This window comes from Ruegeria sp. THAF33 (assembly GCF_009363615.1).
GTDB lineage: Bacteria > Pseudomonadota > Alphaproteobacteria > Rhodobacterales > Rhodobacteraceae > Ruegeria.
In genome coordinates, this window is sequence record NZ_CP045384.1 from 3,133,797 (window position 1) to 3,190,268 (window position 56,472).

The 56,472-nt window shown below is 57.7% G+C and carries 55 protein-coding genes, 2 tRNA genes, 1 pseudogene and 1 riboswitch (2 of these 59 running past the window's edge); of the genes and pseudogenes, 26 read left to right on the forward strand and 32 right to left on the reverse strand.

Going from position 1 to position 56,472, the window contains the following annotated elements; all coding sequences use genetic code 11:
• The 3 genes in view from FIU92_RS15715 to petA are tightly spaced (at most 17 nt apart) and all read right to left on the reverse strand, a layout consistent with a single transcriptional unit that may run on beyond the window.
• Positions 1-244 carry the beginning of a cytochrome c1 gene (locus tag FIU92_RS15715; RefSeq protein WP_152459511.1) on the reverse strand. Its footprint begins 548 nt before the window's first position, so the window shows 244 of its 792 coding nt (coding positions 1-244); the start codon lies at positions 242-244; its stop codon lies beyond the left edge, outside the window.
• A gap of 17 nt (positions 245-261) precedes the next feature.
• Positions 262-1,593, reverse strand: coding sequence for a cytochrome b (petB, locus tag FIU92_RS15720; protein WP_152459512.1), 1,332 nt, complete (start codon positions 1,591-1,593; stop codon positions 262-264).
• A gap of 15 nt (positions 1,594-1,608) precedes the next feature.
• Complete coding sequence (gene petA / locus FIU92_RS15725) at positions 1,609-2,193, reverse strand: ubiquinol-cytochrome c reductase iron-sulfur subunit (protein ID WP_152459513.1); 585 nt, start codon at positions 2,191-2,193, stop codon at positions 1,609-1,611.
• 461 nt (positions 2,194-2,654) lie between these two features.
• On the opposite strand from petA, the gene FIU92_RS15730 reads away from it, so the two are divergent.
• On the forward strand, positions 2,655-3,101 hold the full coding sequence (locus FIU92_RS15730) for a cytochrome c family protein (RefSeq protein WP_152459514.1): 447 nt from the start codon (positions 2,655-2,657) through the stop codon (positions 3,099-3,101).
• A 19-nt stretch (positions 3,102-3,120) separates the two neighbouring features.
• Here FIU92_RS15730 and FIU92_RS15735 read toward each other — a convergent pair whose 3' ends face one another.
• Positions 3,121-3,732 carry an FMN-binding negative transcriptional regulator gene (locus tag FIU92_RS15735; RefSeq protein WP_152459515.1) on the reverse strand — a complete coding sequence of 204 codons (612 nt, stop codon included), beginning with the start codon at positions 3,730-3,732 and terminating at the stop codon, positions 3,121-3,123.
• Between the two features lie 54 nt (positions 3,733-3,786).
• Positions 3,787-3,986: riboswitch (FMN riboswitch) on the forward strand.
• 119 nt (positions 3,987-4,105) lie between these two features.
• Between FIU92_RS15735 and FIU92_RS15740 the strand changes: the two genes are divergently transcribed.
• The 5 genes from FIU92_RS15740 to cobO all read left to right on the forward strand — a co-directional run bounded on the left by FIU92_RS15740 (position 4,106) and on the right by cobO (position 8,049).
• On the forward strand, positions 4,106-4,546 hold the full coding sequence (locus FIU92_RS15740; protein WP_152459516.1) for a 6,7-dimethyl-8-ribityllumazine synthase: 441 nt from the start codon (positions 4,106-4,108) through the stop codon (positions 4,544-4,546).
• Between the two features lie 119 nt (positions 4,547-4,665).
• Positions 4,666-5,766 (forward strand): chorismate synthase, encoded by a 1,101-nt coding sequence (gene aroC / locus FIU92_RS15745; RefSeq protein ID WP_152459517.1) that lies wholly within the window; start codon positions 4,666-4,668, stop codon positions 5,764-5,766.
• Positions 5,750-6,412: an HD domain-containing protein gene (locus tag FIU92_RS15750; protein ID WP_152459518.1), complete on the forward strand. Its 663-nt coding sequence runs from the start codon at positions 5,750-5,752 to the stop codon at positions 6,410-6,412. Before aroC ends, FIU92_RS15750 begins: the two co-directional genes overlap by 17 nt.
• A 45-nt stretch (positions 6,413-6,457) precedes the next feature.
• Positions 6,458-7,393: a DMT family transporter gene (locus FIU92_RS15755; RefSeq protein WP_152459519.1), complete on the forward strand. Its 936-nt coding sequence runs from the start codon at positions 6,458-6,460 to the stop codon at positions 7,391-7,393.
• Between the two features lie 56 nt (positions 7,394-7,449).
• Complete coding sequence (gene cobO, locus FIU92_RS15760; RefSeq protein ID WP_152459520.1) at positions 7,450-8,049, forward strand: cob(I)yrinic acid a,c-diamide adenosyltransferase; 600 nt, start codon at positions 7,450-7,452, stop codon at positions 8,047-8,049.
• A gap of 74 nt (positions 8,050-8,123) precedes the next feature.
• Here cobO and arsB read toward each other — a convergent pair whose 3' ends face one another.
• Genes arsB through FIU92_RS15780 form a run of 4 tightly spaced genes read right to left on the reverse strand, consistent with a single transcriptional unit; the run spans position 8,124 to position 12,224 of the window.
• Positions 8,124-9,143 carry an ACR3 family arsenite efflux transporter gene (gene arsB / locus FIU92_RS15765; RefSeq protein WP_152459521.1) on the reverse strand — a complete coding sequence of 340 codons (1,020 nt, stop codon included), beginning with the start codon at positions 9,141-9,143 and terminating at the stop codon, positions 8,124-8,126.
• Positions 9,140-10,405: an organoarsenical effux MFS transporter ArsJ gene (gene arsJ, locus FIU92_RS15770; RefSeq protein ID WP_152459522.1), complete on the reverse strand. Its 1,266-nt coding sequence runs from the start codon at positions 10,403-10,405 to the stop codon at positions 9,140-9,142. The genes arsB and arsJ overlap by 4 nt, the downstream gene beginning before the upstream one ends.
• Positions 10,402-11,400: an ArsJ-associated glyceraldehyde-3-phosphate dehydrogenase gene (locus FIU92_RS15775; protein WP_152459523.1), complete on the reverse strand. Its 999-nt coding sequence runs from the start codon at positions 11,398-11,400 to the stop codon at positions 10,402-10,404. Before FIU92_RS15775 ends, arsJ begins: the two co-directional genes overlap by 4 nt.
• The gene (locus FIU92_RS15780) at positions 11,397-12,224 is read right to left on the reverse strand and encodes a helix-turn-helix domain-containing protein (RefSeq protein ID WP_152459524.1); all 828 of its coding nucleotides are present in this window, start codon (positions 12,222-12,224) and stop codon (positions 11,397-11,399) included. Before FIU92_RS15780 ends, FIU92_RS15775 begins: the two co-directional genes overlap by 4 nt.
• Before the next feature lie 235 nt (positions 12,225-12,459).
• Between FIU92_RS15780 and FIU92_RS15785 the strand changes: the two genes are divergently transcribed.
• From FIU92_RS15785 to FIU92_RS15795, 3 genes are all read left to right on the forward strand, one after another.
• Positions 12,460-12,535 (forward strand) — tRNA-Thr (locus FIU92_RS15785).
• 220 nt (positions 12,536-12,755) lie between these two features.
• Positions 12,756-13,049, forward strand: coding sequence for a putative quinol monooxygenase (locus FIU92_RS15790; RefSeq protein WP_152456701.1), 294 nt, complete (start codon positions 12,756-12,758; stop codon positions 13,047-13,049).
• A gap of 158 nt (positions 13,050-13,207) precedes the next feature.
• Complete coding sequence (locus tag FIU92_RS15795) at positions 13,208-13,549, forward strand: GFA family protein (RefSeq protein ID WP_253285270.1); 342 nt, start codon at positions 13,208-13,210, stop codon at positions 13,547-13,549.
• Between the two features lie 161 nt (positions 13,550-13,710).
• On the opposite strand, the gene FIU92_RS15800 is transcribed toward FIU92_RS15795, so the two are convergent.
• The 4 genes from FIU92_RS15800 to gntH are packed head-to-tail and all read right to left on the reverse strand — an operon-like array spanning position 13,711 to position 18,001.
• Positions 13,711-14,253 (reverse strand): HupE/UreJ family protein, encoded by a 543-nt coding sequence (locus tag FIU92_RS15800; protein WP_152459526.1) that lies wholly within the window; start codon positions 14,251-14,253, stop codon positions 13,711-13,713.
• 3 nt (positions 14,254-14,256) lie between these two features.
• Positions 14,257-14,934 carry a hypothetical protein gene (locus tag FIU92_RS15805; RefSeq protein ID WP_152459527.1) on the reverse strand — a complete coding sequence of 226 codons (678 nt, stop codon included), beginning with the start codon at positions 14,932-14,934 and terminating at the stop codon, positions 14,257-14,259.
• Between the two features lie 52 nt (positions 14,935-14,986).
• The gene (locus FIU92_RS15810) at positions 14,987-16,798 is read right to left on the reverse strand and encodes a hypothetical protein (protein WP_152459528.1); all 1,812 of its coding nucleotides are present in this window, start codon (positions 16,796-16,798) and stop codon (positions 14,987-14,989) included.
• 9 nt (positions 16,799-16,807) lie between these two features.
• The gene (gene gntH, locus FIU92_RS15815; RefSeq protein WP_172978510.1) at positions 16,808-18,001 is read right to left on the reverse strand and encodes a guanitoxin biosynthesis MBL fold metallo-hydrolase GntH; all 1,194 of its coding nucleotides are present in this window, start codon (positions 17,999-18,001) and stop codon (positions 16,808-16,810) included.
• A gap of 125 nt (positions 18,002-18,126) precedes the next feature.
• Between gntH and FIU92_RS15820 the strand changes: the two genes are divergently transcribed.
• Both FIU92_RS15820 and FIU92_RS15825 read left to right on the forward strand, forming a co-directional pair.
• Positions 18,127-18,696 carry a TetR/AcrR family transcriptional regulator gene (locus FIU92_RS15820; protein ID WP_152459530.1) on the forward strand — a complete coding sequence of 190 codons (570 nt, stop codon included), beginning with the start codon at positions 18,127-18,129 and terminating at the stop codon, positions 18,694-18,696.
• A gap of 158 nt (positions 18,697-18,854) precedes the next feature.
• Positions 18,855-19,580, forward strand: a pseudogene (locus FIU92_RS15825) (IS5 family transposase).
• A 370-nt stretch (positions 19,581-19,950) separates the two neighbouring features.
• On the opposite strand, the gene FIU92_RS15830 reads toward FIU92_RS15825, so the two are convergent.
• Positions 19,951-20,027, reverse strand: a tRNA-Arg gene (locus FIU92_RS15830).
• 115 nt (positions 20,028-20,142) lie between these two features.
• On the opposite strand from FIU92_RS15830, the gene FIU92_RS15835 reads away from it, so the two are divergent.
• The gene (locus FIU92_RS15835) at positions 20,143-21,168 is read left to right on the forward strand and encodes a LacI family DNA-binding transcriptional regulator (RefSeq protein ID WP_152459531.1); all 1,026 of its coding nucleotides are present in this window, start codon (positions 20,143-20,145) and stop codon (positions 21,166-21,168) included.
• Positions 21,165-22,385: a winged helix-turn-helix domain-containing protein gene (locus tag FIU92_RS15840; protein WP_152459532.1), complete on the forward strand. Its 1,221-nt coding sequence runs from the start codon at positions 21,165-21,167 to the stop codon at positions 22,383-22,385. The genes FIU92_RS15835 and FIU92_RS15840 overlap by 4 nt, the downstream gene beginning before the upstream one ends.
• 3 nt (positions 22,386-22,388) lie before the next feature.
• Here FIU92_RS15840 and FIU92_RS15845 read toward each other — a convergent pair whose 3' ends face one another.
• Positions 22,389-23,087, reverse strand: coding sequence for a fumarylacetoacetate hydrolase family protein (locus tag FIU92_RS15845; RefSeq protein WP_152459533.1), 699 nt, complete (start codon positions 23,085-23,087; stop codon positions 22,389-22,391).
• A 608-nt stretch (positions 23,088-23,695) separates the two neighbouring features.
• On the reverse strand, positions 23,696-24,130 hold the full coding sequence (gene hpaR, locus FIU92_RS15850) for a homoprotocatechuate degradation operon regulator HpaR (RefSeq protein ID WP_152459534.1): 435 nt from the start codon (positions 24,128-24,130) through the stop codon (positions 23,696-23,698).
• A 232-nt stretch (positions 24,131-24,362) separates the two neighbouring features.
• On the opposite strand from hpaR, the gene FIU92_RS15855 reads away from it, so the two are divergent.
• Entirely contained in the window at positions 24,363-25,133 is a 771-nt protein-coding gene (locus FIU92_RS15855) for an HpcH/HpaI aldolase/citrate lyase family protein (protein ID WP_152459535.1), read from the forward strand.
• A 4-nt stretch (positions 25,134-25,137) separates the two neighbouring features.
• Here the strand turns inward: FIU92_RS15855 and FIU92_RS15860 are convergent, their stop codons facing one another.
• Positions 25,138-26,280: a DUF3095 domain-containing protein gene (locus tag FIU92_RS15860; protein ID WP_152459536.1), complete on the reverse strand. Its 1,143-nt coding sequence runs from the start codon at positions 26,278-26,280 to the stop codon at positions 25,138-25,140.
• 141 nt (positions 26,281-26,421) lie between these two features.
• Between FIU92_RS15860 and FIU92_RS15865 the strand changes: the two genes are divergently transcribed.
• The 5 genes from FIU92_RS15865 (at position 26,422) to FIU92_RS15885 (ending at position 32,044) form a co-directional block, all read left to right on the forward strand.
• Entirely contained in the window at positions 26,422-27,594 is a 1,173-nt protein-coding gene (locus FIU92_RS15865; protein ID WP_152459537.1) for an MFS transporter, read from the forward strand.
• Positions 27,584-28,669: a glycosyltransferase family 4 protein gene (locus FIU92_RS15870; protein WP_172978511.1), complete on the forward strand. Its 1,086-nt coding sequence runs from the start codon at positions 27,584-27,586 to the stop codon at positions 28,667-28,669. The genes FIU92_RS15865 and FIU92_RS15870 overlap by 11 nt, the downstream gene beginning before the upstream one ends.
• Before the next feature lie 95 nt (positions 28,670-28,764).
• Positions 28,765-29,787, forward strand: a complete 1,023-nt coding sequence (locus FIU92_RS15875; protein WP_152459539.1) for an aspartate-semialdehyde dehydrogenase — start codon at positions 28,765-28,767, stop codon at positions 29,785-29,787.
• 148 nt (positions 29,788-29,935) lie between these two features.
• The gene (locus FIU92_RS15880; RefSeq protein WP_152459540.1) at positions 29,936-30,862 is read left to right on the forward strand and encodes a DMT family transporter; all 927 of its coding nucleotides are present in this window, start codon (positions 29,936-29,938) and stop codon (positions 30,860-30,862) included.
• Positions 30,863-31,126: 264 nt separating this feature from the next.
• Positions 31,127-32,044, forward strand: a complete 918-nt coding sequence (locus tag FIU92_RS15885; protein WP_152459541.1) for an endonuclease/exonuclease/phosphatase family protein — start codon at positions 31,127-31,129, stop codon at positions 32,042-32,044.
• A 47-nt stretch (positions 32,045-32,091) separates the two neighbouring features.
• On the opposite strand, the gene FIU92_RS15890 is transcribed toward FIU92_RS15885, so the two are convergent.
• Together FIU92_RS15890 and FIU92_RS15895 are read right to left on the reverse strand one after the other, a co-directional pair.
• On the reverse strand, positions 32,092-32,628 hold the full coding sequence (locus FIU92_RS15890; RefSeq protein ID WP_152459542.1) for an SRPBCC family protein: 537 nt from the start codon (positions 32,626-32,628) through the stop codon (positions 32,092-32,094).
• Positions 32,629-32,726: 98 nt separating this feature from the next.
• Positions 32,727-33,377 (reverse strand): carbonic anhydrase, encoded by a 651-nt coding sequence (locus tag FIU92_RS15895; RefSeq protein ID WP_152459543.1) that lies wholly within the window; start codon positions 33,375-33,377, stop codon positions 32,727-32,729.
• Between the two features lie 144 nt (positions 33,378-33,521).
• Between FIU92_RS15895 and FIU92_RS15900 the strand changes: the two genes are divergently transcribed.
• From FIU92_RS15900 to FIU92_RS15910, 3 genes are all read left to right on the forward strand, one after another.
• Entirely contained in the window at positions 33,522-33,911 is a 390-nt protein-coding gene (locus FIU92_RS15900; RefSeq protein WP_152459544.1) for a hypothetical protein, read from the forward strand.
• 63 nt (positions 33,912-33,974) lie between these two features.
• Positions 33,975-35,357, forward strand: a complete 1,383-nt coding sequence (locus FIU92_RS15905; protein ID WP_152459545.1) for a M17 family metallopeptidase — start codon at positions 33,975-33,977, stop codon at positions 35,355-35,357.
• Positions 35,354-36,091: a C40 family peptidase gene (locus FIU92_RS15910; RefSeq protein ID WP_152459546.1), complete on the forward strand. Its 738-nt coding sequence runs from the start codon at positions 35,354-35,356 to the stop codon at positions 36,089-36,091. Before FIU92_RS15905 ends, FIU92_RS15910 begins: the two co-directional genes overlap by 4 nt.
• On the opposite strand, the gene FIU92_RS15915 is transcribed toward FIU92_RS15910, so the two are convergent.
• The 10 genes from FIU92_RS15915 to FIU92_RS15960 all read right to left on the reverse strand — a co-directional run bounded on the left by FIU92_RS15915 (position 36,088) and on the right by FIU92_RS15960 (position 47,034).
• Complete coding sequence (locus tag FIU92_RS15915; protein WP_152459547.1) at positions 36,088-36,438, reverse strand: DUF2794 domain-containing protein; 351 nt, start codon at positions 36,436-36,438, stop codon at positions 36,088-36,090. The two genes, FIU92_RS15910 and FIU92_RS15915, sit on opposite strands and share 4 nt — an antisense overlap.
• Positions 36,439-36,511: 73 nt before the next feature.
• Positions 36,512-38,176 (reverse strand): iron ABC transporter permease, encoded by a 1,665-nt coding sequence (locus FIU92_RS15920; RefSeq protein WP_152459938.1) that lies wholly within the window; start codon positions 38,174-38,176, stop codon positions 36,512-36,514.
• Positions 38,177-38,298: 122 nt separating this feature from the next.
• Positions 38,299-39,516 carry a phenylacetate--CoA ligase family protein gene (locus FIU92_RS15925; protein WP_152459548.1) on the reverse strand — a complete coding sequence of 406 codons (1,218 nt, stop codon included), beginning with the start codon at positions 39,514-39,516 and terminating at the stop codon, positions 38,299-38,301.
• A 19-nt stretch (positions 39,517-39,535) separates the two neighbouring features.
• Positions 39,536-40,369 carry an ABC transporter ATP-binding protein gene (locus FIU92_RS15930; protein ID WP_152459549.1) on the reverse strand — a complete coding sequence of 278 codons (834 nt, stop codon included), beginning with the start codon at positions 40,367-40,369 and terminating at the stop codon, positions 39,536-39,538.
• Positions 40,370-40,478: 109 nt separating this feature from the next.
• Positions 40,479-41,762: an ABC transporter substrate-binding protein gene (locus FIU92_RS15935; protein WP_152459550.1), complete on the reverse strand. Its 1,284-nt coding sequence runs from the start codon at positions 41,760-41,762 to the stop codon at positions 40,479-40,481.
• Between the two features lie 74 nt (positions 41,763-41,836).
• Positions 41,837-42,913 carry a branched-chain amino acid ABC transporter permease gene (locus FIU92_RS15940; RefSeq protein ID WP_152459551.1) on the reverse strand — a complete coding sequence of 359 codons (1,077 nt, stop codon included), beginning with the start codon at positions 42,911-42,913 and terminating at the stop codon, positions 41,837-41,839.
• Positions 42,914-42,916: 3 nt separating this feature from the next.
• Positions 42,917-43,174, reverse strand: a complete 258-nt coding sequence (locus FIU92_RS15945) for a hypothetical protein (RefSeq protein WP_152459552.1) — start codon at positions 43,172-43,174, stop codon at positions 42,917-42,919.
• Positions 43,175-43,177: 3 nt separating this feature from the next.
• Entirely contained in the window at positions 43,178-44,164 is a 987-nt protein-coding gene (locus FIU92_RS15950; protein WP_152459553.1) for a branched-chain amino acid ABC transporter permease, read from the reverse strand.
• Between the two features lie 29 nt (positions 44,165-44,193).
• Positions 44,194-45,012 (reverse strand): ABC transporter ATP-binding protein, encoded by an 819-nt coding sequence (locus FIU92_RS15955; RefSeq protein WP_152459554.1) that lies wholly within the window; start codon positions 45,010-45,012, stop codon positions 44,194-44,196.
• Positions 45,013-45,090: 78 nt separating this feature from the next.
• Entirely contained in the window at positions 45,091-47,034 is a 1,944-nt protein-coding gene (locus tag FIU92_RS15960; RefSeq protein WP_171230227.1) for an AMP-binding protein, read from the reverse strand.
• 295 nt (positions 47,035-47,329) lie between these two features.
• Between FIU92_RS15960 and FIU92_RS15965 the strand changes: the two genes are divergently transcribed.
• Positions 47,330-47,776 (forward strand): GFA family protein, encoded by a 447-nt coding sequence (locus FIU92_RS15965; protein WP_152459556.1) that lies wholly within the window; start codon positions 47,330-47,332, stop codon positions 47,774-47,776.
• Positions 47,777-47,800: 24 nt separating this feature from the next.
• Here the strand turns inward: FIU92_RS15965 and FIU92_RS15970 are convergent, their stop codons facing one another.
• Genes FIU92_RS15970 through FIU92_RS15980 form a run of 3 tightly spaced genes read right to left on the reverse strand, consistent with a single transcriptional unit; the run spans position 47,801 to position 50,277 of the window.
• A complete protein-coding gene (locus FIU92_RS15970) occupies positions 47,801-48,199 on the reverse strand; it encodes a (deoxy)nucleoside triphosphate pyrophosphohydrolase (RefSeq protein WP_152459557.1) in 399 nt (132 codons plus the stop codon).
• Positions 48,196-49,422, reverse strand: a complete 1,227-nt coding sequence (gene argJ, locus FIU92_RS15975; RefSeq protein WP_152459558.1) for a bifunctional glutamate N-acetyltransferase/amino-acid acetyltransferase ArgJ — start codon at positions 49,420-49,422, stop codon at positions 48,196-48,198. Before argJ ends, FIU92_RS15970 begins: the two co-directional genes overlap by 4 nt.
• Before the next feature lie 6 nt (positions 49,423-49,428).
• Positions 49,429-50,277 (reverse strand): peptidylprolyl isomerase, encoded by an 849-nt coding sequence (locus FIU92_RS15980; RefSeq protein WP_152459559.1) that lies wholly within the window; start codon positions 50,275-50,277, stop codon positions 49,429-49,431.
• A gap of 176 nt (positions 50,278-50,453) precedes the next feature.
• On the opposite strand from FIU92_RS15980, the gene secA reads away from it, so the two are divergent.
• From secA to FIU92_RS15995, 3 genes are all read left to right on the forward strand, one after another.
• A complete protein-coding gene (secA, locus tag FIU92_RS15985) occupies positions 50,454-53,171 on the forward strand; it encodes a preprotein translocase subunit SecA (protein ID WP_152459560.1) in 2,718 nt (905 codons plus the stop codon).
• A 99-nt stretch (positions 53,172-53,270) separates the two neighbouring features.
• A complete protein-coding gene (locus tag FIU92_RS15990) occupies positions 53,271-54,188 on the forward strand; it encodes a hypothetical protein (protein WP_152459561.1) in 918 nt (305 codons plus the stop codon).
• A gap of 24 nt (positions 54,189-54,212) precedes the next feature.
• Positions 54,213-55,769 carry a phosphate ABC transporter substrate-binding/OmpA family protein gene (locus FIU92_RS15995; RefSeq protein ID WP_152459562.1) on the forward strand — a complete coding sequence of 519 codons (1,557 nt, stop codon included), beginning with the start codon at positions 54,213-54,215 and terminating at the stop codon, positions 55,767-55,769.
• A gap of 3 nt (positions 55,770-55,772) precedes the next feature.
• Here the strand turns inward: FIU92_RS15995 and radC are convergent, their stop codons facing one another.
• Positions 55,773-56,472: the 3' portion of a DNA repair protein RadC gene (gene radC / locus FIU92_RS16000; protein WP_152459563.1), read on the reverse strand. Its footprint extends 56 nt past the window's final position; the window shows 700 of its 756 coding nt (coding positions 57-756); the start codon falls outside the window, past its right edge — the gene reads right to left on this strand; the stop codon is at positions 55,773-55,775.

Sequence of the window (56,472 nt, forward strand, 5' to 3'; positions counted from 1 at the left end):
CTTCCGAATAGCCCAGCGCTTCCAGATCGCGCAAAGGCACATATTGCAGACCGTGGCAGGCTGCGCAGACCTCGGTATAGATCTGAAGGCCGCGCTGCAGCTGATGCTGGTCCCAGGTACCGAAGGGTCCTTCGAACGAGAAGTCGAAGTCTTCGATATGCTGCTCACCCCCACCTGCTGCAATGGATGCAACAGGGGTCAGGGCCAAGGCAAACGCGGCGCCGATTGCAAGTTTCTTGAACATGTTTCCGGTCCCTCTTCTTACTCGGCCGGCGTGGCTTTGGCGTCAGCCTTGCCATAATGCGCGTTGAAGTCTTCTTCGATGGTCTCGGGCTGTGCCAGAGGCTTCTCGATCACTCCGAGGATCGGCAGGATCACGAAGAAATAGGCGAACCAGTAGGCGGACGCGATCAGCGAGAAGGTCGCATAGGGCTCTTCCGCGGGCATCGCACCCAGCCACATCAGGGCAAAGAAGTCGATGACCAGCAGGTAGAACCACCATTTGAACATCGGACGGTACTTACCCGAACGCACGTTAGACGTGTCCAGCCAGGGCGCCAGCGCCATGGCCAGGATCGCGCCGAACATCGCAAGAACACCGAAGAACTTGGCATCGATGATACCGCCGGTGATGAAGCTTGCGAATTGAACGACCCAGACCTCACCGGTGAACGCACGCAGGATCGCGTAGAACGGCAGGAAGTACCATTCGGGAACGATGTGTGCAGGTGTCACCAGAGGGTTGGCTTCGATGTAGTTGTCCGGGTGGCCCAGATAGTTCGGCATAAAGCCCACGACGGCCCAGAACACGACCAGGATCACGGCCAGGGCGAAGAGATCCTTGATCACGAAGTACGGCCAGAACGGCAGCGTGTCTTTCTCGGCCTCAGCTTTCGAGCCCCGGCGCACTTCAACACCTGTCGGGTTGTTGTTGCCGGTGGTGTGGAAGGCCCAGATATGCACCACAACCAATGCCGCAATGATAAACGGCAGCAGATAGTGCAACGAGAAGAAGCGGTTCAGCGTGGCGTTGTCCACGGCGGGCCCGCCCAGCAACCAAGTCTGAAGCGCGTCACCAACAAACGGGATCGCACCAAACAGGCCGGTGATCACGGTCGCACCCCAGAAGGACATCTGACCCCAGGGCAGAACATAGCCCATGAAGGCGGTGCCCATCATCATCAGGTAGATCAGCATACCAATGATCCACGTGATCTCACGCGGGGCTTTGTACGAGCCATAATACAGGCCGCGGAACATATGGATGTAAACCGCCACAAAGAACAGCGATGCGCCATTCATGTGCAGATAGCGGATAAAGTGACCGCCATTCACGTTGCGCATGATGTGCTCGATGCTGGCAAAGGCCAGATCAACATGCGGGGTATAGTGCATCACCAAAACGATACCGGTGATGATTTGCAGCGCCAGGCAGAATGCCAGAACGATGCCCCAGATCCACCACCAGTTCAGGTTCTTGGGGGTCGGGATCATAAGGGTATCGTACAGCAGGCCAACAATCGGCAGACGGCTGTTCAGCCACTTCTCGCCGTTTGTCTTCGGCTCGTAATGATCGTGGGGAATTCCGGACATAAGTTTGGGTCTCCCTTAGCCGAGTTTGATTGTGCTGTTGTCCACCCATTCTGCGGGCGGGACAGGCAGGTTCTCAGGCGCGGGGCCTTTACGGATACGACCGGCGAGGTCGTAGTGCGAGCCGTGGCACGGGCAGAACCAGCCACCGAAGTCGCCGGCATCCCCCAGAGGCACACAGCCGAGGTGCGTACAAACGCCCATCTGAACGATCCAGGCACCCGGCGCTTCGCCTTCCGGTGACGGCATGACGCGGTTTGCGTCAGTCGCAGGCGCATCTGCGCTCAGGTTGAAGTTGCGTGCAAGCGGATCTGGCAGCGCATCAACACCTTCGGCGTCCTGTTCCTGGGCTTCCTGAATCTCGGCACCAGTGCGGTGACGGACAAAAACGGGTTTTCCCAGCCATTTTACCGTCAGTTGCGTGCCCGGCTCGACGCCGCTCACATCCACACGGATCGAGGACAGCGCCTGAACGTCTGCCGACGGGTTCATTTGGTTGATCAGTGGCCATACGGCTGCACCTGTTGCAACGACACCTGCGCCGCCAGCGACGTAGTACAGGAAATCTCTGCGGGTGCCTTCGTGGTCTTCTGCGTGGGACACGAGGTTATCTCCGATTATCTGGCGCCCGCGGACGGGCAAATAGCTCGCGCACCGCACGAATGCGGTGTCTTAACCGCGCTTACTATCGGGGAGAATAGTGTTCGTCCAGCGTTCATAAACGCGCAATACGCCGCATGTGTCCCTTCATGCACGTGACGAGGGGCTTTTTTTGGTGATTCTCGTCCGCAACTTTGCCTGCGGCTTCGAATCAAGGGGGGTTGATTCGAACCTCGAACTCCGTTTTGCAGGCGAAATCCAGCCCGATTCTGACCACCAGTCGGCCAGTCATTTGAGAGCGTATTCTTGACAATCAGCATCACGAAGCAACGATTGTCTGCCGAGTAAATCATATTCGCCAAATAGATGATTTAAATCGAAAATTGAGCGCAATTACACAGTTGCACTTTTTCCGTGAATACCGGACAGCGCAAAAACGCGCGAACTCCTGCAAGGAGACCCCAATGTCAAAAATCACCCTGGCCACTGCGATATTCACATTGGCCCTGTCCTCGCAAACACTTGCGGCAGGTGATCCTGCGAAAGGCGAGGCGATGTACAACCGCTGTTCATCGTGTCATGCGATCATCAAGGACGGCGAAGTACTGGTCAAAGGCGGAATCACCGGCCCGAATCTCTATGGCGTCGTCGGACGTGTCGCCGGCTCCGAAAAAGACTATCGCTATGGCAGCGAGCGCCTGCCGGTCGGTATGTTCACCGATGACATGATCCGCGCCGGCGAAGAGGGTCTGATCTGGACCGAAGAAAACATCGCCGCCTATTCCAAAGACCCCATCGGTTTCATCAAAGAGTATCTGGATGACGAAACCGCCCGCCCGAACATGAGCGTCAAGCTCAGGAAAGGCGCGGAAGATATCGCCGCCTATCTGGCAACGTTCAGTTCCGAGTAATCCTTTTTCCCGGTGCTGGTTACGCCTTGTGCATCAAGGCGGCCAGCTGACCGGTTTCACTGCCAAATCCGCCGGGCACTTTGTCGGCGGCAGCGATTCTTGCCTCCTCCGGCTTGTTCTGGCCCAGTTTCCAGGTGCCCTGGATATCCTCTACCTGCATCCGGCATGGTACGATCATCCGCATCATTCTGGCCAACGCGTCATCAGACATTTTCCCGGTGACCCATGGCGCCTTGGGCAGCAGTCGATCTTCAAAGAATGCGGTTTGTCGATCCAGCAAATCACGCAGCTCGTCCTGCGGGCGCAGTTCAAGCCGTCCGGTCAGGTGCACGGCGACATAGTTCCACGTCGGAACCTGATCGGCGACACCGTACCAGTCGGGCGAGACATAGCCATCAGGCCCCTGCACCGCGATCCTGACCTCTTTCGGCCCGTGCAGCATACGGACAATGGGGTTTGATCGCACCAGATGAAGATCGACCACCGCACCGTCCTCAGACAGCAGAAAGGGCACGTGACTGATCAATGGCGCGCCGTCGCCGGAAATCGCCAGAACGCCAAAAGCCCGGTCACGGGCGAATTCAATATGACGCGCTCGATCCTCGACGCGGAAGGCTGGATTTGGGTGCATGGGCGACCTCCTGCCAAATCTCTTGCAGATGGGGTTGGTTCTTGGCAAGGTCTGCCTCGTTCTCAGGGCGGGGTGGAATTCCCCACCGGCGGTATGCGGGCCATGACCCGCAAGCCCGCGAGCGGCTCTGCCGTGTCCACGATCCGAACGGCAAAGGCCGGTATTCGGACAAAGTGTGGAACCACGAAAGAGTGTCAGCAGATCTGGTGAGAGGCCAGAGCCGACGGTCAAAGTCCGGATGGAAGAGAACGTGCAAGCCGTGCCGGTGAACCGGCGCGCCTGCTCGTGATCGCCTTGGGTGACGTGTCATGCCGGGCTGGCAGCGAAGGTTTTCGCGACCGCCAGCAGGCCACCGAACTGAAAGGAGATCACGATGACACACACCCGCTATGCTTTTGTCAAAGCCAACTGGCATTCCGACATCGTCGACCGCGCGCTTGACGGTTTTCTGGAACTGATCCCGGCCGATCAGGTCGATGTTTTCGACGTTCCCGGCGCGTTCGAGATGCCGCTGCTGGCCCGCGATCTGGCCCAAACCGGCCGCTACGCCGCTGTCGCCTGCGCCGCATTTGTCGTGGATGGCGGTATTTACCGGCACGATTTCGTGGCGCAGGCCGTTGTCGATGGGTTGATGCGCGCGGGCATGGATACCGGCGTACCGGTCCTGTCCGTTTCCCTGACGCCGCACCAGTATCAGGAAACCGATCACCACAACGCCATCTACCGCGCGCATTTTGTTGAGAAAGGCCGCGAAGCCGCACAAGCTGCGCTGAAAATCACAGCGACCCGAACGGCGCTGATGCAGGCCGCCTGATCTTCATCTTTTCAAAAATACTCATTCGCGCCACCGCAAGGTGGCGCCCACCAATTCGCAAATCCCCTTGAGGCTCAAGGCGCTCCCCGCTAATCACGACGCTCAAAGGAGCACGCCCCATGTCGATGAACAGTTTTGGCCATCTATTCCGCGTCACCACCTGGGGTGAAAGCCATGGACCCGCCTTGGGTGCCACCGTTGACGGCTGTCCGCCGGGTGTCACCATCGACGAGACCATGATCCAGCACTGGCTGGACAAGCGCAAACCGGGGCAGAACAAGTTCACCACCCAGCGGCGCGAACCCGATCAGGTGAAAATCCTGTCCGGTGTGTTCGAAGGGCAAACCACCGGAACGCCTGTGCAGCTGATGATCGAGAACACCGATCAGCGCTCGAAAGACTATGGCGATATCATCGACAAGTTCCGTCCGGGGCACGCCGATATCACCTATTGGCAGAAATACGGAATCCGGGATTATCGCGGCGGCGGGCGCAGTTCTGCACGCGAAACAGCCGCGCGTGTGGCTGCGGGTGGATTGGCGCGTGAGGCGATCAAACAGATCGCACCCAACGTGCAGATCACCGGGTACATGACCCAGATTGGGCCGCATAAGATCGAGCGCGACAATTTCGATTGGTCCCAGATCGAACAGAACCCGTTCTGGACACCGGATGCGCAAGCCGCCGAGACGTGGGCCACCTATCTGGACGATCTGCGCAAGTCCGGCAACTCGGTTGGCGCAATTGTCGAAGTTGTGGCGCGCGGCGTGCCCGCAGGGCTTGGCGCGCCGGTTTACGCCAAGTTAGACACTGATCTAGCTGCTGCGATGATGTCGATCAACGCGGTCAAAGGCGTCGAAATCGGCGAAGGCATGGCCGCGGCTGAACTGACGGGCGAGGCCAACGCCGACGAAATATTCATGGGGCAGAACGGTCCTCAATACAGCTCGAACCATGCGGGCGGGATTCTGGGCGGCATCTCAACCGGGCAGGACATCGTCGTGCGCTTTGCGGTCAAGCCGACCTCGTCGATTCTGACCACACGCAAAACCATCACCAAATCAGGCGAAGAGACCGAGATCATCACCAAGGGCCGTCACGACCCTTGTGTTGGTATTCGCGCGGTCCCGGTAGGAGAGGCGATGATGGCCTGCGTGATCCTCGACCACCTGCTGTTGCATCGCGGCCAGATCGGAGAGAACCGTGGACGGATCGGCTGATCTGCGCACCCGCCTGCGGGCTGTGGTCGCACATCGCATGGAAACGGATCCGGCCCATGATTTGGCCCATCTGGATCGTGTTTGGACCAACGCCCGGGCCATCGCTGATGATCAAACCGATATGTCCGTGCTGCTGGCCGCAAGTTATCTGCACGATCTTGTGAATCTGCCCAAGGACGATCCCGACCGGCATCTTGCCTCGCGCAGATCCGCAGCTGAATCAGAGCCTATTCTTAAAGAAATCGGGTTTGAGGCCGATCAGGTCCGTGCGATTCAGCACGCGATCGAAGCCCATAGTTTTTCGGCCGATATCCCCCCTGAAACGATCGAGGCATGCATTCTGCGCGATGCGGACCGCCTTGACGCCCTGGGCGCCATCGGTATCGCCCGCAACTTTTCCGTTTCCGGAGCCTTGGGGCGCACTCTTTATCATCCTGCGGACCCTTTTGCCCAAGCCCGGCCACTGGATGACCTTCATTTCTCGCTCGACCACTGGAAGGTGAAACTGCTGCGCCTGCCAGGTGACATGTTGACCGAGACCGGAAGGCGGATTGCAGAACAACGCACCGCGCGCATGCTCCGCTTTCTTGAAGAATTCGCTGAAGAGATCGGCTGTTCCTTGCCGCAATCCTGGGCGAATTGCTGAATCCACCCGTTGATCTTTGCCCGTCAAAGACGCAGGTTCGCGCCGATGACAAAACCCTTAACTTCGCATCGACCTCTGCTTGCCGTAACGCTGAAGCTGTGCGCCTTGTTCCTGTTCACGTCGATGTCCGCGCTGGTCAAAGCACTTTCAGATGAATTCCCGCCGGGCCAATTGGTGTTTTTTCGGTCCCTGTTCGCAATCCCCGTGATCATTCTTTGGCTCATCGCGCGGGGAGAGTTGTCGAAAGGCTTTGTGGTCAAGAAACCCATAGGCCATTTCTGGCGCGGTGTTCTGGGAACAAGCGCCATGGGTCTTACCTTTACCGGCCTCAGCCTGTTGCCCCTGCCGGAAGTCACTGCCATCGGGTACGCGACACCGATCTTCACCCTGATTCTGGCCGCCGTCATGCTGGGCGAACGGATTCGGCTTATTCGTATCGGCGCCGTGGCTTTGGGTCTGCTGGGCGTCCTGATCATGATCTGGCCACGTCTTGGCACCACCGAGATGGAGGTCGCCGCCACCATCGGCGCGTTATGCGTGCTGGGCGCAACCCTCGCCCGTGCCTTCGTTCAGATCCATATCCGGCAATTGGTCAAGGTCGATCACCCCGCGGCCATCGTGTTCTATTTCTCGATGACCGCGACGCTCCTGTCCGCTCTGACCGCGTTCTGGGGATGGACGATGCCGACAGTAAATCAGGCTCTAATACTGATCATGATGGGCCTGATCGGCGGCGTCGCGCAGATTTTGGTCACATCTTCCTATCGGTTTGGTCAGGCCTCGATGCTGGCACCTTATGACTATGCAACGATGCTTTTTGCGATCGTGATAGGCTATGTCTGGTTCGACGAACTGCCAACGCTTGCAATCCTGATCGGGGCCGCGCTGGTGATTGCAGGCAATGTTGTCGTCATCTGGCGCGAACACCAGTTGGGGCTGGAGCGCGGCAAGGCCCGGTCGGTTACAGACCCCAAAGCATGACTTTACCTTTTGCAATCTTCCCCTAGGTTGGGCCGAACAGTCAAAGAGGTTCCCAAATGAGCGACGCGCAGGATCACAAGGAAAAGATGCAGAAGGTGCAGGCCCAGCACCGCAAGAAAGTGTCCGAGGCCGTGGATCCAGGCCGCGGTCTGGTCCTGATCAATACCGGCAAGGGCAAAGGCAAGTCCTCGGCCGCGTTCGGCGTGGTCATTCGTGCCTTGGGCTGGGGCCAGAAGGTTGCTGTGGTGCAGTTCATCAAGGGCAAATGGAAAACCGGAGAGCGCCGTTTCTTCGAAGAGCGTGATCTGGTGACATGGCATACGATGGGCGAAGGTTTTACCTGGGACACACAGGACCGGGAGCGCGATATTGCAGCTGCCAATGCCGCCTTCGACAAGGCCTGCGCCCTGATGTCCAGCGGCGAATACGATCTGGTTGTGCTGGACGAGATCAACATCGCCCTGCGTTACGAATACCTGTCGGTCGAACAGGTCATCGAAGGTTTGAACGCGCGTTCGGAAAAGACCAGCGTATTCCTGACTGGCCGCGACGCGCCGAACGGGCTGCGTGACTATGCTGATCTGGTCACGGAAATGACCGAGGAGAAACACCCGTTCCAAGCGGGCATCAAAGCACAGCGCGGCGTGGATTTCTGAAGCAACGTTGCTGCAAGGCTGGCGGTGCATAGCCGCCAGTTCCGGTCATCGCCCTACCGCGTTGACCGATTCTGTCATGTCGCAGGTTCCGGGAAACGCTGGCGTGTTCGGTTGGCGAAAGCCACAAGCGACAGCATTACCGGTACTTCGACCAGGACCCCCACAACCGTCGCCAGCGCCGCGCCGGAATGAAGACCGAACAAGCTGATTGCGACGGCAACGGCCAGCTCGAAGAAATTCGATGTCCCGATCATGGCACAGGGCGCTGCGATCCGGTGGGGGACCTTCAGCGCAAAAGCCGCGCCATAGGCAATGGCAAATATGCCGTAGCTTTGGATCAGAATGGGAACGGCGATCAACACGATGACCGTCGGTTTCGCCAGAATGGTCTGACCTTGCAGGCCGAACAGGATGACCACGGTTGCAATCAATCCCATGACGGACCACGGTTTCACCCGCGAAGAAAAGGCTTCTATCGCCTGTTTAGAGCCTAATCTGCGGCGGGTGATCAACCCGGCGACAAGCGGCAGCACCACATAAAGGACCGTGGCCAAAACCAAAGTCTGCCACGGCACTTCGATGTCGGTGACACCCAGCAAAAAGGCCACGATCGGCGCAAATGCCACGACCATGATCAGATCATTGACGGAAACCTGAACCAGCGTGTACGTCGCGTCGCCTCTGGTGAGCTGCGACCATACAAACACCATGGCGGTGCAAGGGGCGGCCCCCAGCAGGATCAGACCGGCAGTGTATTGCGCCGCATCTTCGGGCGCGATCCAGGGTGCGAAGACATAGTCGAAAAACAGAACGGCCAGCAGTGCCATTGTGAAAGGCTTTATCAGCCAGTTCACCACCAGCGTCACAATCAGACCACGTGGCTGGCGGGCGACTCCGGCGACTGCGCCGAAATCGACGTTGACCATCATCGGGTAAACCATTGCCCAGATCAGCACTGCCACCACCAGGTTGACGCTGGCGATTTCGGCGCTTGCCACCAACTGCACCAGCCCCGGCGCGGCCAGCCCGATCAGGACGCCACCGATCATCGCAAGTGCAACCCAGATCGTGAGATATCGTTCAAAAATGCTCATGATAGCGCCTCAGCCGTTTGATCCGTAAGTTTGCCAGAGGTCAGCGCGGCAAGCCCGACCATCACGGCCGCCGTGCCCAGCACCAGGGGCAGCCCCCCGACCTGATAGGTCAGGCCAGACAAGACGGTGCCGGCCAACCGCCCCGTCGCATTTGCCATGTAGTAAAAGCCGACATCCATCGTCACACGCTCGGACCGGGTGAAGGCAAGAATAAGATAGGAATGCAGCGATGAGTTGACCGCGAAGATCGCACCAAAGACCAAAAGCCCGACGACCAGCGTCAGGGTCAGCCAGGTCTCGGGCCCATTTGACAGCAAAACTGCCAATGTCAGAGCCGCAAGAACGCAGAACAGGATCGCCGCCCAGCTGCGTGCGGCACGGATCAGATCACCTTCGGTTCGATCCGACGCACGAAGAATCCTTGGCGCGTTGGCTTGCACGGCGCCATAGAGGATGATCCACACCGCCATGAATGTTCCGATCATGAAGAACGCGGCCCGATTGCCCTCTTCGGTGCCATCTGAAAGAACAGCATAGAAATAGATCGGGATGCCGACCACGAACCAGACGTCCCGCGCACCGAACAGGAAGACACGCGCCGCGGACAACCAGTTCACATTTGCGGATTTTGAAAAAACCTCAGAGAACTTTGCGCCCTTGCGCCCCTTCGGCAGGCCCGCTGGCATGAACAACATCACCGCGACCAGGATCACCGCCAGAGCGGCGGCCATGGCAAGCACTGCCGGAAGGAAGCCCAGTGTTGCAAGCATGGCGGCACCCAACAGGAATCCCAGCCCTTTGACCGCGTTTTTCGAACCCGTCAGAACCGCAACCCATCGAAACAACGCGCCTCCTTCGGAGGGAGCCAGCAATTTGACCGCCGATTTCGAAGACATTTTGGCCAGATCCTTGGCCACTCCGCTGGCCCCTTGCACGATCATGACAAAAGTGACCGAAGCCGCGACCGTCCAGTTCGGGTCAAGCTGCGTCATGGCAAGCAACGCGACAATCTGCACCCCTAGCCCTGCATAGAGGGTCGAGGTCAACCCGAACCGTGCGGCGATCCAACCGGCGGACAGGTTGGTGACAATCCCGGCGATTTCATAAAGCACAAACAGATAGGCAAGTTGCACCGGCGAGAAGCCCAGGGTGTGAAAGTGCAACAGCACCAACATCCTGAGCGCCCCGTCGGTCAGCATGAAGGCCCAATAGGCAGCCGTGACCGCGATATAGGCCGACAGTCCTTCGGGGCGTTGCGTCACAATGATGCCCCGACCATCAGCGCGACATCCACCAGCCGATGCGCATAGCCCATCTCGTTGTCGTACCACGCATAGATTTTCACCTGCGTCCCGTTCACAACCATGGTCGAGGGCGCATCGACGATCGAAGAGCGTTCGTCATTGGTATAATCGGTGGACACCAGCGGACGCGTCTCATATCCCAAAATGCCCTTCAGTTCGCCCTCGGCTGCAGTTTTGAAGAAGGCGTTGACCTCTTCAACCGTGGTTTCACGCTCAACCTCGAACACGCAATCGGTCAGCGAGGCGTTCAGCAATGGCACCCGAACCGCGTGGCCGTTCAAACGACCTTTGAGTTCCGGATATATCAGAGTGATGGCCGTGGCCGAGCCGGTCGTGGTCGGGATCAGAGAGTTCAGGGCCGAGCGTGCGCGCCTGAGGTCCTTGGCAGGCCGGTCCACGATTGTCTGCGTATTGGTTACGTCGTGAATCGTCGTCATCGATCCATGGCGGATGCCCAGGTTTTCGTGAATGACCTTTACGACAGGCGCAAGACAGTTTGTCGTGCACGAGGCCGCCGTCACGATCCTATGCGCCGCAGGGTCGAAAGTTTCGTCATTTACACCCATGACGATATTGGCCGTCGACCCGTCCTTGACCGGAGCAGAGACAACAACCTTCTTCACCCCAGCGTCAAAATACGGTGCCAGCTTCGCTTCGGTCTTGAACACGCCGGTGCAGTCGATCACCACATCAACACCGTCCAGCGGCAACGCACTCAGGTCTTTTGTGCCAACGAACGGCAGGCGGGTACCGTTGACCGTGATGCTGTCTGCATCATGGTCGAATTCCGCGTCCCAGCGCCCATGCACGGTGTCGAACTCCAGCAGATGCGCATGCATCTCGGGATCACCGACGGCATCGTTGATCCAGGCAATCTTTGCGCCTTTTTCAAGCAAAGGCTTCAGGGCCAGTTTTCCCATACGGCCAAGGCCGTTCAGTGCGTAGGTGGTCATTTCGTTTCCTCGGTAGGCGTGCGCCCGATTTCATCGACGGCGGATTGCAATGCGATCCGGTCAAGGCTTTCGAACGGCAATGACGAAAAGGCCTGAATCCGGCGCTTCAGTGCGCCGTAGGCGGTTTGAAAGGCCAGGCTTTTCTCGGCGTCGGTACCTTCGGCCTTGACCGGATCTTCCACGCCCCAATGGCCACTTATCGGTTGACCCTCCCAAGCCGGGCATTCCTCGTTGGCGGCCTGATTGCAGACAGTAAAGACAAAATCCATGACGGGCGCGTCCGGCGCCGAAAACTCGGACAGATTCTTCGGCCGCAGGACCGAGATATCGTGCCCCTTGTCGCGCAGAACCTGCACAGCAAAGGGATTGAGTTCTGAACTGGGCCGCGTCCCGGCTGAATAAACGTTGAACCGGTCGCCGCCGATCTGTCGCAGCAAGGATTCGGCAAAAATCGAACGGGCTGAGTTGCCGGAGCAAATGAACAGCACATTGAACTTTCGGTTCGTCGCGGTGTCTTTGGGAAAGGGCATGCAGATATCCGGTCGGCCACGGCAGCAATCCACGATCAGGAAATCGAGCATTTGCTGCACAGTTTTCATTTCAATCGAATAGAGCAGAGACGTCCCGGATCGTTCCTGTTTCACCAGCCCCGACCGCTGCAAAGCATTCAGATAGTTCGACATGGTGCTGGGCTTGATATCCAGCTCCGCCGCCAGCTCGCCTGCGGGAACCCTGTCAGGAAACCGTCGCATCAACATGCGAAACACGGTGATGCGCTGCGGGTGGCCAAGGATGGTCAATTGATCGGTTATCTGTTCTATCATATTTCATGAATTATTGAAATATTGCGAATGAGTCAATTTCATTCCGCGTCGTCACAAAAAATTCACGGATCAGAGCGCCAATTTGAAAGATTGGCCGCAGGCTTTCGGTTCACAACTTGAGGCCCGGCCATGCTGAGCAACGCCAAAACGGTTACAACCGGGCTTGCAGGCGCCGAACTGACGGTTTAAACGAAGCTTCGCATCCGGTCATAATGTGTTCGGTATGACCTACGGTGCCGCTGTAGCTCAGCTGGTAGAGCACGTCATTCGTAATGATGGGGTCGGGGGTTCGAGTCCCTTCAGCGGCACCAGATTTCATCGAAATCGTAAGGGAAATACTTCTGCTAAGAAAGCGTTCCCACTATGTTCTTGTGCCGGGATATATTTTACGCGGTTAAAACGGACATCCGCTCGCTCTATAGCGAATGATCGCTTCGAGCCCATAGCAGACAATCTCGGAACGAAATGATATGGTCGCAGAACCAGAGGCGCTCATACATTCAGGAACCGAACTTTACGGAGGTCGGATGAATGATCATGCGTATTTTTCAGGTCGTGACACGGCCGGGCAAAGAGGAAGAGTTCAGCAAGTTCTTCCATGAAACAGCTATCCCCTTGATGAGAGGTACCAAAGGCATCGTTCAAGTGTTTCCTGGTGCCGCACGTGCTGACACACCGCGAGAGTTCAGCTTTGTGATGATTTGGGAAAACCTGGAGTCACTAAAGGCTTTTGTCGGCGATAACTACCAGAGTCCGCATATCGATCCGGCGGAGGCCGAATTGGTCGAGTCGCGTTCTATCAAGCACTACGAACTTGTCCAATAAGGGCCATGGCTTGAATAAAGGGAAACAACTCGGGGGAAATAATGATCAAAGGGAAATGCGGCTGCGGAGCCGTAACGTATAAGATGACTTCGCCACCCATGTTCGTGCATTGCTGCCACTGTCGCGAATGCCAGCGACAAACCGGAGCGGCCTACGTCTTGAACGCAATCATTGAAGCTGATCGCGTGCAGTTTGAGGGGCCAATCACTGAACATGAGCTCTCTACTCCAAGCGGGAAAGGTCAGATCATTACGCGCTGTAGGGATTGTGGCGTCGCCGTTTTTAGCAGCTACATGATCCGCCTTGGCAAGCTAAGGTACGTGCGCGTCGGAACATTGAACAACCCGGATCAATGTCCTCCGGATGTACAGATTTTCACCAACAGCAAGCAGGCCTGGGTGCCACTCAGCAAAGACATTCCTATCTTTGAGGAATTTTACAAATTCGATGAGGTGTGGCCGCCCAATGCGTTGGACCGTTTGGAGATAGCTCTATCCTGACGGGCCAGTCGCTCGGGCCGAATGGCAGCTTTGTCCGGAGAGCGGCCATTGATGCTCTGCGCAGCAAACGACTGCATTGAGCCTAATCTGCCTTATTCTTCGGAACAGCCGAAGTCCGCATGTCTTAGGCGACCATCACGGACCGCGCCTTCGCAATGACCCTAAGCCAACGTGGAATAAACCTCGGCAACTCGCTGAAAGGTCCAAAAGCAGGCGATAGCCGCGCATCCACCGGCTAAGCCCACTCGCAGGGACATCCACAAACTGGAGTTCACGCGCCGACACATTATCAAGGCAGGCCAGAGTGCAAGAATAATGGCAACTTGGCCAAGCTCGACGCCAAGATTGAAGGCAAGCAGGCTTTGCCAGATGTTTGGGGAGGTGACCTGCAAGATCTTGTGCAACACAAAGCTAAACCCGAGCCCATGCAGGAGGCCAATCAGTGTCGTCAGAAGCACCATCGTGACCTCAGAACGCGCGTTGTCCTTGAAACTCATAAACGCTGCTGCGGCTGCAAAAATAATAGAAATCGCGATCCCGGTTTCGACGGCAGGAACAAACCACGCGCCCGATGGCACAAACCCGAAGAACCCCAGAGACAGCGTCACGCTATGTCCAACGGTAAAACCGGTTGCACGCAGCAATAGCGCCCTGAGTGTCTGCGCTCCGATGACCAAACACACAACAAACAAAACATGATCCAACCCTTAGAGGATATGTCGTATGCCTTCCCAGGCGAAACTGAGGAATCCTCCATACCCCTTCTTCTGAACCACCAATGGTTCGGTCATCAGGCCCCGAGATCGGAATATCTGAGGCGTGTCAGACGCGTAGTCGAGAATGAGGTTGGCCGTTTGGTGCTGATCCGGCAAGCCGGGGTCCAGCACGTTAGAAATGCTGTACGATTGGATTGGGCCGTCAGTGTCATAATACAGGACGAGATCGACAATCGTATCACCAACAAAAAGCGGTGGCATTAAGGCCGTTTCGGTGTCCACGGCCTGTTGAGCTTCGGCCAAAGATGCAAATCCGGGCTCATTTCCAACGCGATGCAAGCGAACGGACTTAACTGTTCCTCTCAAGCGCTGATTGTCGACCAACAGATGCAACCCACCTTCCGCGAATTGCCCCAGCCCATTGGGATCGCTCATGACAGCCGGCAAGTCGACGAAGTGGACCACCTGACCGTCGCTCATGGCATTGGTCGTGAATGGTGCAGCTTCCGGCAAGGCATCACCATTCTGATCACCGACCTTGTCTGCAACCAGATAAGGCATGGGCGTGCGCATGTAGACACGCAGACCGTCTTCGGAATGCTCGACATGCGAAATTCGAACGTTGAGGTTAAGCAAAAAATGCGCCGAGGCTGACAGCGTCAGTGACAAAAACACACCCACAAACAGAGCGCCGAAAGCAAAAACCTTTGATCTTAAATACTTATGCATTTGGATCGCGAGCCTCGATTACAGTTAATCCATCCAGCTTCCATTGCCCTGACTCAGGTACGACCTCGGCTAGCACCCGAAACGTAACCGCGCGCATATGAGCGTGTCCCCAATGACCGCCTTGGGCTTTCACTGTCCATTTTGCCAGAGTGCTAAATCCACCCGGTTTGAGGGTCGGGTCAACGCGCTCTAATTTCAGGTCTCTAATATCAGTAACCGTAGCAAGACTGCCTCCTGGCGTTCGGATCACGAGACCACGCTCTACCTCCGTTGCGATGTCGCCCAGAGATGCCGCCGTTACAATGTGGGCCAGCTCTGCCTTTCTTGCTGCCGGCGAAGTTTCCAGGGTCACCGTGTTCAAGTTTTTGACCATCGAGTGCAGTATGTCTTCCGCAACCTGCTGCTCAGGGGGCTCGGGCTTATTCCAAAGTAATTCCGGCAAATATCCCGAAAATACAAACGTTGCCGAAGCAGCGGCAATCATAGTCACGCAACTGGCACGCTTTGCGACTTTGTCCCTGGTTAGCAGGAGAAAACCGAGTGAGACGGCGCTGATAATCCCGGCGATCAACGCCATAGCCGGGTTCTGCCGTTTTTGCTGCTCAAATGGAATCTGAGTAACAGATGCTCTTTGGTATTGGAGCAGGTGGTTCTGCCAGTGAAACTGAGGGTCCGCAGGTGTCACAGCTCCAAAGAATGGCCCAGCGATATCGTTTGAAATGGTTGCAACGCGGGAAATTTCCTCGTCAAACATATCCCATGTGACTGTCACCTGATCGGGAAGCTCTACCGATGAGAAGGACAGGATAGCTCCGATAAACGCATTGTTCACGGACACTTCCTTTCCAGGCTCGACAACCTGATAACCCTGCGATGTCAGCTCCAGGAGCTTTGCTGTAGCGTTCGACGGTTGCACTAATTTGCCATCAATTGTCACCGGGTTACGAGAAGCCAGGAAGGACGCCGCTTGGTTTACGATCATGGCGCTACGCTGTGGCGAAAGTGTTTGACCGACTTCGGTAGTTTCACCAATCCAAGGCGCCAGTTCACGCAAGCGGATCAGCGTCTCATGCCGAACTTCACGAGGTTCGATGTAGAGAAAGGTGGATGTCCCGTCCTGCGCTTTTCGATTTAGGCTTTCAGCAGAAAAACGGCTATCCCACGGATCAGGCCAGTGAATCTTTAACTCTGCCGGCTTTGACAAGAAGCTAAAATCGGTGACCGGAACCTCTCGGTCAAAAACCTGCATCCCGATAGTCGCCAGTGGTTCACCATCCCGCGATGGAGGCACTATAGTCAGCTCGTTGGGGACTGTGTTTTGAAACGCAAAGAACACTTTGACGAACAGAACACGCGGATCTTTTGGCGGGCTGGGAACAACTTGACCCGAGAATGGATTCCGCTGACCTGCAAGTGGCGAGGCCCGGTCGATGCGTGTTCGGTATTCTAAATTTCTGATTTCAGCGTTTAGGGGCTGATTGTCCCTTCCAACAATCGATAACGCCCGACTTTCGGCTTGGGCAAAACCTTGTTTGGTCTCTTGTTTAGCCTCCGGCTCACCCTCGACGAAATCCGATGACCAACCGATTGGCAACATATCAGTAAACAACGGAATATCTTCGACATAGATCTCAAGGTCGACGTAGACCCCATCGTCTTTGATATGAAGGACAGCGATGTTGGGGGCGACTTCTGATCCGTTAGTCAGAACGACATCCGCCGAAACGGCGCGCGCACCTGAGGCCATCAGGCTCAGCATCAGAAATAGTCGGCACAGATACTGCCAAATTGGAATTTTGTTCACCCCTGAACTTTATTTTTCCGGCATTGGCGGTGGCGTGTAACCATCCCATTTGCCCGCTTTGACTTTGTCGGACGGCTCTTTTTCTTTTGAACGCGGGGCATTGATATACTCGTCGCTCACAGCTGGTGGCAGTGCATAGTCATCAACACTCGCTTCCCGAACAACGATCTGGTCCTTGGTGACGTTGATCACCTGAAGATCTCGCGCGAGTGTGAGCGGTCCATCGTAAGTCGAACGGACACCTTCCAAAATCGCCTGATAATTCTCGGGTGAAAGAACAGAGTGATACCCCAGCGCCATACGCGGTTCGACCGCAGACATCACTTTGCCAAAGGCCGCAGGTTCGGTATGAACGCGCGTGGCTACATAGGTCGCCTGTTTCATGTCCCAGCCAAAATATGGGGCCAAAGCGTCAGGTGGCAGAAAAGCCTCGTGAGAAGCGATATCCGCCCCTTTGGCATATTCTACGTACCATTTGTTTGGGTAAGTATCTCCGCCAAAGACGTATTTCAGTCCATTCCATTCCAGAGAATAACTCACCGAGCCATCTAAGCTGTGGATAGCAGGCCAGGAACGGATAGTTACGTCGTTCTCCTGATAAACGATCTCGTTTTCCTGCATGTAATCGAATTCGGTAACTTCAAGCTTGGCACCATCATCCGGCAGCGCCCCCGTACGTGTGGCCAGATCCCAAGCATAGGCTTTTGACATTCCTTCTACATAGGCTTTGGTGCCCAGTTCATCCTCTGATCCGGACGGGCCGAAGACGCGGAGCGGAGTATATCTGCCCGAAAGCCAACCCCCAACATGAAGACCCATGAAGTCTCCAACGTGGTCTACATGCAAATGACTGAAAAAGACCTTATCGACCTTCGCAAAATCCGGTCTCAATGAAAACAAGTTTCCAGTTGCACCCGTGCCCACGTCAAACAGGAAAACGTCTCCATTTCCTAGTTCAACATAAAATGAAATCGAAACGGCAGCTTTGGTTTGGTTGGGCATCCCCGTCCCCAATGCAGTGATACGCATCTCATCCGCGCCAAGGATTTCAGTGTTGGGAAAGTATGACGCGGGATAAACACCATTTTCAATTGCAGAAGCAGTTCGACCAGTCGGCAGCGCGTTTTGCGCTGAAGCGGTGCCAGCCAACGACAAACCCAATGCCAATAGTGCGCCAGTCGTGGAATTCATAATGCTATTCATTGATCCCCCCCTTTTCTGCATGTTGCTTAGGAGAGCACGATGTCGTGAACTCCCAGTCAACCATAGACTTCTCTACGGTAAGTCCATAGACTGCTCTATGTCAAACAAAGAATGCTGTAATCTGAATGTCAGAAACTATCACCCGAGCCTCACCCAAAAACGCCGCGACCAAAGAAGACTGGATATTGCTGGCTTACAAAGTCCTGAACGAGGGCGGCGTTTCCGCGATAAAAGTCGTACCAATGGCAAAGCGACTGAACCTGACAAGCGGTAGCTTTTATTGGCATTTCAAAAACGTCCGTGAGCTTTTGGATGAGGTTCTCAGATATTGGGAGCAGGAACTGACTGACAAAGTGATCGCACAGGCAAAGACATTTGGCGGCCCCCCGGAAGACCGAATTCTTCTTCTTATGAAAAAGGTCATTGAAGAGGACGCCGCATTGCCTGATCACGCTGTCTCAGTCTGGGCGAATACCGATGAGAAGGTGAAAGAATCGTATCAAAGAACCATCGGCAAACGCTTCCAATTTGCCGCCTGGATGTTTGAACAGGCCGGTTTCTCGAATGAGGAAGCGAAAGCGCGTGGAAGACTCATGGTCACGTCGCTAATGGGAGACTCTTCGACTGGTCTGAAGGCGCAAGGCGATTGGGAAAAGGTCATCGAACGGGAACACGCAATTCTTATTGGAAAGTAGAAAAAAGTCAGGATACTAGCCGGAATAGAATGCTTGCTGGAAACGGAACACTAGTTTTACCAGCCTCATGACCCATTGGATTAAGCTATGCGGCGTGATTCACGGTTCGAAAACGAGCGATTAACATGTCTGATCACTTCTGACTAACGGACACGCAGATGGCGCGTCTTGAGCCTTTCTTCCCGCAGTCCCACGGGAAACCTCGCGTCGATGACAAGCGTGTTTTGAGTGGGATTATATTCATTAATCGTAACGGGTTAAGATGGCGTGATGCACCCAAGGAATTCGAGCCACACAAGACCTTGTACAACTGTTGGAAGCGGTGGAGTGATAAGGGCATCTTCGCGGAAATGATGATGGGCCTGTCCGCCGATCACGGCGAAGAAAAGACCGTGGTGATTGATGCGACCTATCTGAAGGCGCACCGCATGGCATCCAGCCTCGGGGTCAAAAAAGGGGGCGATGACGACTGATACACTGCCTGGCAGGCGCATCTACAGGATGCTGCCGAGAGGGGACGCACCAAAGGCGGCATGAACACGAAGCTAGATGCCATCTGTGACAGCCAGGGGCACCCGTTGAACTTCTTTATGACCGCCGGTCAGGTCAGTGATGATACCGGTGCAAAGGCCCTGCTAAACGGTCTGCCGGACGTGGATTGGCTGCCTGGAGATCGTGGATATGATGCCGATTGGTTCAGAGAAGCGTTACAAGACAAAGGGATAAAGGCCTGCACACCTGGTCGAAGACAGCGAAAGAAGCCCGTCCGATACGACAAGCGACGCTACAAACGTCGCACCCGTATTGAGATCATGTTCGGCAGGTTGAAAGATTGGCGGTGAGTTGCAACACAATACGCCCGCTGCCCGAAGGCTTTCCTGTAAACAATCGCACTCGCGGCTATCGTCATATACTGCTTATGAGCCCTGAGCCTAGCGCTTGTAATTCCAACTCTCGAACCTTGCTAAGTTCCACTTCGCGCAACTTACGTGCCGTTGCTTTGTGCTAAACACCTCCAAGGCTTCTGGTGATGTTTCGACCAAAAAGTTTGCCCATCTCTGGATCAGTGGTGCCCATTAAAATTTGGGCGTAGACATCCTAACCCGCCAAGCCGTACCGGGTCCGCTTGGTTGCTCAAGGTTCCTATCATTGCTCATGGCCTGCTTTTCGTGTTTAAAATTCGTCGTGTAAGTCCACCACCGCCCGTGACACCACGCACGCCAAATGATCACTAAAATAAAGACTTACAAAAACTGGCGACCCCGGCAGGATTCGAACCTGCAACCTGCCCCTTAGGAGGGGGCTGCTCTATCCAGTTGAGCCACGGGGCCGCGCCCCGCCTTCTGTAACCGGGAATTTCCGTGTTGTCATCGCCTTTGCACAATTGTTGTACACACCGACCTGTTCGCGCTAGCATCGGACAAAACAACTACGCAGGTGCCTCCCGTGAACAGTGAAACCAAACGCCCGCTTACCCTTCGTGATGTGTCCGAGGCTTCCGGTGTCTCAGAGATGACGGTGAGCCGGGTTCTGCGTAACAGGGGGGATGTGTCCGACGCCACCCGCACCCGCGTTCTGGCCGCCGCAAAAGAGCTGGGATATGTCCCCAACAAGATCGCGGGCGCGCTGGCATCCAGCCGGGTCAACCTGGTCGCGGTAATCATCCCCTCGCTTTCGAACATGGTGTTTCCCGAGGTGATGACCGGCATCAATCAGGTGCTGGAAGATACCGAACTGCAACCCGTGGTTGGCGTGACGGATTATCTGCCCGAGAAAGAGGAAAAAGTGCTGTACGAGATGCTCTCGTGGCGACCCTCGGGCGTGATCATTGCCGGGCTGGAACACACTGACGCGGCCCGCGCCATGCTGGATTCGGCGGGCATTCCGGTGGTCGAGATCATGGATACCGACGGCAAACCTGTCGACGCGATGGTGGGCATCTCGCATCGCCGCGCCGGGCGCGAGATGGCGCAGGCGATTCTGAAGGCCGGGTATCAACATATCGGCTTCATGGGCACCAAGATGCCATTGGATCACCGTGCCCGAAAACGCTTTGAAGGGTTTACCGAAGTGCTAGGCAAACACGGGATCGAGATTGAAGATCGCGAGTTCTATTCCGGTGGCTCTGCCCTGGCCAAGGGGCGCGAGATGACACAGGCCATGCTTGATCGGTCGCCTGATCTGGATTTCCTGTATTATTCCAACGATATGATTGGCGCCGGTGGTCTGTTGTACCTGCTGGAGCAAGGCGTGGATATCCCGGGGCAGATCGGTCTGGCCGGGTTCAACAACGTGGAACTTTTGCAGGGTCTTCCGCGCAAATTGGCGACGATGGATGCCTGTCGTCTGGACATAGGACGTCAGGCCGCACAGATCATCGCTGAACGCCTGAAGGACCCGGATTCCGAAATCGAGACACGGGTCACGCTGACCCCCAAGATCAGCTATGGCGATACCCTGAAACGACGATGAATGCGCCCCTGAAGCGGCTCGACAACTGGACGGCCCGCGCCATTTTTCTGGATCGCCATGCTTTGGCCGAACAACCCGCGGGCGCGGCCAAGGGCGCCGGGCTTCTGGACCTTGTCCAGCGGTTGGGATTCGTGCAGCTTGACAGCATCAACACGGTTGCCCGCGCTCATGACATGATCCTGTTTTCCCGACGGCCTGCGTATCGAAGCGCCAACCTGAAAAGGCTCTATGAAAGGGAAAAAGCGCTGTTCGAACACTGGACACATGATGCGGCCGTGATCCCGATGTCGTTCTATCCGCACTGGCATCTGCGCTTTCAGCGTGATGCGGATCTGTTGAAGGCCCGTTGGAAGAACTGGCGGCGGGATGGGTTCGAGCAACAGTTCGAGACTGTCTTGCAACACATCCGCGACCACGGGCCCGTGTGTTCGTCAGACGTTGGCAGGGATGAAAAGAAAGGCTCGGGCGGTTGGTGGAACTGGCACCCGTCAAAAACCGCATTGGAGTTTCTGTGGCGTTCCGGGGCCCTGACCGTCGTGGGCCGCGATGGGTTTCAGAAACGTTATGATCTGACCGAACGTGTGATCGAAACCCACCTGTGCCCCGGGAACATGGCCTGTGATGCGACGGCGACCGTGGATTGGCTGTGCAACGCAGCGCTGGACCGGTTGGGGTTTGCCACGTCCGGAGAGCTGGCCGCGTTCTGGGGCACGGTTACCGCCGCCGAAGCCAAAGACTGGTGTGCCACGGCGTTGGCTCAAGGAAATATCGAAGAGATCGAGGCCACTTGCGCCGATGGACGCCTGCGCAAAACCTTTGCCCGCCCTGATTTGATGGATCGGGCAACCGACTTGCCGCAACCGCCCGGTCGGATTCGCGTGCTCAGCCCGTTTGATCCCATGCTTCGGGACAGAAACCGGGCCGAGCGGCTGTTTGGCTTTCACTATCGTATCGAAGTTTTCGTGCCCGAAGCCAAGCGCACATATGGGTATTACGTCTTCCCCTTGCTTGAAGGCGATCGATTGATCGGCCGGATCGACATGAAGGCGCATCGCGATCGCGACCTGCTGCATGTCAAAGCGCTCTGGCCCGAACGCGGGGTGCGCTGGTCTGACGCCCGCAGCCGTCGCCTGAACGCCGAACTGGACCGGGTGCGCCGACTGGCAGGCGTCACCCAGGTGGAATTTGCAAGGGGCTGGCTGAAAGACCCTAAATAGGGCCTATTCCGCGTCCGTCAGGGTCAGTTTGATCGGTTCCAGCCCGTCAATCTCTCCTGTTATGATGTCGCCGGCCACAACCGGGCCTACGCCGGCCGGTGTACCTGTCAGGATCAGATCGCCGGGGCGCAGATGGTAGAAACCGGACAGATGGCTGACGATTTCATCGATCTTCCAGATGAGCTCTTCCAGGGTAGCGTCCTGACGTAGTTCGCCGTTCACGCTCAGCCGGATATGTTTGCCATCGTCCGGCGACCAGTCCACGGCAGGGGTCAGCGGCGCGAAGACTGCTCCGTTTTCGACGTCTTTACCCAGATCCCAAGGCCGCTGTTTGTCCCGCTCGAGGAGTTGCAGATCGCGGCGTGTCATGTCGAGCGCGCAGCCATAGGCATAAACCGCATCCCAAGCCTGCGCACTCGAGGCACGAAACACCGGTTTTCCGATTGCCAGCGCCAGCTCCATTTCGTGATGGTAATTCTTCGTCCCCGCCGGGTACGGAACCGTCGCGCCGGACAGGATTGCGTTTGGCGCGGATTTGGTGAAATAGAAGGGCGCATCGCGATCCACCTCATTCCCCATCTCTGCTGCATGCGCGGCATAGTTTCGCCCGACGCAGAAAATGCGCCCGACAGGGTACCCGGCCGTCTCGCCAACGACAGGAATGGTTATGGGATCGGGAAGGGAAAACAGGCTGTTTGACATCGTGGTTCCTGAATTTTTCATCGCTGCCATCTTACGCCTGCCAGAGCTGCCAGCAAGCCGGGAATGCACGCTGGATTTCGCCAATATCCAAGAGTTGTTTCAGCGCGAACCTGCTCAATTCTGACCTGAACGCCCAGTGCCGTTCCAATGCTGTTTCACATCCGTCTTTATTGATGCACCGGAACTTGGGCAGATCGGAATTTAACTTGGCTCTGGCGCAAGTCGGGCTAAGTCTTGAATAGGAATTTCGGGGCGCATCCAGCTTGAGGGGTGCGATGGCAGCAAATCACCGCGCATGCGGAAACTCTCGGCCGGAATGACGCCAAGTCATCCCTTGCGGGCCAGGTTTCCCTTCGGCATTTGCCCAAGACTGTTTCGGAGAGCATAGGTGCACGGCCTTTCCCCCAAAGGCCAAAAGGCCCTAATCAGAGCCACATTTCCGGCTCGCCATATACTCCGATGCGCAGGCCGGACCGTCAGGCAAGGCGTGACGCAACCGGCCTCAGGCCAGGCCAAACCCAAATCCAAGTCTGGCCACCCCGTCGGAGATCGCCCCTAAAATCTCCGGCGGGGTCCTTGCAAATGACACCCATGTTCTGCCCCCGGCATCAGGTATCCAGGTCGTTCAAATCGTTCAGAAGATCCAGCAACAATTCGTGTTTTTCCGGCCCCAGGCGGGAACGAATGCGTTCCGCCTGCGCCATGCTGGCGGGCTGATTGGCGTGAATGATCTGAACGCCACGCTCGCCGATCTCGACAATCTGGCGACGCCGGTCAGCCGGGTGGCATCGTCGGGAGATCAGGCCGCGATGCTCCAGTTTTTGCAGTATCCGTGTCAGGCTTGGCAACAACAGACAGGCGCGTTCGGCAATATGCGTCGGTTCCTGCGGGCCTTCTTCGTTCAACACGCGCAACACGCGCCACTGCTGTTCGGTGACACCGGCGTCGGCCAGCATTGCTCGGATGGGTCCCATAACCTTTTCCCGCGCCCGCAAAAGCGCAATGGGCAAAGATCGCGACGTCAGTGGGAGGTCGTCGGTCATGCCAAAATTATCGCCGAAATCCGTGATTTACGCAAGGGAACCCTCGGTCTTCGGTTTGAAGCACAAGAACCGCCGGGACGCCGCCGCCCTTGCGTGACGCGCCTTTGCCGCCGTCAATCCGATGACGCCAAATTGCATTAAAACTGGACAATTTCGCGCCACGTAAGAAGATGTGGAAACGGCCGCTTTCGCGACCACTTGGCGCCGAAGGTTTTGCAACAAAGGAAACAGTATGGCTGCGCAGCAGAACGCGTTCAAACAGGCTCTAAAAAAGGGAAAAATGCAGATCGGGTGCTGGATGAGCTTTGCGGAGCCTATAGCGGCCGAGATGATGGGAACCGCCGGTTTTGATTGGCTGGTAATCGATGGAGAGCATGCCGCAAACGATATCCGGTCGATCCGGGACCAGCTTCTGGCGCTTGCGGCAAGCGACTCTCATGCGGTTGTGCGGGTTCCCGTGGGTGAGACCTGGCTGATCAAGATGGTTCTGGATGCGGGTGCTCAGACCATTCTGGTTCCGATCGTGGAAAGCGCCGAGCAGGCGCAAGAGCTGGTTCGGGCCTGCCGTTATCCCCCTGCCGGTGTCCGCGGTGTGGGCGCGATGGCATCGCGGGCGACGATGTACGGATCGGTCGGAGATTATATTCAGACCGCAGATCAGGAGATTTGCCTGTTGTTGCAGGTGGAAACCCGCGCCGGAATTGCTGCTCTGGACGACATTTTGGATGTTGAAGGCGTCGATGGCGTATTCATTGGCCCTGCCGATCTGTCGACCGATATGGGCCATCAGGGCAACAGCGCGGCACCCGAGGTGCGGGCGGTTATCCGGGATGCACTGACCCGGATCAAGGCCGCAGGCAAAGCGCCGGGCATTCTGGCCACAAATGACGAGGCCCGTCAGGCATATCTGGATATGGGCGCACAGTTCTTGGCGGTTGGCATTGATGTGATGCTGCTGACGCAAACGGCACGTGATCTCGCCGCACGATGGAAAGCCAACTAACCGCTCAACGGACCATGGCCGCTGCGGCCTGGGCGTAGCCGCCCGAGGCACCGTCAACGAAATGCACATGATCGTCCCGTGTGGCCGACGGGACGAAACAGGTCATCATCGCCTCGTCCTGCACGTGCAGACCGTATCGGATTTTGCCGCGCCCGCGTGCTTCTTTCAGCAAGTGTTCGATCTGTCGCAAAGTGGCCGGGTCACAATCCAACGTCATCTTCAGGCCGTCATCGAACTTGCGGAAATCGGCATTGCTGCTGACCATCGTCCTGTAATGTTCGGGTTCAAACTGCCCCAGCTTCTTGCTTGTTTTGAACAATATCGCGATCAGCAGGTTCTGAAACAGAAGAACGAGCTTGTGCAGAAACAAATTCCGCCCGTTGCGCGAAACATGCGCGTCAATGTCGAGGCCGGGGGGCGGCCAACTCATGGGCGGACCATTCATCGGCACCGGATGACCTGCGCGCTCCAGCTCTTCTGACGCGGACAGAACCGATTGCGCAAGGTCGGCAAAGTCGCGTTCAGTTGCCGACGCAGTGGGTTCAACGACCAGTGACACGATCTGACCGTGCCGCGCCGGGCTGTTGGACCATCTGCATGACAGGCCTGTCAGGTCCGGTTGCGCACCCGGTTCGGCAGGCGCGATCACATGATGACCCGCTTTCATTTCTGCCTCGGCCCAGGCCAAGCCTCCGCCTGAGAACATGGCATAATCCACCCCGGAAGAGGGCGCAAAACGAGCGACGCGCAAGTCCCTGCCTGCTTTTCGGATATCCGCCACCGACACCAGCGCCGCACGCAACGGCATGGAAAACTCTTCTTCCGCCCAGCGCCGCATGGCTGACAGAGTATCCCGCGCTGCTTCAACTTCGCTGGGGGGGATCGCAAACGCCGCCCCGTCGCCGCCAAAGACATAGGGAAACAACTTGCCGTCCATCGCGTTTATCATCGCCGAGATAACAGCAGCCCCCACGGTGTTGACGGTTTTGTATCGTCCCCGCGCGATCTCGCCGGTTGAATCGACAATGTCGGCGACCCCCAGAAACCAGTCGTCGGGCATCGGCGAAAACTGTGCCGGGTCCGCCAGACGGGTGAAATCCCTCAGCAGGGGCAGGTTTTCGTAAAATGCGGAATGGAGGTCTTTCATTTTCCCCCTCGAAATCAAACTTCTGGCAATGATAGCCGGAATGCGGCCCGAGTCCTCGTTTTGAAACATAGTACACATGCTTGTGCGTTGCATCATTGCGTGCCAAGCATTCCTTTCGGATGAGCGGAAAAGAGGCGGGATATGCAGGCGGGTTTGGTGGTTTTGTGCCTGGGCTATGTGCTCAGCCAGTTTTTCCGTGCATTTCTGGCTGTGCTCAGCCTGGATCTTGAACGCGATATCGGTGCTACACCCGAAGATCTGGCCTTTGCATCCGGCCTTTGGTTTCTGGTGTTCGCTGCTATGCAAATCCCGGTCGGCTGGGCGCTGGACAAGGTTGGGCCCAGGCTGACCGCAGCCGCGCTTCTTCTGGTTGGCGGTGCAGGAGGATCCGCAATTTTTGCGGTCGCGACCTCACCGTTGCATGTCAGCATTGCCATGGGCCTGATCGGGGTTGGGTGCTCTCCGGTTCTGATGGCTTCTTACTTCATCTTTGCCCGCGAATACCCGCCCGCGAAATTCGCGACACTGGCCGCCGTCATGCTGGGTGTTGGGTCAGTGGGCAATCTCGTGGCCTCTTATCCGACTGCGCTTGCTGTCGAATGGATGGGATGGCGCGCCACTATGGTTGGGCTGGCCGTGATATCTGCTGCGATTGCTTTGGGTATTTGGCTGAGCCTGCGCGATCCAGCGAAGGTTGATACGGAACACAAGGGTTCACTTCTGGACCTGCTGAAAGAGCCTGCACTGTGGCTGATCATGCCTTTGATGCTGGTGGCCTATGCGCCCTCTGCCGCGCTGCGCGGGCTATGGGCCGGGCCGTATCTGAACGATGTCTTCGGGCTCAGCACCACCCAGATTGGCACCGCGACACTGGTCATGGGGTCTGCGATGATTGTCGGCACCTTTGTCTACGGACCGCTGGATCGCGTCTTCGGCACTCGGAAATGGGTTATCTTCACGGGCAACGCGCTGGGTGTCGTGGCACTGACCCTGCTTTGCGTTTGGATCGACCACGCCACATGGCTGTCCGTTCTGCTGTTGGCCATCATAGGGTTCACCGGGGCCAGTTTTCCGGTCATCATGGCCCATGGTCGGGCCTTCGTTCCCCCCAATCTGGTGGGCCGAGGCGTAACCCTGTTGAACCTTTTCGGAATCGGAGGGGTCGGCATCGCCCAATTCGTCACCGGGCGCATTCATGCCGCCACTACCCAGGCCGGAACGACCGCGCCCTACACCGCGATTTTCGGGTTTTTTGCCGTAACCCTTGCCTTCGGTTGCGTGATATATCTATTCAGCCGGGATAATGTGGATTGAAGCAATTGCGGAGCAAGCCGTGCAGGAAATCGAGGTTATAGCGCCGAACCTGAAACACAGCCTCTCCGGCGTCACCACAACCGTCATCCGCCTGCTGCCGATCCAGAAGCATATGATCGGGATCGTTGCCACGGGACCCGGCCTGCCGGATGATCTGCCTCATATCCGGTTAATCAAAATTCCGTTCCTTTCGAACAGAACGCTTCGGGTGTGGCATGCACGGCGCAACACCGAGATGCTGATGGGTTTGTTTCTGAAACATGTGCTGCGACGCAATCTGAAACTTCTGTTCACCTCGGCTGCGCAACGAAATCATTCGGGGTTCACTAAATGGCTGATTTCGAAAATGGATGCGCTGATCGCCACAACGCCGCAAGCGGCGTCGTTTCTGGAACATCCCGCAACCGTCATCATGCACGGTGTGAACACCGAACTGTTTCACCCGGCCGAGGACAAAACCGCCCTGCGGCAGAAACTGGGGCTGCCAGAAGGGACCTTGATCGGGTGTTTCGGGCGCATTCGACCTCAGAAAGGTGTCGATCTTCTGGTGGATGCGGCGATCGAGGTTCTGCCGAACCATCCCGACGCCAGCATCGTGTTCACCGGGCGCGCCACCAAAGAATTTGAAGCGTTCCAACAGGAACAGGAGGCCAAGCTCAAAGCTGCCGGGCTGTCGGAACGGGTGCACTTCCTGGGCGAGCGTCCCTGGGAGGAAATCGTTGAAACCTACCGCGCTCTGGACCTGTTCGTGGCCCCGGCCCGTCACGAAGGGTTCGGCCTTACACCGCTTGAGGCGATGGCCTCCGGCGTGCCTGCAATCGCCTGCCACGGGGTCGGAGCCTTCAGCGCCCAGATCGAGGACGGGAAAACCGGCCGCTTGATCGAAAAGGACAACGCCGGGGCGCTGGCCGAAGCACTGGAACAGATGTTGAGCGATCCGGACAAGCTGGTGCAATCCGGTCAGGCCGCAAGACAGCGTGTCGAGCAGCATTTTCGAATCGAAGGTGAGGCCGAGGCCATCGTGCAGGTCTATCGGTCTTTGCTGAACACGGGTGAAAACGCGCATTCGGGTTAAAATCGACGTCAATTCGGCCAAATCACCCGTGATAGCCCTTTTTTCTTTGCTGCAACGCGGCTATGAACGCGCGTCCTTAACTTTGGAGACATGAAATGGGCTATCGCGTCGTTGTCGCCGGCGCCACGGGTAACGTGGGCCGCGAAATGCTGAACATTCTGGCGGAACGCCAGTTCCCCGTCGACGAACTTGCCGTGCTGGCAAGCCGTCGTTCGCTGGGTACGGAAGTAAGCTTTGGCGACAAGACACTGACCACCCAGGACATCGACACCTTCGATTTCACCGGCTGGGACATGGCCCTGTTTGCCATCGGCTCGGACGCAACCAAGACCTATGCCCCCAAAGCGGCTGCGGCTGGCTGTGTGGTGATCGACAACTCGTCGCTGTATCGCTATGACCCCGACATCCCTCTAATCGTGCCGGAATGTAATCCGCAGGCGATCCACGACTACAAGAACAAGAACATCATCGCCAACCCGAACTGTTCGACCGCGCAGATGGTGGTGGCACTTAAGCCGCTGCATGATCGCGCCAAGATCAAGCGCGTCGTGGTGTCGACCTATCAGTCGGTGTCGGGCGCGGGCAAGGAAGGCATGGATGAACTTTGGGATCAGACCAAGGCGGTTTACAACCCCACCACGGACGTGCCGCCGAAGAAATTCCAGAAGCAGATCGCCTTCAACGTCATCCCTCAGATCGACGTCTTCATGGATGACGGCTCGACCAAGGAAGAATGGAAGATGGTTGTCGAGACCAAGAAGATCGTCGACCCGTCGATCAAGGTCACCGCGACCTGTGTCCGCGTGCCGGTTTTCGTCGGCCATTCCGAGGCTGTGAACATCGAGTTCGAGGAATTCCTGGACGAAGACGAAGCCCGCGACATCCTGCGCGAAGCACCTGGCATCATGGTGATCGACAAGCGCGAAGCGGGTGGCTACGTCTCGCCGGTCGAATGCGCGGGTGATTTCGCCACGTTCATCAGCCGTATCCGCCAGGATTCGACCATTGAGAACGGTCTGAACCTGTGGTGCGTCAGCGACAACCTGCGCAAGGGCGCCGCCCTGAACGCGGTGCAGATCGCGGAACTTCTGGGCCGCGAGGTTCTGAAAAAGGGCTGACATCCCGATTTTCGTCAAAGCTTGAAAACCAGGAAACCCGCTGATTGTTCAGCGGGTTTTTTTGTTTTCCAATAGCCGGTTTACAGACGACGTGACGGTCGGTCAGGTTGCTGATGCCAACGGAAATACTGCATGGTAGGTGTCAAAGATGGGCCGGCCATCATCAAGCAAGCACGATCCAATACCCTACGCCCTTGCCGGGGCGGGAGTGTTCTTTGCATCCATCTGTTTTGGCTTTGTACCCTATTTCAGCCGAGGTCTCACTGACCAGGGACTCGCGCCCTACGCAGTTGCGTTTTATCGGTACATTTTGACGGCGATCCTATTGTTGCCCACCCTTTTTAAGCATCGTTCAAACCGGCGGGAATTAGTCTGGGGTATGGCTGCGGGGGCAGTCATGGGGCTTGGGTGGGTCGGATATGTTACCGCACTTGAAACAGTGCCGGCATCAACGGTGGGTGTTCTTTACATGACCTACCCGGTGTTTACGATCATCATCGCTTGGGCGATATTCGCCGATCCGCCGACGCGGCGCAGCCTTGTTGCGGCCGGTTTGATTGTTCTTGCGGCAGGCATTGCAGGGTCTCCGGCATCCGTACCGATTGACCAAATTCCAACGTTGCTTGTCTCTTTGGCTGCACCTTTCGGATTTGGCTTCGGCATATGCGTGCTTGTACACCGTCTTTCGCGAATTGCTCCTTTGGCCAGGATAGCGTCGGTTTCGTTGGGATCGGTCGTCGGGCTAACCCCTTTGATTATCTCTTCGGAAATTGACGAAGTCCTGCCAGCAGGCGGCAGTGACTGGTTTCTGATCGTCGGGATCGGTCTTATGACGGCACTGGTTCCCCAGCTGATTTACACCGTCTGTTCCCCTGTCATCGGGGCATCGCGCACGGCCGTTATCGGCAGCATTGAACTGCCGACAATGTTTGCCGTGGGCGTTTTTGCTTTCGGTGAAACAATCACAGGTGCGCAAGCAGTGGCCTGTGCCTTGGTTTTGAGCGCCATCGCACTTGCACAAAGTCGCGCAACACGAACCGTTACCACCGTGATCAGCAGTCAACGTCACAGGTGAGTCCGCGCCCGAGGTGGCCCGTCAATGCGCTCAGCAGAACCGGCTCGGATCACCTCTCCCACCAAATCGGCACCTTCCGGTCCATCACCCGCATCCATCATGGCTGCGCTATGTACCTCGGTTAGGGTACAGTCTTGCGCGCGGTGAAAATCGCCAACCTGTTGACAAAACCAGAGCCGCTTGCCACCTAAAACTGAACCTTGTTCGTGGCGGATGCCGGAAGTCCGAATAATAGTGTCTCGTGCAGGGAAAAAGAGGCAGGGCATGCACATTTCGACCAGACGCAGGATTGCCAGAACCCTGACCATCGGATGCACATGCATTCTGATGATACTGGTCGTCATTGGCTTTACGGGGCAGGTTTTTGCCGTAGGAGATTCAATCGCTCTGCTCCGGCCTCAGGCTGGTGTTTTGCTTCTCCCCTGCGCGGTAATTCTGCTTTTTATGCGCGCCAGATATCTTGCATTGGCCACCTTGCTCTTTTCCGGGGTGGCCATCGGGTCCATCGCGGCCAGCGTTGCCGCGCCCTCGGACGATTGCGACGACTCCTGCCTGACGCTATACCAGAAGAACCTCATGAGCAAAGCCTGGCCCCGGTATTCGCTGGCCGATGATATCCTTGAATCAGACGCTCAGATCGTGACATTGCAGGAAGTCTCCAGCCACAATCGCAAGTACATGAGCAATCTGTTCGAACATTACCCCGAACAGGCGATCTGTGAATTCCGTCCTGAACAAAACGTCGCCATCCTGACGACCTTGCCGATTGTCGAGAGCTCGGAATTCTGTCTGCAAGGTTTTGGGCTTGTGGGGTTACAGGTCAAAGCGCCCGGCGGTGACTTGGTCTGGGTTGTTTCAGTTCATCTGAACTGGCCATTTCCTTACGACCAGTCCAGGCAAAGCCAGGTGATTGCCGACCGCATCAGCCAGCTTGAAGGACCGGTTCTGATTGCCGGGGATTTCAATATGGTGCCCTGGGGCGAAAGCGTCAGACGGATCGGAGCGGCCGCAAATAACCAGAGCTTTGGAACCGTCCTGAACACCCACAACCTCGGCAGTTGGAAAATCCCATTGCCGATAGACAACCTTTTGTTCCCCAAAGGCACAACCGGAACGGTTGAGCTGCGCCCCTTCATGGGATCCGATCACCTGGGAAAGCTTGCCCGGTTTCGACTGGGCTAGGACTTCGGTCAAGCACGCCGACGCATGCTTCCCCACGAACAAGCGGCCTAGCTTTGGTTTTCAACCAGTGCTTTCAGATTGGTCAGACCACGGTCATAATCCTCGCCCACCCACGTATCCATCATCAACCCCATCCAGCGGGACATGGGGTTCAGGCCCAGATCCGAGTCAAACCCCCAGGTCACTCTGGTTCCCGCCCCGTCCGGCTCAAGGATGAAGGACGCTGTGGCAGTACCCATCGGGCCGAAATCCAGCGCCGTTTTGACCTGTTGGTTTTCCACGCTTTCGACGATTTCCTGTGATCCCGTACCGACCTGCGGGTGATCCGACGCCCAGTTCAGAGTGTTTCCGACCCCGGCGGCAGGGCCGGAATAAGTCAATTTGGTTTCGGGGTCCCGGTGCAGCCACGGAGACCACTTTTCGGTTTCCTGCATCGAATTCACGTAAGGAAAGATGGCGCTTGGCGGCGCGTCGATCGCGATGCTACGCGAAACTTCCGCCTTTCCCGGCAACAGATAGGAAACTGCGACCAGAACCAGAATACAAACGACCAATCCTGCGCAGATGCGCTTGATGACTTTCATGGCAGGCTCCGATCTTCAGGTGTAATGGGTGGAGTATACCAAAAACAGCCCTGAATCAGAGCCGCCATTGTTGTTTCGGATTTCCAGCTCTGTCGCCGTCAGACCGGGACGAACTTTTTTTGGTAAGGATCATAGCTTTCAAGCCCGCCTGCGCCGATATCCGTCCACAAGCCGTGCAAGCTCAGCGCGCCTTGATCAACGGCGGACGAGACGAAGGGGAAGGTCATCAGGTTTTCCAGCGAAGCGACAACCGATTGACGTTCGAACTGCCGGGCCTGTTCGACACCGTCCTCGATATCCGCGACCAGTTCGAATTTCGGCTTCAGAATATCCATCCAGCGGCCAACAAAGCTGTCCTTGGCATCCAGCTGCGGCGCCTGCCCCTTGCACATGTCGATGCAGCCCTGCACGCCGCCGCATTGCGAATGCCCCAGCACGATCAAATGAGCGACCTTGAGCGCCGTTACGGCATATTCGATGGCGGCGCTGGTGCCGTGGTGGTCCCCGTCCGGAGCATAGGGCGGCACCAGATTGGCGATATTGCGGTGAATAAAGAAATCGCCCTGGTCAGCGCCAAACATGGACGTGACGTGAACCCGGCTGTCGCAGCAGGATATGACCATGGCGCGGGGGCGTTGCCCTTCATCGGCAAGACGGCGATACCAAACCTGGTTTTCCGAATATGTTGTGGCCTTCCATCCGTGATACCGTTTTACAAGGTAGCTCGGCAGAGGTTTGGCAAATTCCATTTCAATGTCCCCGTTCTTGTCGCTGACGGATGATCTAAACCGAATTCAAAGAAAATTCGAGCCATTATCCAGTTTCCCTGCAAGGTTTTGCAAAGGAATTTTCTGCCAGGATCAACACCGCGCCGTGGGGGCGTTTGAACTAGGGTGAATGTGGTGGAAAAGATTATCACGCTTGAACACAAGGAATCCGTCCGTCTGGACTCGGATCAATTAAGCGGGCTATACCGGCAACTTGGCGACAAGGATGCGCTGGATGTTCTGTGTCGCACGGTCGAAGAGCTTGCCGTGCGCCTGTCAAACTGCGAACGCTACTGGCGTCGGCGCGAATGGGCGGACCTGCGCAAATGCGCCAGGTCACTGGTCGCTATATCCGAACAGATCGGGATGACGGCCCTGGCCCAGGTGGCGGGTGACGTGGCCCACACCGTCGATGCCGGTGACGCCGTTGCGGCGGGCGCGACGCTTGGGCGTTTGATCCGCGTGGGCGAACGATCGCTGACCGCCGTCTGGGACCAGCAGGACCTTTCCGTCTGACAGGGGTTGCGGGCAGATCATGCGCGGCTAGTCTGTGCGCAGAAACCATCAGCCGAGACGCCCATGACCCTGTCCTTCGCCCCATCCTCTGACCCGTCCATACCGCTTCATGTGATTGCGCAGCCGGATTTGGACAGTTGGTTGCAGGACCAGCCGGATACCGTCCGGGCCTGGGTTGCCGCAAACGGGTTTACAGGTGCGATGGGGCAGACCCTGCTGGTGCCAGGCGCGCTTGGCGCGGTTGATTTTGTGCTGGCCGGGTATGGAACAGAAGACAAGCGCGCGCGAAAAAGGTTCCCATTGGCCGCCGCAGCCATGGCATTGACCGAAGGAACCTATCATATCGCGTCCGGCATTCCCGCTGATCGTCTGGAGATGGAGTGTTTAGGCTGGTTGATGACAGGCTACGCCTTCGACCGCTACGCGTCTCAATCCGCTGGAACTGCGGCGCTGGTTGCGCCCGAAGGTGTCGACGCCAACCGTATCGAAACGATGGCCAATGCCGAAGTTCTGACCCGCGATCTGGTGAATACGCCAGCCTCGGATATGGGTCCTGAGCAGTTGCAGCAGGCGGCCGAGGCTCTAGCCAGCGAATTCGGTGCCGCGTGCAGCGTGATCAGCGGCGCGGCCTTGCTGGAACAGAATTTTCCTATGATCCACACCGTAGGGCGCGCCGCCGAACAGGCCCCCCGGCTGATCGAGCTGAATTGGGGCAGCAGCGGCCCCAAGCTGACTCTGGTCGGCAAGGGGGTGTGTTTCGATACGGGTGGATTGAACCTGAAACCAGGCGCATCCATGGGTCTGATGAAGAAGGACATGGGTGGCGCGGCCAATGTATTGGGGTTGGCGCGGATGATCATGCAGTTGGGTTTTCCTCTGCAATTGAGGGTCTTGATACCGGCGGTCGAAAACGCGCTTGCCGGAAATGCCTTCCGCCCTGGTGACATCCTGACCTCTCGCAAGGGACTGACGGTCGAGATCAACAATACGGATGCCGAAGGGCGTCTGGTGCTTGCTGATGCGTTGGCGCTTGCTGAAGAAGGTGAGCCCGATCTGGTGATCTCGATGGCGACGCTGACCGGGGCCGCCCGTGTGGCTGTGGGCCCCGATCTGGCACCGTTCTATACCGATGATCAGCGCTGCGCGTCTGCCCTGTCGCATGCCGCTGAGGCTTCGGCTGATCCGGTCTGGCGCATGCCGTTCCACACGCCCTATGAAGCGATGATTGAACCCGGCATCGCCGATCTGGACAACGCGCCGTCGGGCGGGTTTGCAGGGTCGATCACAGCCGCCCTGTTTCTGCGCAGGTTCGTGGGCGCATGCCGCTACATCCATTTCGACATCTATTCCTGGCAGCCCAGCAAAGAACCGGGGCGCACCAAGGGCGGTCTGGGTCAGGGGCCTCGTGCCGTGCTGACGGCATTGCCGGAGATATTGGGACTGTGACACGCCATCGAGTTTCCGCACCCTTTGTCGATTTGCTGCGCAGCCCAGACGGACCGCGCGACCGGCAATTGTTGTTCGGTGATACGGTTCGGATCGAGGAAACAAAGAGCGGCTGGAACAGGGTCATCGCAGACAAAGACGGGTATACCGGCTGGTTGCGATCAGATCAGCTGACGGCGGATGCGCCTGCGACGCATTGGATCACGGCGCCTGCAACGCATGCCTACCAGGAAGCGGATTTCAAAAGCCGCGATCTGGTGTCGCTGAGTTTCGGAAGCAAAATCCAAGCCAGGACCGAGACGGACCGGTTTGTTGAAACCGAACTGGGATATATCCCAATGGTACACACGGCGCCGATGACCGAAAAGCCTGACGACCCGGTCGAAGTGGCCCAGCTGTTTCTGGGCACACCCTATTTGTGGGGCGGCAACAGCCGGTTCGGCATCGATTGTTCCGGGTTGGTGCAGGCGGCGCTTTTGGCTTGTGGCCTGCCGTGCCCCGGCGACAGCGGCGATCAGGAACGCGCTTTGGGCAAAACCGTGATCGAAGGGACCCCTGCGCAACGGGGTGATCTGTTGTTCTGGAAAGGGCACGTGGCCTGGGTTTCGGGCCAAAACATGCTTTTGCATGCGAACGCCAGCCATATGGCCGTGGTTTTCGAACCAATGGATCAGGCGATCCACCGCATATTGGATCAGGGTGACGGGCCCGTCACGGCCCACAAAAGGCTCTAATCCGGGTTTACGGCCCGGATCAGCTTGCGTTCCAGCACCCACAGGACTGCCCGCAGATCGTGGCCGCGTTTCAGGATGCGGCCATCCATACCTATGACGGAATACATTCCCTGCCGGGACCTCAGGCGCGGGTGTTTTTCGACGCGGTAGATCGGATGTTCTGCGGTGCGCCGAAAAATTGAGAACACCGCCATGTCGCGCAGGTTGGAAATACCGTAGTCGCGCCATTCTCCGGCGGCGACCATCCGACCATAAACGGATAGGATTTGAGACATCTCATGCCGGTCGAAAGCCACGGGCATCTGCGCTGCGCTTGCCGAGAACCGGCTGGGAGGCTGCATATTCATACCTCCAGCCTTGCCGGAAATCGTGTTTGAATCAAGCCTGATGCGCAGTTGTCCTACAATTGCGACACAAGTGTTACCGTCGGCCGACCTGACGGCAGATCAGGATTACAGGCAACAGACCTACCGCCAGAATGACCAGCGAAGGCACGGCGGCGCCCTCCAGCCTCTCGTCCGAGGCCAGCCGATACGCCTGCACCGCCAATGTGTCGAAATTGAACGGGCGCATGATCAGCGTGGCGGGAAGCTCTTTCATCACGTCCACGAACACGATCAGCAGGGCCGTCAGCAGAGAGGGGGTCAGAATCGGCAGGTGAACCCGTCGCAATGTTCCCAACGGCGTCTGACCCAGCGAACGGGCTGCGGCATCCATATTCGCATGTACAGTGCTTTGACCCCCTTCATAGGCGCTGAGCGCGGCAGCCAGGAAACGCACCATGTAAGCAGCGACCAGCAGCCAGATCGAACCTGTCACCAACAGCCCCGTGGACACGTCGAAGGTCTGTCGCATCCAGACGTCCAGCGCGTTGTCAAAACTCGCAAAGGGGACGATCAAACCAACTGCAATGACGCCACCGGGAACGGCATATCCCAGACGCGCCATATATGCGGTCGCAGACGAAGCGCGCCCGGGCCTCAGGCGTTGAAAGAACCCGACACTGATCGCTGCAAAGACGGTGATGACCGCCGCCGTACCAGCAAGAATCAACGAGTTCTGGATGAAGCCGATATAACGCTGCGACAGCAGGTTCTGTTCGGAGTCCAGGCCCATCTCAACCAGAATGACGACGGGCAGCAAAAAACCGAAAAGAACGGGTATTGCACACAGCAGAAATGCCCCGCAGGCGCGCAGACCCGTCAGATTTGCCGCCGGTTGCGCCACATGCTGTTTCCCCGCCTGATAGTATTTTGCCTTGCCACGCTGGGTGCGCTCGGCCACGGCCATGATCAGGGCAAAGACCAGCAGGCACAGGGCCAGTTGCGCCGCTGCCGCACGATCGGCCATGGAAAACCAGCTTGTGTAGATCCCGGTGGCAAAGGTCTGCACACCGAAATACGACACGGTTCCGAAATCTGCGATGGTCTCCATGACGGCCAGCAGAACGCCGCCTGCAATGGCGGGTCGCGCCATCGGCAGTGACACGCGCCGAAAAGCCAGCCATGGATTGTTGCCCAGAGCCCGCGCCGCCAGAAACGCGGTTGCGCTTTGTTGCAGGAACGCAGCCCGTGCAAGCAGATAGACATAAGGGTAAAGCACCAGGATCAACATGACCGCCGCACCCTCGGTCGAGCGGATTTCCGGGAACCAATAGTCGCGCGGGCCCCAGCCCGTTACATCACGCAGCGTGCTTTGAACGATGCCCGGGTGATCCAGAATGAAAGTGTAGGCATAGGCCAGAACATACGCCGGAAAGGCCAGCGGAAGGACCAGTGCGATCTCTAGAAACCGCACGCCGGGAAAACGGGTCATCGTTACCAGCCAGGCCGCCCCGGTGCCGATGCTGAACGTGCCGGCCGCGACCAGGACCACAAGAATCAGGGTCGTCGCGATATAGCCTGGCAGCACCGTCTCCATCAGGTGCGAGATCGTGTCCGTTCCCCCGGTTACAGCCGCCAGGACCACGGCGATCATCGGCAAAAGGCATGCGGCAGCCACGACATAGGCGATGCCCGCCAGCAGTCGGGTACCGCGTACACCGCGATTGCGCGATCCATTCTGTGAAAACTCGATTTCGGCCATCATCCCGGCTTGTGATTGGCAAAGGCGAAGGGTTCGCCTTTAATCGACCAAAAAGCTCGGAAACACCAGTGCATCGGTCAACAAATCTGCGGCACAAACTGCCGCAGATCTGAAAAACACCGCTATTCGTAGACGCGCTGATCCTCGATCACCACCCCGTCCTTGGGAAGGGATCCGGGTGCCACGACCTCGATCGCACCTTTCAGTTTCAACACTTCGGCCACTGACTTGGCGTATGCCGGGTCGTCACCGCGTGGGCTTTCGATCCGGACAGTCATCGTGTCCATCTCACCCTGGCGGGCTGCGATGACGCGGGCTTTGACAATTTCCTCATGCTTGTCGACCAGGGCCGCAACCTGTTCCGGGCGTACGAACATTCCCTTGATCTTGGTGGTCTGATCGGCGCGACCCATCCAGCCTTTGATCCGGGTGTTGGTCCGGCCACAGGGCGAGACACCCGGCATGACGGCAGAAAGATCCCCGGTCGCAAAGCGGATCAGCGGGTAATCCGGGTTGAGAGAGGTCACGACAACTTCGCCCACCTCGCCCGGCTCTACCGGGGTTCCGGTTCCGGGCGTCACGATTTCGACGATCACGTGCTCGTCGATGATCATCCCTTCCACCGCGGCGCTTTCATAGGCGATGTTACCCAGATCCGCCGTCGCATAGCATTGCAGGCACGAAATACCGCGATCCGCATATTCCTGACGCAGGGACGGGAACAGCGCGCCACCACCAACAGCGGCCTTGGAGAAATTCAGCGAAACGCCCATCTCGTCGGCCTTGTCCAGGATGACCTTTAGATAATCAGGAGTGCCCGCATAGGCGGTGCAGCCAACGTCACGCGCGGCTGTCACCTGCAGTTCGGTCTGCCCGGTTCCCGCCGGCAAAACGGCAGCACCAACTGCGCGGGCACCGTTTTCAAAGATCATGCCAGCCGGCGTCAGGTGATAGCCAAAGCAGTTCTGAACAATATCGCCAGCTGCAACACCAGCGGCATGCAGGAACCGGCCCATACGCCACCAGTCGTGATCGGTGCTGCCCGGTTCATAGATCGGCCCGGGGGACTGGAACACGTGATGAAAGTGGCGCGCAGGCTTCACGGTGAAACCACCAAAAGGGGGGCGCTCCGCCTGCGCGCGGATCAGGTCCGACTTGCGCAGCACCGGCAGCATCGGCAGATCATCTGCCGAAATCACTTTGTTAGTGTCTGAATCAGAAAAATGTGCAGCAAACCCGGGTGCCGATGCAGCACGCTTGATCTGCTCTACCAGGGCTGCGGCCTGATCCGAAGCGCGTTCGTCCGCCGAGCGTGTTTCGAGTGCGTCGAAATAGGTCATCGCGATATCCTCCATCCGCTCACAGCCACCTCTTGCGGCGACGATAGGACCGCACATCGCGAAAACTCTTGCGGCCTTCGTCAGACATGCCGAGGTAGAATTCTTTGACATCCGGATTCTCGCGCAGTTCTGCGGCCGGGCCATCCATCACAACGCGCCCGGATTCCAGAATGTATCCGTAATGCGCGAACCGAAGGGCGACATTTGTGTTCTGCTCGGCCAACAGGAACGATACGCCCTCTTTCTCGTTGAGATCTTTCACGATACCGAAAATTTCTTCGACCAACTGCGGCGCCAGTCCCATCGAAGGTTCGTCCAGCAGGATTGTCTCGGGGCGCGACATCAGTGCCCGGCCCATGGCGACCATCTGCTGTTCACCACCCGACGTATAACCTGCCTGCGAGCGGCGGCGCTCTTTCAGGCGGGGAAAGTAATTGTAGACCAGTTCCAGATCCTGCTGGATCGCTGCGCTGCCGTCCTTGCGAGTATACGCGCCCGTCAGCAGGTTTTCTTCAACCGTCAGGTGTTCGAAACAGTGACGGCCTTCCATCACCTGAATCACGCCTTTTTCAACCAAAACGGCGGGGTCGCTTTCGTGTACGTTTTGGCCACGATACTTGATCGTGCCTTTCGTGACCTCGCCGCGTTCTGAATGCAGCAGGTTAGAGACTGCTTTGAGCGTGGTCGTCTTGCCCGCGCCATTGCCCCCCAGCAAGGCCGTAATACCGCCCTTGGGCACAGTCAGGCTTACGCCCTTCAGCACGAGGATCACGTGGTTGTAGATCACCTCGATATTGTTGACCTCAAGCAGGGTTTCCGCCTGCACGTCAGTGGTTTGTGCCGCATCAAGCATCAGCGCGTGTCCTCATGCCTGTCCCCTTCGGGACTGTTCGTGAGGAGCGGCGGCAAACCGCCGCTCCGGTTGTCTGCACCGCCCCGGAATGTCCGGGGCGATCAGTTTATCATTCACAACGCGGAGAGATGTTGTTTTCAGCCGCATATGCGCCCGAGTCTTCTTCGATCAGCGCGCTGATCACCTCGACATCGGTCGGTTTGAAATCCTGAACCGGGTTCCAGGTTCCTGCTGCCGCATCCCACTGAACGACGCCCACAAGACCGGGTCCGCCATGGTTTTCACAGCTTACCGCGAATTCGGGTCCAAAACCTGCCATGCCCAGACCTTCCATCTTGGCATTGGTGATCTCCAGCGCTTCCATTCCGTCACGCATCATCGATGCGTCGATATCGGCGGTTCCGTGCATCTCCTGTGCGGTCTTCACGGCTTCGGCTGCCAACATCGCGGCATAGAGACCACGGTTGTACTGAACCGTTCCCAGCTGATCACCTGCGCCGGCGGCTTTACCGGCATCCACAACGTATTTCTTCAGATCGTCGTAGACCGGATAGTCCATACCCAGGCCGGTGAAGGTCAACGCTTTATAGCCATTGGCTTTTTCACCTGCCGGCTCAACGTCGAATTCCGCGCCCGACCACCAGACGCCGATGAAATTTTCCATCGGGAAGCGGATGTTGGCGGCTTCCTGAACCGCAACCTGGTTCATGACGCCCCAGCCCCACATGATGACATAGTCAGGCTTTTCACGGCGGATCTGCAACCACTGCGACTTTTGCTCCTGACCGGGATGGTCAACGGGCAGCAGGGTCAGTTCATAGCCATGCTTTTCGGCCAGGGTTTCAAGTGTGCGGATCGGTTCTTTGCCGTAGGCAGAGTTGTGATAGACCAGCGCAATCTTCTTGCCGCTCAGATCTCCGCCATTTTCATCCAGCAGATAGTTGATCGCGCCGGATGCACCGTTCCAATAGTTGGCCGGATAGTTGAACACATGGCTGAACACCTTGCCGTTGGCAGCCGAGGTCCGGCCATAGCCCATCGTGTGCAGCGGGATGCCGTCTGCCGTTACTTTCGGGATCAGCTGATAGGTGATGCCGGTCGACAGTGGCTGATAGACCAGGGCGCCTTCACCCTTGGTCGATTCATAGCATTCCACACCTTTTTCGGTGTTATAGCCGGTTTCGCACTCGATAACCTTGGCCGGAACGCCACCGATACCGCCATCGCGTTCGTTCAGCAGGGTGAAATAGTCCGCATAGCCATCCGCGAACGGAATGCCGCCCGCTGCGTATGGGCCAGTCCGGTAGCTGAGCGATGGGAACACCAGGTCGGCCATGACCGGACCTGCGGCCATCACGGCGCCCAGCGCCAGGGTTGCCAGTTTCTTGTTCATCGGGTGTGTCCTCCCTTGATTGATCCGATGTTGAGTTTCGGGCTTCGCACCCGTCTTTTCCTTGGGCCTGCCCCTTAGTGCGGGAACGGCCAGAGTCTGAGTTTCTCTTTCGCCACGCGCCACAGCTGTGCCAGCCCGTGTGGTTCTAGGATCAGGAACATGATGATCAGCGCACCCACGATCACCAGGTTAAGATGCGCGACGATGTCAGTGGGCCAGCCCAGCAAATCGACGCCGACAAGTTTCAGAACCACCGGCAGCAAAACCAGGAATGCGGCCCCGGCAAAGGATCCGAAAATAGACCCTAATCCGCCGATAATGACCATGAACAGAACCAGGAACGATTTCTGGATCCCGAACACCTCGCCGACCTCGACCGCGCCCAGATAGACCGCGAAAAACAGCGCGCCCGCGATACCCACGAAGAACGAGCTTACGGCAAAGGCGGTCAGTTTCGCCTTGAGAGGGTTCACCCCGATGATCTCGGCGGCGATGTCCATGTCGCGGATCGCCATCCATGTCCGCCCTGTCGTACCACGTGTCAGGTTGCGCGCAACGATCGCGCAGGCGGTCAGGAAAATCAGACAGAACAGATAGGTGGCCCAGGCCGATGCATTCGGACCGGTGATGATGATGCCGAACACATCGCGTTCCGGCGCGTTGATCTGCCCCGAAGCCGAGTAGTTGTAGAACCACGGCACCCGGTTGAACAGCCAGACCAGAAAGAACTGCGCCGCCAGCGTCGCCACCGCAAGATAAAACCCCTTGATCCGCAAGGATGGCAAGCCGAACAGCACGCCCACGATGGCAGTGATGCCACCGGCTAGGATCACGTGGATGAACATCGACACGTCTGGAAAGGCGGTCATCAGCTTGTAGCAGGCATAGGCCCCAACGGCCATGAACCCCCCGGTACCCAGGCTGACCTGCCCGCAATACCCCACAAGAATGTTCAGCCCAATGGCCGCGATCGCATAGATCAGGAAGGGCAGCAGAAGTGCATTGGCCCAATAGTCGTTGATGATGAACGGAATGATCCCGAAGGCCACCGCCAGCACCACATAGTACCGATACCGATCGAACTTGATCGGGAAAGTCTGGCTGTCATCCACGTAGGAGGTTTTGAAATCTCCGGCCTCACGATAGAACATGTCTTACTTTCCCCATTGTTCCTGCGCCCGATTCCGGGCTGCGGCGTCCAATTGATTGGACCCTTTGGCATATCCGCTCGCCTCCGAGGCGCGCACCAGCTTCAAGTAGGCCAGAACCCCCATAATCAGCCCTGCAAAGGCCAGGATCGCTGCAATCGTCAGTTGGCCTTCGGTCAGATCGTTTGATGTGAGAGCGATGTAGCCAAAGGCCCAGAAACCCGCCCATGCGATCACGTTGATGATGGCGATCAGCTTGGTCATGCCCTACACCCTCTCGATGATCTTTTCTCCGAACAGGCCCTGCGGCCTGAACACAAGGAAGATCAGCGCCAGCACATAGGCAAACCAGTTCTCGGTTGCGCCACCGACCATCGGTCCGATTGCGAATTCGAACAGCTTTTCACCCACGCCGATGATCAGCCCGCCGACGATGGCGCCAGGGATCGAGGTGAACCCGCCCAGCATCAGCACCGGCAGCGCCTTGAGTGCGATCAGCGACAGTGAAAACTGGACCCCCGATTTGGTGCCCCACATGATGCCCGCGACCAGAGCAACGAACCCGGCCACCGACCAGACCATGACCCAGATGAAGTTGAGCGATATGCCCACCGACAGCGCCGCCTGATGGTCATCCGCCACCGCGCGCATGGCGCGGCCCTGCTTGGTGTACTGGCTGAACGCCACCAGAGCGGCCACCAACAGCGCCGCAATGATCGTTGCCACGATGTCCAGATTGTCGATGAAGAAGCCGTAGTCGAAGATGTTATAGGTCGTCTCATCAATCCACAGGTTGATCCCTTGTGGCAGGCCCACATCCAGCGTCTTGATTTCAGACCCCCACATCAGGTCGGCCACGCCTTCAAGGAAGTACGCCAGACCAATGGTCGCCATAAACAGAATGATCGGTTCCTGCCCCACCAGATGGCGCATGACGAACCGCTGCACGGCCCAGGCCAGCAACACCATCACACCCATCGTCAGAATGATCGCGAACAGCGCGGGCACATTCCACCCGAAATAATGGATATGGGTGCCGAAAGTCGCGTTGATCAGATGGGCAAACGGCACTTGCCCATTCATGATCCCGACCAGCGTCATTGCCGCAAACAGGGCCATAACCCCTTGCGCATAATTGAAAATACCGGACGCCTTGTAGATCAGCACAAAGCCCAGCGCGACCAGCGCATAGAGCACCCCGGCCATCAGACCATTGAGGATGACCTCCATCGCGAAGATAAGTTGTTCAGGCATGCCAGCCCCTCTCTAATTCTGCCCAGAGCTTAATCATGGCTGACCCCCAGATAGGCGTCGATGACTTCCTGGTTGTTGCGCACCTCATCGGGTGTGCCGTCGCCGATCTTCTTGCCGTAATCCATCACGACCACCCGGTCGCTGAGATCCATCACAACGCCCATATCGTGCTCAATCAGGGCGATGGTGGTGCCGAATTCGTCATTCACGTCCAGGATAAACCGGCTCATGTCCTCTTTTTCTTCGACGTTCATGCCTGCCATAGGCTCATCCAGCAGCAATAGTTTGGGTTCCGCCGCCAGCGCCCGCGCCAGTTCGACCCGCTTTTTCAGGCCATACGGCAAGCGCGACACAGGCGTCTTGCGAATGTGCTGGATTTCAAGAAAGTCGATGATCTTCTCGACCGCCTCGCGGTTTTGCACCTCTTCCGCTTCGGCCTTGCCGCGCCAGATCGCCTGCTGGAGGATGTTGGTCTTCATAAAGTTCAGACGACCTGTCATCACGTTGTCCAGAACGCTCATACCCTCGAACAGGGCGATGTTCTGGAACGTCCGCGCGATTCCCTGCTGCGCCACCTCAAAGGGGCGCATGGGCGGGCGCTTGGACCCATGGAACCAGACCTCGCCTTCCTGCGGAACATAGAAGCCCGAGATCACGTTCAGCATCGAGGATTTCCCGGCGCCGTTCGGCCCGATGATGGCGCGGATCTCGCCCTCGCGGATATCGAACGAGATATCCTTGATCGCCACCACGCCGCCAAAGCGCAGAGTGATGTTCTTCATTTCCATCACCACACCGCCGATCTTGCGACCGTCTTCGGTGACATATCCTTCGGAATTATCCAGCATCGGTCACTCCCTGACTTGCGCGAAAACGGGACGGCGGGCGGGGCGATGACCGCAGGTCGAGCGGCGCGCGTGCGGCCCTCATTCTGCGGCAACCTTGTGTTGGGCGACGGGAACAACCGGCGCATCGACAATTTCCAGCGTCGCCGAAATCGATCCCTTGCGACCATCCTCATAGGTCACCTCGGTCGTGGTCGAAACCGTCTTGGACCCGTCATAAAGCGCGGCAATGATGTCGCTGAACTTGTCCTCGACAAACCCACGCCGCACCTTGCGGGTCCGGGTCATCTCGCCATCATCGGCATCCAGTTCCTTGTGCAGCACCACAAAGCGGTGCACCTGACAGCCCGATAGCATCTCGTCAGCGGCGACCGACTTGTTCACCTCTTCCACATGGGCCTTGATCGTCTCTAGCACGCGCGGATGTCCCGCCAGTTCCTGATACGAGGCATAGGCCACGTTGTTGCGTTCGGCCCAGTTGCCGACCGCGGTCAGATCGATATTGATGAAGGCCACACAGCGATCCTTGCCATTGCCGAACAGCACCGCCTCCAGAATATCGGGATAGAACTTCAGCTTGTTCTCGACATATTTCGGCGCGAACATCGACCCGTCGGCCATCTTGCCCACGTCCTTGGCGCGGTCGATGATCCGCAGATGACCCGAGCTTTCCTCGATGAACCCCGCGTCGCCCGTGGCCACCCAGCCTTCAGGGTCCTTGGTCGATGCGGTCGAGTCCGGGTTCTTGAAATATTCGACGAAAACGCCAGGCGAGCGGTAGTGTATCTCGCCCTTGTCGTCGATCCTGATCTCGACATCGGGGGCCGGGACGCCAACGGTGTCGGCGCGCACCTCGCCGTCGGGCTGGACGGTGATGAACACGGTCGCCTCGGTTTGGCCGTACAACTGTTTCAGGTTGATGCCTAAAGAGCGATAGAAATCAAAGATCTCCGGCCCGATCGCCTCACCCGCCGTATAGCCCACCCGAAAGCGCCCATATCCCAGCGTGTCTTTGAGCGGCCCGTAAACCAACAGATTGCCCAGCGCATATTTCAACCTGTCACCCAAGCTCACCGGCTTGCCATCCAGCAACCGGCCGCCGACCTTCTTGGCATGCGCCATGAAGTAGTGGAACATGCGCTGCTTGAGCTTGCTGGCATCCTCCATTCGGATCATCACGTTGGTCAGCTGGGTCTCGAAGACCCGCGGCGGCGCGAAGAAATAGGTCGGCCCGATCTCGCGCAGGTCAGTCATCATCGTGTCGGCGCTTTCGGGGCAGTTCACGCAGAACCCGCACCAGTAGGCCTGACCGATGGAAAAGATGAAATCCCCCACCCAGGCCATCGGCAGATAGGACAGGATGTCTTCGTTGCGGGTCAGGTGGTCGAATTCGGCCGAGTTCTTTGCACTTTCGATCACGTTGCGGTTTGACAGCACCACGCCCTTGGGCTTGCCTGTGGTGCCCGAGGTATAAAGCATCACGCAGGTGTCGTCATAGGTGATCTCGCCGATGCGCCTGTCCAGTTCGGCGTCGAAACGCGCATGACCGGCGCTGCCCTCGGCCTTGATGTCGTCAAGGGCATTCATCTGGCTGTGGTCGTATTTCCGCATACCGCGCTTGTCGGTATAGAGGATGTGTTTGACCTGATGCAGGTTTTCCTGAATCTCGATGACCTTGTCGACCTGCTCCTGATCGCCGCAGACGACATATTTCGCTCCGCAATGCTCCAGCACATAGGCCATCTCTTCGGCAACCGCGTCTTGATAGAGAGGGACCGGAATGGCACCGACCATCTGCGCCGCAACCATTGACCAGTAATGTGCCGGGCGGTTGCGCCCGATTACGGCGATGTGGTCACCCTTTTCAACGCCAAGTTCAAGAAATCCAAGCGCCAGCGCGCGGATCTCGGCGGCCGTTTCCGCCCAGGTCCAGCATTGCCAGATCCCGAATTCCTTTTCGCGGTAAGCCGGGGCATCCCCGAACTGCGTCGCATTGCGATGTAGCAGCGCCGGAAGGGAGTGCATCCCTTCGGCGCCCGACTGCGTCTGAGCCAATTCTATCTCTCCTCCCCATCCGGCCCCGAGTTGGGCCGGAACGGCGTCGCCGGGTCAGACCGGAACGCTGCTGCCCCGATTAAGGACAAGGAGGACGATCAGCGTCAACTTTTTCGTGATGTTTTCTCAATTCTTACGAATTGTAACAATGGAGGGGTGATCGTCTGATCCTGTTTCAAACCGCATATTCTAGTCGTGTTTTGTACTTTAACTGTCCGCTTTCAAACAGTCTTGGGCCAATGGGCGTGCCAATACAAATTGGCAAATGAACAAGGAGCTTGACATGACAACGCGAGGCAATTGCCTGTGCAAAAATACGAAATGGGAGTTTATCGGGGATGTGACATGGGCTTGCTACTGCCATTGCGATGATTGCCGTCGAAACTGTGCCGCACCCATAGTTGCATGGTTGGGTGTTCCACTTCGGAACTTCAAATGGACTGCCCAAGCACCCAAAACACTGGAAAGCTCAAAAGGTGTATTTCGGCATTTCTGCCGCGATTGTGGTTCTCCAGTTGGTTTTGAAGCAGACCATTACCCTGGTGGGATGCATTTATATGCCGCTTCAATGGAACACCCAGAGGACTTTGTTCCGACCTTCCACGTCAACTACCAAAGCAAGCTGCCATGGCTTCGTATCGAAGACGATCTGAAGAAGTACGAGGGCACACTCCTTCACGCCCCAGAGGATTTGAGTGCTTATGACGATTAGGCCGATTCAGGGTCTAAGTAACGCTCAAAGCCAATCCCGCAAAATCGGAATCAGCGGCACATCGGCAGCCGGCATCGGATAGTTCCGCAGGTCATTCGCGCGCACCCATTTCAGCGCCTGACCCTCTTTCGACTGCGGGATGCCGTCCCATTTGCGGCAGGCAAACAGAGGCATCAGCAGGTGGAAATCATCATAGCTGTGGCTGGCAAAGGTCAGCGGTGCAAGGCACGAGGCCCAGGTGTCGATGCCCAGTTCCTCGTGCAACTCGCGGATCAGGGCGGCCTCGGGGGTTTCGCCCGGCTCGATCTTGCCGCCGGGGAATTCCCACAGTCCGGCCATGGATTTGCCTTCGGGGCGTTGGGCCAGCAGCACGCGGCCCTCGATGTCGATCAGGGCGACAGCAGAGACTAACACGGTTCTCACGAGCGATAATCCGCGTTGATCTCGATATAGCCGTGGGTCAGATCACAGGTCCAGACGGTGGATTTCCCTTCGCCCAGCCCCAGATCGACCGCAATCACGAGGTCCTGCCCTTTCATATAGGCGGCGGCGTCTTCCTCGCGATAATCCGGGCTGACCCAGCCGTTCTCGGCCACAAGAATATCACCGAAGGAAATGCTGAGCTTGTCGCGATCCGCCGCCGCGCCCGACTTGCCGATGGCCATGACGATACGGCCCCAGTTCGGATCCTCACCGGCAATGGCGGTTTTTACCAGAGGGGAGTTGGCGATGGCCAGACCGTGGATCTTGGCGTCAGCGTCCGAGGCGGCTCCGGTCACGCGGATTTCCACGAATTTGGTGGCGCCTTCCCCGTCACGCACCACTTGTTGCGCCAGATCCAGCATCACGCCTTCCAGCGCCTCGGCAAATGCAGCGTTGGTGGTGGCATCGACGCCCGAGGCCCCGGTGGCGCACAAAAGCAGCGTATCCGAGGTCGAGGTGTCGCTGTCCACAGTGATGCAGTTGAAGGTGCGATCTGTGTGGGCGCTCAGCATTTCCTGCAACGCCGATTGCTCAACCTGTGCGTCGGTGAAGATATAGACCAGCATCGTCGCCATGTCTGGCGCGATCATTCCGGAACCCTTCGCAATCCCTGCAATAGAGACTGTTTTGCCACCGATTTCGACCTGTGCGCTCGCCCCTTTCGGGAACGTGTCCGTCGTCATGATCGCCCGCGCGGCGTTTTCGATGGCATGGCGGCTGAGGCCGGATTTCAACGCCTCAAGCTGCGATATGATGCGATCATGCGGCAGCGGTTCACCGATGACACCGGTGGACGAGGTAAAGACCCGTTCGACCGGGACACCGGTCGATTTGGAAACGGCCTGCGTCACCTCGGCAACCGATGTCTGGCCATAATGCCCGGTAAAGGCGTTGGCGTTGCCCGAGTTCACAAGGATCGCCGCAGGTCCATCGCTGGGGCCGCCTATTTTCTTCTGACAATCCAGAACCGGTGCCGCGCGGGTGGCCGAGCGGGTGAAGACACCCGCCACCGACGTGCCCGGATCAAGAACAGCCAGCATGACATCCGTGCGACCCTTATAGCGCACACCCGCTTCGACGGTGGCAAAACGCACACCGTCAATCGCAGGCAGTTCAGGGAAAGACGCCGGCGCCAGCGGCGAAACCTTCGTGATCGTGGCCACTGGTCTTTACTCCTGAATCAGGTCCAGCTGGCGCATGATCTCAGGGCCTGCGCCTTCCAGCGCAGGGCGTTCGATCTGTGCCTGCTGCGTCAACTCGTCGATCCGCGCCTGAATGGCATCTTGCTGGATCGTTTGGGCCAGCTCATCGCGCACCGCGTCCAGTTCGGGGGCTTCGGTTTTGCGCTTGTCGTTCAGCTTGACCAGATGCCAGCCAAACTGAGTTTGCACCGGTTCCGACACCTGACCTTTTTCCAGCGCGATCACTGCTGCCTCGAACTCAGGCACCATCTGGCCTTTTCCGAACCATCCCAGCGCGCCACCATTCGGGCCGGACGGACCGGTCGAGTTCTCTCGGGCAAGTTCCGCAAAGTCGGCGCCATCATCAAGCTGTGCCTTGAGCGCTTTGGCTTCTTCTTCCGATTCCACCAGAATATGGCTGGCGTCGAATTCGTCTTCACCCGCAAAATCATTGAAACGCGCATCGTAAGCGGCCTGAATGGCTTCCTCTGTGACGAGATCGTTGGTCAGAGCCGCGACCGTCTGAACCGCCTGAAGCGACCGCTTTTCATTGTCGAGTGTCAGCGCGTTTTGCTTGTTCAGGCCATCCTGTTGCTGTCCCAGCAATTGCTGCTGGATCAGCTGTTCCAGAACGAAATCGAACAGCACGTCGTCTTCCGCCTGCTGATATTGCGGTGGCAGAGAAGCGACGGTGGCGATCACGTGACCCAATGTGATCTCATCCCCGTTTACCCGAGCGACAACGGTCGACGCATCCGGCTGGGTTTCGGCGGCCAGCGGCAGGGCCATCACGGCGGCCAGGACCAGCGATGGCAGAAAAGTGAGACCTTTGGGCATTGAATCATCCTATTTTCTTGCCGCGACAGGGCGCGGCGTTGACACTCTGGAACCTGCCGCTTACATCGCTTTGAAGCCTTGGACAGGGCCGCCTTTCACCCCCCGTATCTATGGGTTGCGCGCAAGGTGGGCAAGCCTGTCGCAACCACGAAAAGAACAGATCCTCTGGAGTGAACATGCTGGGACTCGGAACGCTCGCCAAAAAGGTGTTCGGAACACCGAACGACCGCAAGATCAAGGCGACCCGCCCTCTGGTCGAAAAGATCAATGCGCTGGAGCCAGAGTTTGAAAAGCTTTCAGATCAAGGTCTGATCGACAAGACCGAAGACCTGCGCAAGCGCGCACTGGATGGCGAAAGCCTGGACGACCTGCTGCCCGAGGCCTTTGCCAACGTACGCGAAGGCGCCAAGCGCGCACTTGGCCTGCGGGCCTTTGACGTGCAGCTGATGGGCGGCATTTTCCTGCATCAGGGCAACATCTCGGAAATGAAGACGGGCGAAGGCAAGACTCTGGTCGCCACCTTCCCGGCCTATTTGAACGCGCTGACCGGCAAGGGCGTGCATGTCGTCACGGTGAACGAATACCTGGCCAAACGTGACGCGGAATGGATGGGCAAGGTGTTTGCGGCCGTAGGCATGACCACTGGTGTGATCTGGTCCGGCCAGCCCGACGCGGAAAAACTGGCAGCGTATTCCTGTGACATCACGTATGCCACCAACAATGAGCTGGGCTTTGACTATCTGCGCGACAACATGAAGGCGGATCTGGAGCAGGTTTACCAGAAGCATCACAACTTTGCGATTGTGGACGAGGTCGACTCGATCCTGATCGATGAAGCGCGGACGCCGCTGATCATCTCGGGTCCTGCGCAGGACCGGTCGGATCTGTACACCGCCATTGATGCCCTGATCCCGACGCTGAGCGATGATCATTACACCCTGGACGAAAAATCGCGCAATGTGACCTTTACCGATGAAGGCAACGAATTTCTTGAGGCACAGCTGCTTCAGGCCGGCCTGATTCCCGAAGGCCATTCCCTGTATGATCCGGAAAGCACCACCGTCGTGCATCACGTCAACCAGGCGCTGCGTGCACACAAGCTGTTCCAGCGCGACAAGGATTACATCGTGCGCGACGGCAACGTCGTTCTGATCGATGAATTCACCGGCCGCATGATGCCGGGGCGTCGCCTGTCCGAAGGTCTGCATCAGGCGATCGAAGCCAAGGAAAAGGTTCAGATCCAGCCGGAAAACGTCACATTGGCAAGCGTGACATTCCAGAACTATTTCCGCCTGTACGACAAACTGAGCGGCATGACCGGCACCGCGTTGACCGAAGCCGAAGAATTTGCCGAGATCTACGGTCTGGGCGTGGTCGAAGTTCCGACCAACCTGCCGATTGCCCGTATCGACGAAGATGATCAGGTCTATCGTACGGCCGCCGAAAAATACAATGCGATGATCGCCGAGACGAAAAAGGCGCAGGAAAAGGGCCAGCCGGTTCTGCTGGGGACCACGTCGATCGAAAAATCCGAACTGCTCAGCCAGATGCTGACCAAGGAAGGTATCAAGCACAACGTTCTGAACGCCCGCCAGCACGAACAAGAGGCTCAGATCGTTGCTGATGCCGGTCGTCTGGGTGCGGTAACCATCGCCACCAACATGGCCGGTCGCGGCACCGACATTCAGCTTGGCGGCAATGTCGAGATGAAGGTGCTGAAAGCGATTGCCGAGAATCCAGACGCGGATCCGTCCGAGCTGCGGGCCGCCGAAGAAGCACGCCACGCCGAAGAAAAAGAAAAGGTTCTGGCTGCTGGCGGTCTTTACGTCATGGCGTCGGAACGCCACGAAAGCCGCCGGATCGACAACCAGCTGCGCGGTCGTTCCGGCCGTCAGGGCGACCCGGGCCGAACGGTGTTTTATCTGAGCCTCGAGGATGACCTGATGCGCATCTTCGGCTCGGAACGGCTGGACAAGGTATTGACCACGCTGGGCATGAAAGAAGGCGAGGCGATCATTCACCCCTGGGTGAACAAGTCGCTGGAACGCGCGCAGTCCAAGGTCGAAGGACGTAACTTTGACATGCGCAAGAACGTTCTGAAGTTCGACGACGTGATGAACGACCAGCGGAAGGTGATCTTCAGCCAGCGCCGCGAAATCATGTCTGCGAACGACCTGTCCGAGATCGTCTCGGATATGCGCGAACAGGTGATTGACGACCTGATTGACGAATACATGCCGCCGAAATCCTATGCTGATCAGTGGGATACTGAGGGTCTGCACGAGGCGATAAAGGACAAGCTGAACATGGACGTCCCGGTTCAGGACTGGGCCGCCGAAGAAGGCGTGGATGACGAGCAGGTGCGCGAACGTCTGATCAAGGCCGCGGATGAGATGATGGCCCAGAAGGCCGTCGCCTTTGGCCCTGAAAACATGCGCAACATCGAAAAACAGGTTCTGCTTCAGACCATCGACAGCAAATGGCGCGAGCATCTGCTGACCCTGGAACATCTGCGCTCGGTCGTTGGGTTCCGCGGTTATGCCCAGCGCGATCCTCTGAACGAATACAAGACCGAAAGCTTTCAGCTGTTCGAAAGCATGCTGGATTCCCTGCGCGAGACCGTGACACAGCAATTGTCGCGCGTACGCCCGCTGACCGAAGAAGAACAGAAAGAAATGCTGGCGCAGATGGCAGGGCAGCAGGCTCAGGCGCAGGAGGCCGTGGACAAGGCCGCGAAACAGGCCGAAGCCAAGGCCGAGGCTGCGGCCTCGGGTGATGCGCTTCCGGGGTTCGACGAAAGCGATCCATCGACCTGGGGCAACCCGTCGCGAAATGATCCGTGCCCGTGTGGCTCGGGCAAGAAGTTCAAACACTGCCATGGCCGACTGACCTAACGTCACCCGCCGAATCCACAATGTGTTCGTCTCGCGGCCACAAATTGGCCGCGATTCGTGGCGAATGTGCGATTTGCTCCTTCAACTGGGGAGGGTGTCTTGTTTGTAGTTCGAAACTACGTGACCATGTGCGGCACGGTCGCTTGTGCTTTGGGCATAGGCTACCTGATGCAGAACGGACCAACCGCGCAGCCGGCGAACGCGGGGGATAGTGTTGATGTTGCCTCGGCATCTCAGCAATCTTCGGTTCTGTCGGGGTTGGATGCTATCGTACTGACTTCAGCTCCGGCGTCTGACGCAGATTCCGGGGCGGCAGCGCCCGAACCTCGCGCAGTTCCGTCAGCCCCGAAAACGACGGATTGCAACATCAGCGCGCGCGCCGTCGCCGTCCCCGGCGCCATGGCACAGCTGTCGCTGCGGGCACCCTGCCACCGAAACGAACGCGTTGAAATTCATCACAGCGGCCTGACGGTCAGCCAGAACACCGACGATTCCGGTGCCTTGAACATGACCATCCCGGCACTGTCGGAATACGCGATTTTCCTGATTTCATTCGAAGATGAAACGGGTACGGTCGCCACCACTCACGTGACCGACATTGCCGAATATGACCGCGTCGTCCTGCAATGGCAGGGTGTTACCGAGTTGCAGATTCACGCGCTGGAATTCGGGGCAAGCTATGGCAGCAGCGGCCACGTGTGGGATGATTCCTCGGCAAATGGCGCAGGAGAGGTTCTGCGCCTGGGCCAGACGGGTCTGGGTCGTGCCAAGAATATCGAAGTATATTCCTTTCCGACGGGCGCGTCGGATCGGTCCGGCAGCATCGACCTGACGGTCGAAGCCGAAGTGACCGAATCCAACTGCGGGCAAACGCTGAATGTGCAGGCGCTGGAACTTCTGTCCGATACCCGTCTGCGGTCGCGCGACATGTCCCTGACCCTGCCGGATTGTTCGCAGGCCGGTGAGTTTCTGGTGTTGAATAATCTGCTCTCAGACCTGACAATTGCGGCAAAGTAATCCGCAGGCAGGCTCGACTCTCTTATGACTTTCTTTCGTGCGGCTGTGACCGCGCTGTTTACCGTTGCAGGTGCGACCTGTGCAATGGCGCAGGACATCACACTGACGTCTCATGACGGCAAGGTCGAAGTAACAGGCAACCTGCTGGGCTATGACGGCGAATTCTACCGCGTGGATACACAGTTCGGTGAGTTGACCGTTGATGGCTCGGGCGTCACATGCGACGGACCTGCATGCCCCAGCCTGACGGATTTCGTAGCCGAGTTGCGGTTTTCCGGATCGTCTGTCATGGCCGAAACGGTCCTGCCCGCCCTGATCATCGGGTTTGCGCGGCAGGAAGGCTTGACCGCAACGCCTGCCCGCGTGGATGCGGACACCTTCGTCTATGAGCTTTTTCAGTCAGGCCGTGACGCCCCGTTGGCGCGGTTCTACTTTGACGTAGGGACCACGGATCGCGGCTTCGCCAAGTTGATCGGGGATCAGACAGATATCGTGATGGCCCTGCGCGAAGTACGCGAGGCAGAGCGGGATGCAGCCGATGCCGCGGGGCTGGGTGATTTGAAACGGGCCCGGCGATCCAGGGTTGTTGCATTGGACGCCATAGTTCCGGTGGTGGCACCCGATAGTGTGATGCGTCAGATTTCGCTGGCCGATTTGGCGCGCATTCTGTCAGGTGAAGTGAAGAACTGGGTGGACCTGGGCGGGCCGGATGCTCCGATCGCGTTGCATGTGCCGGATCCGGGATCGGGGCTGGCGCAGGCTGTCGAGGATCAGGTATTGAAGACCGCTGGCGTGGAACTGACCGATACCGTAATCCGTCATATTCGAACGAGCGATTTGACCAAGGCCGTGGCCAAGGACCCGTTTTCCATCGGAATCGCCAGCAAAGCGACAGCCGGCGATGCCCGAGCCCTGCCGTTGACCGGAGGGTGTGGGCATCCGCTGGCCGCCACCCGTCAATCGATCAAGACCGAAGATTATCCGCTGAACCTGCCGATGTTCCTGTATCTGCCCGAACGCCGCCTGCCGCGGATCGCACGGAAGTTTCTGGCCTTTAGCCTAAGCCCCGGGGCCCAGATGGCCATTCGTGACGCAGGTTACGTGGATCAATCGCCCGAAACCTTGCCGGTTGGCGTACAGGGCGACCGGCTTGCCAACGCCATCGCCACCGGAGGGCCGGAGGTTGGGCTGGACGAGCTTCTGCGCATGATCGACACCCTGCGCCCGCTGTCGCGCCTGTCCCTGTCGGTTCGGTTCGAGCCCGGATCATCCCGCCCGGATGCGCAGTCACGTTCCAATATTCAGCAACTGGCACATATGCTTGACGCCGGCACATTGAAGGCGCGCAAGCTGGTGTTTGCCGGTTTCAGCGACGGGGATGGTGGGGCCGCCGCCAACGCCCGCATTGCCCTGCGACGTGCACAGACGGTACGAAACGCGGTTCTGGCCGCGGCCGAAACATCGATATCAGACAGTATCGAGGTGGTCGCGGAAGGGTTTGGCGAAGCAATGCCGATGGCCTGTGACGACACCGAATGGGGCCGCAAGGTCAACCGCCGGGTTGAAATCTGGGTGCAGTGAATCTCACAGATACCCTTCGGACCGAAAGCTCAACTCGGTCGATTTTCCAATGATCAGGTGGTCGTGTAGGGTCAGGCCCAAGGCCGAACAGGCATCCTGAATACGGTTGGTCATGTCGATATCCGACTGCGAAGGCGTCGGATCACCCGACGGGTGGTTGTGCACCAGAATCAGGGCCGAGGCATTCAGTTCTAGCGCTCGTTTGGCAACCTCGCGCGGGTAAACCGGCACGTGATCCACGGTGCCTTTGGCCTGTTCCTCATCCGCGATCATTACGTTCTTGCGATCGAGATAGAACACGCGAAACTGTTCGATCTCTCGATGCGCCATGGTGGTGTGGCAATAATCCAGCAGCGCATCCCAGCCCGAGATCACATGCCGCTGCATCACCCGGGCGCGGGCCATCCGATGGGCGCAGGCCTCAAGAATTTTCAGGTCGGTAACCACGGTATCGCCAACGCCCTTGATCTGGCGCAGCCGTTCCTCGGGCGCGGTCAGGACACGATTGAAATCACCAAAAGTGTCCATCAACGCCCGCGCCAGTGGCTTCACATCCTGCCGGGGAATGGATCGGAACAGAACCAGTTCAAGCAGTTCGTAATCCGGCATCGCCGCCGATCCGCCGGTCATGAACCGTTCGCGCAGCCGCTTGCGGTGGTCTTTTATGTAGGAGGGTAGCCGACCAGAGGGCAGCGGCTGCGCC

Excerpts from the sequence above, each read along its gene's own strand:
- petB (WP_152459512.1), bottom strand. The coding sequence starts at position 1,593 with ATGTCCGGAATTCCCCACGATCATTACGAGCCGAAGACAAACGGCGAG.
- FIU92_RS15860 (WP_152459536.1), bottom strand. The coding sequence starts at position 26,280 with ATGAAAGACCTCCATTCCGCATTTTACGAAAACCTGCCCCTGCTGAGG.
- FIU92_RS15930 (WP_152459549.1), bottom strand. The coding sequence starts at position 40,369 with ATGCTTGATGCGGCACAAACCACTGACGTGCAGGCGGAAACCCTGCTT.
- FIU92_RS15865 (WP_152459537.1), top strand. The coding sequence starts at position 26,422 with ATGCAGGCGGGTTTGGTGGTTTTGTGCCTGGGCTATGTGCTCAGCCAG.
- FIU92_RS15730 (WP_152459514.1), top strand. The coding sequence starts at position 2,655 with ATGTCAAAAATCACCCTGGCCACTGCGATATTCACATTGGCCCTGTCC.
- FIU92_RS15870 (WP_172978511.1), top strand. The coding sequence starts at position 27,584 with ATGTGGATTGAAGCAATTGCGGAGCAAGCCGTGCAGGAAATCGAGGTT.
- FIU92_RS15955 (WP_152459554.1), bottom strand. The coding sequence starts at position 45,012 with ATGCTGGATAATTCCGAAGGATATGTCACCGAAGACGGTCGCAAGATC.
- FIU92_RS15775 (WP_152459523.1), bottom strand. The coding sequence starts at position 11,400 with ATGACCACCTACGCACTGAACGGCCTTGGCCGTATGGGAAAACTGGCC.
- FIU92_RS15980 (WP_152459559.1), bottom strand. The coding sequence starts at position 50,277 with ATGCCCAAAGGTCTCACTTTTCTGCCATCGCTGGTCCTGGCCGCCGTG.
- FIU92_RS15915 (WP_152459547.1), bottom strand. The coding sequence starts at position 36,438 with ATGAATATGCAGCCTCCCAGCCGGTTCTCGGCAAGCGCAGCGCAGATG.
- FIU92_RS15905 (WP_152459545.1), top strand. The coding sequence starts at position 33,975 with ATGACCCTGTCCTTCGCCCCATCCTCTGACCCGTCCATACCGCTTCAT.
- hpaR (WP_152459534.1), bottom strand. The coding sequence starts at position 24,130 with ATGACCGACGACCTCCCACTGACGTCGCGATCTTTGCCCATTGCGCTT.
- FIU92_RS15880 (WP_152459540.1), top strand. The coding sequence starts at position 29,936 with ATGGGCCGGCCATCATCAAGCAAGCACGATCCAATACCCTACGCCCTT.
- FIU92_RS15755 (WP_152459519.1), top strand. The coding sequence starts at position 6,458 with ATGACAAAACCCTTAACTTCGCATCGACCTCTGCTTGCCGTAACGCTG.
- aroC (WP_152459517.1), top strand. The coding sequence starts at position 4,666 with ATGTCGATGAACAGTTTTGGCCATCTATTCCGCGTCACCACCTGGGGT.
- FIU92_RS15895 (WP_152459543.1), bottom strand. The coding sequence starts at position 33,377 with ATGGAATTTGCCAAACCTCTGCCGAGCTACCTTGTAAAACGGTATCAC.
- FIU92_RS15940 (WP_152459551.1), bottom strand. The coding sequence starts at position 42,913 with ATGTTCTATCGTGAGGCCGGAGATTTCAAAACCTCCTACGTGGATGAC.
- FIU92_RS15855 (WP_152459535.1), top strand. The coding sequence starts at position 24,363 with ATGGCTGCGCAGCAGAACGCGTTCAAACAGGCTCTAAAAAAGGGAAAA.
- FIU92_RS15920 (WP_152459938.1), bottom strand. The coding sequence starts at position 38,176 with ATGGCCGAAATCGAGTTTTCACAGAATGGATCGCGCAATCGCGGTGTA.
- FIU92_RS15820 (WP_152459530.1), top strand. The coding sequence starts at position 18,127 with ATGTCAGAAACTATCACCCGAGCCTCACCCAAAAACGCCGCGACCAAA.
- cobO (WP_152459520.1), top strand. The coding sequence starts at position 7,450 with ATGAGCGACGCGCAGGATCACAAGGAAAAGATGCAGAAGGTGCAGGCC.
- FIU92_RS15935 (WP_152459550.1), bottom strand. The coding sequence starts at position 41,762 with ATGAACAAGAAACTGGCAACCCTGGCGCTGGGCGCCGTGATGGCCGCA.
- gntH (WP_172978510.1), bottom strand. The coding sequence starts at position 18,001 with ATGAATAGCATTATGAATTCCACGACTGGCGCACTATTGGCATTGGGT.
- FIU92_RS15890 (WP_152459542.1), bottom strand. The coding sequence starts at position 32,628 with ATGAAAGTCATCAAGCGCATCTGCGCAGGATTGGTCGTTTGTATTCTG.
- secA (WP_152459560.1), top strand. The coding sequence starts at position 50,454 with ATGCTGGGACTCGGAACGCTCGCCAAAAAGGTGTTCGGAACACCGAAC.
- FIU92_RS15840 (WP_152459532.1), top strand. The coding sequence starts at position 21,165 with ATGAATGCGCCCCTGAAGCGGCTCGACAACTGGACGGCCCGCGCCATT.
- FIU92_RS15875 (WP_152459539.1), top strand. The coding sequence starts at position 28,765 with ATGGGCTATCGCGTCGTTGTCGCCGGCGCCACGGGTAACGTGGGCCGC.
- FIU92_RS15790 (WP_152456701.1), top strand. The coding sequence starts at position 12,756 with ATGATCATGCGTATTTTTCAGGTCGTGACACGGCCGGGCAAAGAGGAA.
- FIU92_RS15950 (WP_152459553.1), bottom strand. The coding sequence starts at position 44,164 with ATGCCTGAACAACTTATCTTCGCGATGGAGGTCATCCTCAATGGTCTG.
- arsB (WP_152459521.1), bottom strand. The coding sequence starts at position 9,143 with ATGAGCATTTTTGAACGATATCTCACGATCTGGGTTGCACTTGCGATG.
- FIU92_RS15845 (WP_152459533.1), bottom strand. The coding sequence starts at position 23,087 with ATGTCAAACAGCCTGTTTTCCCTTCCCGATCCCATAACCATTCCTGTC.
- FIU92_RS15960 (WP_171230227.1), bottom strand. The coding sequence starts at position 47,034 with ATGCACTCCCTTCCGGCGCTGCTACATCGCAATGCGACGCAGTTCGGG.
- FIU92_RS15735 (WP_152459515.1), bottom strand. The coding sequence starts at position 3,732 with ATGCACCCAAATCCAGCCTTCCGCGTCGAGGATCGAGCGCGTCATATT.
- FIU92_RS15995 (WP_152459562.1), top strand. The coding sequence starts at position 54,213 with ATGACTTTCTTTCGTGCGGCTGTGACCGCGCTGTTTACCGTTGCAGGT.
- FIU92_RS15780 (WP_152459524.1), bottom strand. The coding sequence starts at position 12,224 with ATGATAGAACAGATAACCGATCAATTGACCATCCTTGGCCACCCGCAG.
- FIU92_RS15740 (WP_152459516.1), top strand. The coding sequence starts at position 4,106 with ATGACACACACCCGCTATGCTTTTGTCAAAGCCAACTGGCATTCCGAC.
- FIU92_RS15885 (WP_152459541.1), top strand. The coding sequence starts at position 31,127 with ATGCACATTTCGACCAGACGCAGGATTGCCAGAACCCTGACCATCGGA.
- FIU92_RS15925 (WP_152459548.1), bottom strand. The coding sequence starts at position 39,516 with ATGACCTATTTCGACGCACTCGAAACACGCTCGGCGGACGAACGCGCT.
- FIU92_RS15945 (WP_152459552.1), bottom strand. The coding sequence starts at position 43,174 with ATGACCAAGCTGATCGCCATCATCAACGTGATCGCATGGGCGGGTTTC.
- FIU92_RS15965 (WP_152459556.1), top strand. The coding sequence starts at position 47,330 with ATGAACAAGGAGCTTGACATGACAACGCGAGGCAATTGCCTGTGCAAA.